The sequence below is a fragment of the Niallia sp. 01092 genome (assembly GCF_052318935.1).
Taxonomy (GTDB): Bacteria; Bacillota; Bacilli; order Bacillales; family Cytobacillaceae; genus Niallia.
In genome coordinates this window covers 1-57671 of the sequence record NZ_JBQRKO010000009.1, presented here as the reverse complement: position 1 = coordinate 57671, position 57671 = coordinate 1, and the positions used below count along the sequence as shown (strand labels likewise).

The window sequence follows — 57671 nt, the reverse complement described above, 5'->3', positions numbered from 1 at the left end:
AGTAATTATTCAATTTATTGTTATTACAAAAGGATCAGAGCGTGTATCCGAAGTTGCAGCAAGGTTTACATTAGATGCAATGCCTGGAAAGCAGATGAGTATTGATGCAGATTTAAACGCTGGAATCATTTCAGAACACGAAGCGAAAGCCCGCCGTGAAAAAGTAAGCAGAGAAGCTGATTTCTACGGTTCAATGGACGGAGCAAGCAAGTTTGTAAAGGGCGATGCGATTGCTGGAATTATTATTGTATTAATTAATTTAATTTTCGGTATCATTATTGGCATGACTCAGTTAGGTATGTCCATTGGCGATGCAGCAAATAATTTTTCGTTGATGTCCGTCGGGGATGGTATTGTCAGTCAAATACCAGCTCTTCTTATATCTACTGCAACTGGTATTATCGTAACAAGGGCAGCATCCGATGGAAATTTAGGGGCAGATATAACAAAGCAGCTATTAGCCTATCCAAAAATGCTGTATATTGCAGCAGGGACGATTTTTCTTTTAGGTTTAGTTACACCAATTGATGATATATTAACGATTCCGATTGCCGGCCTCCTTGTTTTTGGTGGATTTACTTTATCGAAAGTACCAAAACAAGATATGGAGCAAATGAAAGATATGGAAGAAGAATTACAAACGGATGAATTAAAAAGTCCTGAAAGTGTTGTTACGCTTTTAAATGTAGATCCTATCGAATTTGAATTTGGATACGGATTAATTCCACTTGCTGATGCTAACCAAGGTGGAGATTTATTAGATCGTGTTGTAATGATTAGAAGACAGTTGGCAATAGAATTAGGCCTCGTTATTCCAGTTGTAAGAATAAGGGACAATATTCAACTTCAACCAAATGAATATCGCTTGAAAATGAAAGGAAATGAAATGGCAAGAGGCGAGTTGCTGTTGGATCATTATTTAGCGATGAGTCCTGGAATGGAAGATGATTCTATTGAAGGAATAGATACAGTAGAGCCGTCTTTTGGGTTGCCAGCTAAATGGATTACGGAAAATACAAAAGAACAAGCAGAAATCTTTGGTTATACGGTCGTGGATCCTCCATCCGTTGTTTCGACTCATATTACTGAAGTGATAAAAGCAAATGCACATGAATTATTAGGAAGACAAGAAACAAAACAATTAGTCGATCATTTAAAAGAAACGTATCCTATTTTAGTAGAAGAAGTTACACCAAATCCTTTATCTATTGGAGATATTCAAAAAGTATTAGCAAAATTATTAAAAGAAAATATTTCGATTCGCAACTTGCCGATTATTTTTGAAACTTTAGCCGATTTCGGAAAAGTATCAAGTGATACGGATTTGTTGGCAGAGTATGTTAGGCAGGCATTAGCCCGTCAAATAACAAATCAGTACTCGGTAAATGGTGAGTCGTTAAAAGTGGTTACGTTATCAGGAAAAGTGGAGAAATTGATTGCAGATAATATTCAACAAACTGAGCATGGAAATTATTTAACGATTGACCCAAGCATGTCTCAATTAGTATTAGAAAGTGTAGCGTCCCAAGTAGAACAGTTATCGATAATGGAACAAATACCAATTGTATTATGCTCCCCAGCTGTGAGAATGTACGTTAGACAATTAACAGAGCGTTACTTCCCGCAAGTTCCTATATTATCGTATAACGAATTAGAAGCAAATGTTGAAGTACAAAGTGTAGGGGTGGTGAATATTGATTGAAAATAAAAAAATATACAGCGCAAAGCATGCCTGAAGCCATGAAAAAAGTTCGTGCTGAATTAGGAAACGATGCAATTATCTTACATTCGAAAGTAATTCATACAGGTGGATTTTTAGGTTTCTTCAAAAAAAGAAATATCGAAGTACTTGCGGCAATTGATCCTGGAGCGAATGTAGAAACAATACCTGTTAAAAAGAAAAAAATAAACATACTCCCACAAAAATTAGATGAAAATGCTGGGAAAGAAAAAAACTTGCTTTCTGCTGATGCGGATTTTTCAACAAACGAAGTAGTAAAGCAGCTAGAACAGTTAAATGATGCCGTTCAAGAAATCAGACAAAAAGATACAATCAGTCAAGTGGCCTTGCCGTTACCTGTGCAAACAGTAATTACATGTTTTGAAAAACAACATGTGGATCAACAGCTTCAAACAAAGATAACAAAAAAGATTGTAGAAAGATGGTATTTAGAAGGTGCGGACAAATCCATTCATGATGTAAAAAGCTGGGCAGAAGAGTATTTATATAATGAAATTTCTCCAAATTTATTTGGAGAATTATCTTTATCCAAAAAATTTATTAATGTGGTTGGTCCTACAGGAGTAGGGAAGACAACAACATTAGCTAAAATGGCTGCAAATTTTATGTTAAAGCATCAAAAAAAAATTGGATTTATTACGACAGATACTTACCGGATTGCAGCCATTGAACAATTAAAAACATATGCCAATATTTTAAATGTTCCATTAGAAGTTTGCTATAGCTTAGAGGATTTTGAATTGGCAGCCAAAAAACTAGAATCATGTGATGTAATTTTAATTGATACAGCCGGAAGGAATTTTCGGAATCAACAATACGTTGAAGATTTAAAAAAAGTGGTCGATTATAAGAGAGAGATGGAAACATTGTTAGTATTGTCTTTAACAGCTAAACAAGAGGATATGGAAGATATATATCAACAATTTTCAACGATTGATATTGATCATTTTATCTTCACTAAAATGGATGAAACATCCTCATATGGCAGTATGATTAATTTGATTGTTAAATATCAAAAGGGGGTTGCCTATTTAACAACAGGTCAAAATGTTCCTGATGACATGCTTTTAGCTAACCCAAAGGATATTGTAAAAAGAATAATTGGGGTTGATTAACAATGACAGATCAAGCTGCAATTTTACGAGAAAGAATTCAAAATTTTCATCGGGCTAATCATCAAAAAACTCTTGCTGTAGTAAGTGGTAAGGGAGGAGTTGGTAAATCAAATGTTTCTGTTAATTTTTCCCTGTCATTGATAAAAAAAGGATATTCGGTATTGTTAATTGATATGGATATAGGCATGGGGAATATTGATATTTTAATGGGAACACAATCAAATTTTACGATTGTGGATTATTTTGAAAATAAAGTATCTTTTTCTGAAATGATAATGGTAGGACCAAAAGGAATTCATTATATAGCAGGTGGATCAGGTTTATCAAATTTTGTCCAAATGGGACAGCAGAAGATGGATCGCTTTTTTTACGATTTTACTAGTTTTCTTAATCAATATGATTATGTCCTATTTGATATGGGCGCAGGCATCAACAATGATTCTTTATCTTTTATCCTATCTGTAGATGAAGTAATTGTGGTTACTACACCGGAACCAACATCCATTACAGACGCATATGCAGCAATGAAGTTTATCCATATTCATAATCAGGATCTTCCTTTTTATTTAGTTGTAAATCGTACAATCACTTCGCTTGATGGAAGAGAAACATTTCAAAAGCTAAAAAACGTTTTAAAACAATTTTTAGGAAAAGATGTAATAAGTTTAGGAATAATTCCCGATGACCACCAAGTTATGCAAGCAGTTAGAAAACAAATCCCCTTTATTATTTTTAATGAAAAATCAACAGCTGCTAAAGCTTTGTTCGAATTAACCGATAGATATTGTAAACAACAGTTTTCAGAACCTGCACAAAAAAATAAAACACATTTTGTGACAAAATTAAAGAGGTTTCTGTTTGAAAGGTAGTGCGTTTACATGGAGAAAATAAAAGTTTTAATAGTGGATGATTCTGCATTTATGCGTAAACTTATTGCTGATTTTCTCTCTGAGGATTCTCGTATTACAGTTGTTGGCACAGCAAGAAATGGCGAAGATGGTATACAAAAAATGAAAGAATTGCAACCTGATGTTGTCACATTGGATGTAGAAATGCCAGTGCTTGATGGATTGAGTGCATTGAAGCGGATTATGGAAGAAAATCCAGTTCCTGTTATTATGTTATCGAGTACAACAAAAGAAGGAGCAGATGATACAGTCCGTGCCATACAAATGGGGGCAATTGATTTTATTGGTAAGCCCTCTGGATCAATATCACTAGATTTATATAAAGTAAAACAAGAATTAGTAGAAAAAGTAGTCTCCGCAAGTAGTGTAAAGCTTAAAACGTTATTAAACATATCTGCAAACGGAAAAAGTACTATTATTCCGCAAACTGAATATAGTAAAATAGAACTAAGTAAAGAACATAAGATGAATCAAAAGTCTATTTTGCCTAACCATTTGAATAAAAAAGAAGAAAAACTTCTGTTAATAGGTACATCCACTGGTGGGCCCAAAGCACTTCAGCATGTTTTGACAAAACTGCCAAAGGATATTAATGCAGCGATTTTAATTGTACAGCATATGCCGCCGAATTTTACAAAATCGCTTGCAAATCGATTAGACTCTTTATGCACTATAACGGTTAAAGAAGCAGAAAATGGAGAACTAATTCAAAAGGGTGTTGCTTATATTGCTCCAGGAGGATTTCATTTAAAAGTCAAAATAATTGGAGGGAAGATTGCCATTCATTTAGATCAATCTGAACCAGTTAATGGTCATCGTCCATCCGTCGATGTATTGTTTCACTCTGTCAGTTTAATACATCATTACCCAAAAATAGCGGTAATTATGACTGGAATGGGTTCAGATGGTAAAAATGGATTATTGGCATTAGTAAACGCTGGTGAAATTACAGCAATTGCTGAATCAGAAGAAACTTCGATTGTTTTTGGAATGCCAAAAGCAGCCATTGCAACAACCTGTATTAATGAAGTTCAAAATGTAGAAAACATTGCAAAAACGATAATGAAATATGTATAACGCCAAGGGGTGTGAAGCAATTGGAAATGAATCAATATTTAGAGGTTTTTATAGAGGAAAGCAAAGAACATTTACAGGCTTGTAATGAACATTTACTAGAATTAGAAAAAAATCCGGGAAATATTCAAATTGTCAATGAAATATTTCGTTCTGCACATACGTTAAAAGGGATGTCTGCGACAATGGGATATGAAGACTTAGCAAGTCTAACCCATGAAATGGAAAATGTTCTGGATGCTATACGAAATCAAAAGATCACTTTTTCGCCTGAAATATTAGATGTTATCTTCTTAGCAGTTGATGATTTAGAAGCAATGGTAGAATCTATTGCCAGTGGTGGGGATGGCAAAAAGAATGTGGAAGCAGTTGTAACAAAATTAATTGCAATTGAAAAGAACGGGATGATTGAAACCCAAAATGTGGTGAAGGAAGAAGTTGCTGTTGCTGTTGCAGAAAAAAAACAACCGACTTCAAACTATGATGAATTTGAATTAACCATTTTACAACAATCTTCTGAACAAGGGTTTTATACATATGAAATCAATATCCGTTTAAAACAGGACTGTGTGCTGAAGGCAGCAAGAGTATATATGATTTTTGGAGTACTTGAGACTTTAGGTGAAGTCATTAAGTCCAATCCTCCTGTAGAAGAATTAGAAGAAGAAAAATTTGACTATCACTTTATCGTTACCTTTATTTCTAAAGAAGAGGAAAACATCATAAAAACAAAAATTATGAATGTATCGGAAGTAGAAGAGGTGGAAGTATCAGCTTTTTCTACCTATGAACTTGCGGCACCTGAAACAAAAGGCATTCAAGAAGAAAAGGCGTCTAAAGATAAAGAGGAAATCGATGCAATTGTAAATCAAGCAGAGCCAGAAAAAGAAGAAGTAAAGCAAGGAACAGGAACAGTTGCGAAACAAACTAGTAAAACAATTCGTGTAAATATTGAACGATTAGATATTTTAATGAATCTTTTTGAAGAATTAGTGATTGATAGAGGTAGATTAGAACAAATTTCTCAAGATTTGAATGACCAAGAACTACATGAAACAGTAGAAAGAATGTCTAGAGTAACAGGTGATTTGCAAAACATTATTCTAAATATGAGAATGGTTCCGGTAGAAACTGTTTTTAATCGTTTTCCACGTATGGTTCGTCAACTAGCAAGAGACTTAAACAAAAAAATAAACTTGGAAATAATTGGTGCAGAAACAGAATTGGATCGTTCCGTCATTGACGAAATTGGTGATCCCCTTGTTCATTTAATTAGAAACGCAATCGATCATGGGGTTGAAACACCAGAAGAACGAAGAGCGAATAATAAAAGAGAAGAAGGAACCGTTGTATTAAGAGCATACCATAGCGGTAACCATGTTTTTATTGAGCTTGAGGATGATGGAGCAGGCATTAATAAAAAGAAAGTGTTAGAGAGAGCGTTAAATAAAGGGTTGATTACGCAAGAGACAGCAAGTATTTTAACAGACTCGCAAATTGCAGAACTGATTTTAGCATCAGGTTTTTCAACAGCTGATAAAATATCTGATATCTCTGGTCGAGGGGTTGGATTAGACGTTGTCAAGAGCACAATAGAATCCCTCGGAGGAAGCATTACAATAGAATCTCAAGAAGGAAAAGGTTCATTGTTTTCTATACAATTGCCGCTAACTCTTTCTATTATTTCTGTCATGTTAGTAGAAATACAAGAGGAAAAATATGCAATTCCGTTATCTTCTATTATCGAAACAGCTATTGTTCATAAAAAAGATGTTCTGCAGGCACATAATCAAACGGTTATTGATTTTCGTGGAAAAGTAGTGCCTCTATTATTTTTAAAGGAAATATTTGAAGTTCCTTTAACAAGAGACGAAGATGAGTTTTATTCAGTCATCATTGTTCGAAAAGGAGATAAGCTAGCAGGATTGGTTGTTGATTCGTTTATTGGGCAGCAGGAGATTGTCTTAAAATCACTTGGTGGCTATCTATCCAATGCCTTTGCTATCTCAGGTGCTACTATATTAGGTGACGGGCAAGTTGCTTTAATTGTCGACTGTAATGCACTGATTAAATAGAAAAGCGGAAGCGCCTTGTACAGCCCCGAAGAAAAATGTTCTCTTGGCTCAAAAAGTGCTTTTTACTTTTAGAGCCAAGAGGCTATCTTTCACAGGGGCTAGGCGCTGGAGCTAGAAATAGAAAAGCGGAAGCGCCTTGTACAGCCCCGAAGAAAAATGTTCTCTTGTATTAAAAAGTGCTTTTACTTTTGGCTGTTTTCCTATAGATTGTTGCTTTTAAACGCGCAGCCTGAATACACTTCGTTTTCCGTGGGCGAGCGTCGAGCCTCCTCGTCACATACGCTCCTGTGGGGTCCGTCTTTCTCGCATTCCCACAGGAGTCTACGTGTATTCAGTCTGCTGAGTACTTCTTCTTCCATTTTATTACGTGAAAAACAACAAACTTTGAGAAAACAGCTTTACTTTTAGAGACAAGAGGCTATCTTTCACAGGGGCTAGGTGCTGGTTGACTAAGTACCCATGTCCTGTGACAAAGTCGATTGGCACGCATCCTTCGAGCCTGTAGCATTACCTGCATATAAGTACATCCTGTGCAATGGAGCTAGACAGTTAACTAACTTGATAGAGAGGAATGAAGGAGAATGGTAGAATCTGTTTCAACGGAAGTGAAATTAATTATTTTTGAATTAAAAGGAAAAGAATATGCAATCCCAGTAAATCAAGTGCGCTCGATTGAAAAAATTATGCATATTACCCGAATTCCTAATATAGCTCCTTTTGTTAAAGGCGTTATCAATCTTCGCGGTGTTGTAACACCACTGATTGATTTAAGAAAACGGTTTGATTTAGAGGAAAAAGAATATACTGAGCGTACGCGTATTATTATTATTGCGTTAGCTGATATAGAGGTTGGAGTTATTGTAGACAATGCAAATGATGTAGTCGATGTAGATACCGCAACATTTGAACCAGCACCAGAAGTGGTGGGCGGAACAGAAGTGGACTATATTAGCGGTGTCGTAAAGTTAGACAAAAGGCTGCTTATACTTGTGAATTTAGAAAAAGTTTTTGATCGAGAAGAATTAAAAAAATATACAAGAAGTGAAGGATAAATAATGGCATTTACGGATAAAATTGGTTCATTACACTTGGACGTTTTAAGGGAAATAGGGAATATTGGTGCAGGAAACGCTGCAACTTCCCTTTCAAAATTATTAAATAAAAAAATTGATATGAAGGTACCGAATGTTCGTATTGTTTCGTTTGATGAAATGATGGATATGGCAGGTGGAGCAGAAAATATCGTAGCAGGGGTTTTTTTAAGAATTGAAGGGGATGCACCTGGAAGCATGTTTTTTATGCTTCCGATTGAACAAGCAACCAGCTTTATTAAAGATTTAATTGGGGATGCTTCTTTACAGCTAGATAAGCCACCTTATGATGAATTAGCTTTATCTGCACTTCAGGAGCTTGGTAATATTCTATCAGGCTCCTATTTATCCTCATTATCCGATTTTACTAATTTATCTTTGTATCCGTCTGTACCATCGCTTGCAATTGATATGGTAGGTGCAATTATCAGTTATGGTTTGATAGAGTTATCTCAAGTCAGTGATTATGCGATTGTTATTAATACTGCCTTAAATGAAGAAGAAGATTCTTTATCTAAAAGTGTCAAAGGTCATTTTTTCTTGCTGCCAGATCCGGAATCGTTTACTATTTTGTTTGGAGCATTGGGAGTGACAGTAGATGATTGAACAAGAAACAGTTGTTAAAGTTGGCATAGCTGACATGAATACTGTACGCATTCCGCAAATGATACGAACATCAGGTTTAGGATCTTGTGTTGGGGTTGTTTTATATGATCAATTCAAAGGGATCGCAGGGTTGGCCCATATTATGCTTCCTGATTCTTCTTTATCAAAATCGCAGCCGTTAAATTTGGCGAAATTTGCTGACACGGCGATTATTGCCTTGGTTAAAAATTTAGAATTGTTGGGTGCAAAAAAGGCTTCATTAAAGGCGAAAATTGCTGGCGGGGCCCAAATGTTTCAGTTTTCAGGTTCAAGTGATATTATGAGAATTGGACCAAGAAATGTTGAGGCAGTAAAAAAAGAATTGCAAATCTTAAATATTCAGATTTGTGGAGAAGATGTTGGTGGCAATAGTGGAAGAACAATTGAATTTAATCCAGAAACTACCGAATTAACGATTCGGACAGTGAATAAAGGTACACAGATTATATAAAAAATGAATAAAATAGAAAATAACAAAGGATGTTCCAAACTAAAAATTGTAGTTCTATCGCCTATTTTTTGCATCTTACTTATTTAAGGCATTAAGGAAGTGATGGAGCTCCAAATAATGGAAACATCTTTTTTATATGGGTTTTTTGTCCTATTTTTCAAAAAAATCATGATGAATAAAGTCTAATTTCTAATCTTTTGATAAAATTTAAACAAGTATATAAATGTTTTGTACAAAGATTAGTTTGGAATATAAATAGAAGCGGAAAAATACTTCTTCATCTTTTAAAATGGAAAAGCTAAATCGTTCAAATGAAATGTAGTTTTTAGGAGGAAAAATCATGGTAAATGATTCAACAACAGAGGACAAAAATGCATGGGGTATGTGGATTGCTTCACGTGATAAAAATGCTGGCAATCGATTAATAAAAAAATATATACCATTAGTAAGTTTTCATGTACAAAGAATATCTGTTGGACTCCCAAAAAGTGTTTCAAGAGAAGAATTATATAGTTTAGGTTTGATAGGATTGTATGATGCATTAGAAAGATTTGATCCGAAAAGAGATTTGAAATTTGATACATATGCATCTTTTCGAATAAGAGGAAGTATTATCGATGGTTTAAGAAAAGAAGATTGGCTATCAAGAGGCACTAGAGAGAAGTCTAAAAAAATAGAAGCAGCAATCGAACGGCTTGAACAACAAAAAATGAGAAATGTAACGGTTCAGGAAATAGCTCATGAATTAGCGCTTACTCCAGAAGAAGTCTATTCAACGATGAACGAACATTTTTTTGCTAATGTGCTTTCTATTGATGAACAACTAAATGACCAAGAGGATAAAGAAGGACCTTCCTTCGTTATTCGAGACGATAAAACGATCATTCCGGAAGAGAAACTATTGAAGGATGAATTGATTCAAGAAATGGCAAGTATGATTTCATTATTAAATGATAAAGAGCAGCTAGTTATCAGCTTATTTTACAAAGAAGAATTGACATTAACGGAAATAGGACAAGTAATGAACTTATCGACATCAAGAATTTCTCAAATACATTCAAAGGCAATTTTTAAATTAAGACAATCATTAGAAAAGGTAATGTAATTGGAATGGATGTACGTGATGATCGATTACAGTGGATTGAGGGATAGTTTTGATTACATTTTTATTAATTTTAAGTTTTATATTTAATATTTTGGCTTTTTTATTCATTGCACTTCTGTATGTAAGACAAAATCGATTTGTTATGCTTGAAAAACAACAAAAACAGTCCGTGGAAGAAGTAGAAAATATTATTGCTGCTTTTATTGTAGAAATGAAAGAAGAAAACGAGCTGTTTCTTCAAAAGATAGTAACGGTAGAAAAAAATAGACAAGAAGCACCGAAAAAAGAAGAGGAAGAAATAGAAGAGCTTCATGCAGATTTTTTAGAAAAAGAGAATGCTGTAAAAAAAATACGTTTATCAAAAAAACAAGCAGCAAATGTTTATCAAAAAACAGTTGATATGCAGCAGGCAGAAAAAGAGAATGCAGACGAATTATTAGAGTTAATTTTACCTTTAGAAAAGGAAGAAACAAAAGAAAAATCATTTTTTGAAAAGGTAATAGATCTAAAGGACCAAGGGAAAAAAACGGATGAAATTGCAAAAATATTAAATAAAGGGAAAACTGAAATAGAATTATTATTGAAATTTAGACAAAAAGATGAAGAATAACTTGATTGTCTACTATACATATGCTATATTAACAAATGGTGTTAATACACACGCTTTTGGATTTAATCAATGGTGCTGTATCAATACAGTTTTGATTAAAAATGAAAAAAGCGGAGGAAATCAAAACCATTAGGAGGAACAAACATGTCAGTTATTTCAATGAAACAATTACTTGAGGCTGGTGTACATTTTGGTCACCAAACTCGCCGTTGGAACCCAAAAATGAAAAAATTCATTTTTACAGAGCGTAACGGCATTTACATCATCGACCTTCAAAAAACAGTTAAAAAGGTTGAGGAAGCTTATAACTATGTAAAAGAAGTTGCTGGTAACGGCGGAACTATTCTTTTCGTAGGAACAAAAAAGCAAGCACAAGATTCAGTTAAAGAAGAAGCAATCCGTTCTGGTCAATACTTTGTAAACCAACGTTGGTTAGGTGGAACTTTAACAAACTTTGAAACAATTCAAAAACGTATCGCACGTTTAAAAGACATTGAAAGAATGTCTGAAGACGGTACTTTTGAAGTACTTCCGAAAAAAGAAGTAGTTCAATTGAAAAAAGAGCTTGAGCGTTTAGAAAAGTTCTTAGGCGGAATTAAAGATATGAAAAAAATTCCAGATTGCTTATTTATTGTTGACCCACGCAAAGAGCGCATTGCTGTTGCGGAAGCTCATAAATTAAATATTCCGATTGTTGGTATTGTTGATACAAACTGTGATCCAGACGAAATTGATGTTGTTATTCCTGCGAATGATGACGCAATCCGTGCTGTAAAATTATTAACTGCAAAAATGGCAGATGCTATTTTAGAAGCTAAACAAGGTGAAGAAGTAACAACTGCTTAATAGAAATACAAGTAGTTTTATGAAAAGAAAACCTAGTGTAAACTAGGCACCAAGTTTAGGGACTTGTAAAAAAGGTGATAAAGGGCATCCCTCTTATCACCTTTTTTTAAAGAATAGTGCTTAAAAGTGTGAGTTCAAAAAGGTAACAAATTAGAAGTAAGCCAACGAAGAGATTAGAGGCTTTAATTTGGTGACTTTTTGAATATCCTCTAAATTAAAAATAATTGGTTAAAAAAATAGTACATAATCATACAAGGAGGCTAACTACTATGGCTGTTACAGCTCAAATGGTTAAAGAACTACGTGAAAAAACTGGTGCTGGAATGATGGATTGCAAAAAGGCACTAACAGAAACTAATGGTGATATCGATAAAGCGATTGACTTTTTACGTGAAAAAGGAATTGCAAGCGCAGCTAAAAAAGCTGACCGCGTTGCTGCTGAAGGTTCTACTTATATCTCTGTAGAAGGAAACGAAGCAATTATTCTTGAAGTGAACTCTGAAACAGATTTCGTTGCGAAAAACGAAGGATTCCAAGTTTTAGTAAAAGAACTTGCTGCGCACTTACTACAAAACAAACCAGCATCTGTGGAAGAAGCACTTACACAAAACTTCACTGAAGGTACAACTGTTGAAGCACATATCAATGCTGCAATTGCTAAAATTGGAGAAAAATTATCTCTTCGTCGTTTTGAAATCAAAACAAAAACAGATAATGATGCATTTGGTGCATACCTTCATATGGGTGGACGCATTGGTGTGTTAACTGTTCTTGAAGGAACAACTGAAGAAGCTCCTGCAAAAGATGTTGCTATGCATATCGCTGCATTAAACCCAAAATACGTTTCTCGTGATCAAGTTTCTGCAGAAGAAGTGGCACATGAGAAAGAAGTATTAACGCAGCAAGCATTAAATGAAGGAAAACCAGAAAAAATCGTTGCTAAAATGGTAGAAGGCCGTTTAAGTAAATATTTTGAAGATGTTTGTGTACTTGATCAAACTTTCGTTAAAAACCCTGATCAAAAAGTACGTCAATTCGTTGAATCAAAAGGTGCAACTTTACGTGAATTCGTTCGTTATGAAGTAGGAGAAGGAATTGAAAAACGTGAAGATAACTTCGCAGAAGAAGTAATGAACCAAGTAAACAAAAAGTAAGTAACATTTTTTATAAAAGCTTTCTATAGGGAACACAATTGTGTTCCCTATTTTTAAAGAGGGAGTATCACATTTTTCAACATAGATGAGTGTCTAGCTCCGACGCCTAGCCTCTGTGAAAAATAACCTCTTGGCTCTAAAAATAAAAAGCACTTTTTGAGCCAAGAGAACACTTTTCTTCAGGGCTTACAAGGCGCCTGCGCTTTTCGCTTTCAAGATATTTTAAATCAGGCGGAGGTTTCCATGAGTAATCCAAAATATAAACGTGTTGTTCTTAAATTAAGTGGGGAAGCATTAGCAGGGGAGGCTGGATTCGGAATTAATCCAGCTGTAATAAAAAATGTAGCTAAACAAGTGAAAGAAGTTGCTGAGCTAGGTGTAGAAGCTGCTGTTGTTGTCGGTGGTGGCAATATTTGGCGTGGTAAAATCGGAGAAGAAATGGGAATGGACCGTGCTAATGCCGATTACATGGGAATGCTTGCGACAGTAATGAACTCTTTAGCACTTCAAGATAGCTTAGAACAACTAGGAATTGAAACACGTGTACAAACTTCTATTGAAATGAGACAAGTTGCAGAACCTTATATCAGAAGACGTGCAATTCGCCATTTAGAGAAAAAGCGTGTTGTGATTTTTGCAGCTGGAACAGGAAATCCTTATTTCTCTACTGATACTACAGCTGCACTTCGCGCTGCGGAAATTGAAGCAGAAGTTATTTTAATGGCGAAAAACAATGTAGATGGAGTATACTCTGCTGATCCAAGAATAGATAAAACAGCGGTGAAATTTGATCAATTAACTTATTTTGATGTAATTAAAGATGGACTCGCGGTAATGGATTCAACGGCTTCCTCATTATGTATGGATAATGATATCCCATTAATTGTATTTTCTATTATGGAAAATGGTAATATTAAAAAAGCGGTAATGGGTGAAACAATCGGAACTTTAGTAAGGGGGAAAAAATAATGGCGACACAAGTTATTTCTCAAACAAAAGAAAAAATGAATAAGGCAATTCAAAGCTATTCTCGTGAATTAGCAAGCATTCGTGCAGGACGCGCTAACGCTTCACTTTTAGACAGAATTTCAGTTGACTATTACGGAGCACCAACTCCTGTCAATCAATTGGCTGGTATTAGTGTACCAGAAGCAAGACTTCTTGTTATTCAACCATATGATAAATCGGTATTAGGCGAAATCGAAAAAGCGATTTTAAAATCAGATATTGGTTTAAACCCGTCCAACGATGGAAGTGTGATCCGATTATCTATTCCAATGTTAACAGAGGAACGCCGTAAAGAATTAGTGAAAAATGTAAAAAAAGAATCAGAAGAAGCAAAAGTAGCAATCCGTAACATTCGCCGTGATGGTAATGATGATTTGAAAAAATTAGAAAAAAATGGAGAAATTACGGAGGATGCTCTTCGTGGCTATAATGATGATATTCAAAAATTAACGGATGAATTTATCAGCAAAGTAGATGCTCTTACAAAAGAAAAAGAAAAAGAAATATTAGAAGTGTAAGATGTGTTAACCTTTTCATTTTGTTTGAAAGCGATTGACGGATCACCACACGAATCTTTGTGAGGAGCTTAAGTTATTTGATGGTAATGAGCACCTGAGGAAGGAGAAACATTTTTTGACAGCCAAAACTGCTGGTTATGGCATTTGTAAATGTAGGCTGACGGAAAATGGATATCTTTTAGGTGTGCAGCCTTTGGTGTTTCCTTTTGGAGAAAAGGTTCCAAAAAAGTGAGTGTTTGTCAATCGTCTAAACCCTCTAATTTTAGGGGGTTTTTTAGCTATTATGATGTAAAAATAAACTGATAGTTGCTTAAGCGATTCCGTTTCCTTTAAGATAGAAAGGGAAACTTCTATTTTAGTGTGTGTTCAAAAAGGTAATAAAATAGAAGCAGGTCAACAAAGAGATTCGAACCTTTCATTTGGTGACTTTTTGAACATCCGCTTTTAGAGGAGAAATATGCAATAGCAAATAAAAGCAAGAAAAAGAGAGGATTTACTTTGGAGGAGCTATTTTATGTGGAATAAGCTAACGTTTTGGAAGAAGAGAGTTGTTTCTTCTAATCTCCAAGAACGGATTACTTTCCTGAAGCAACAAACGATGCCAGAACATGTTGCTATTATTATGGATGGAAATGGCCGTTGGGCAAAAAAAAGAAAACTGCCAAGAGTGGCTGGTCACCATGAAGGAATGAAATGTGTAAAAAGAATAACAAAATTGGCGGATGAATTAGGAATAAAGGTATTAACCCTTTATGCTTTTTCAACGGAAAACTGGAAAAGACCAAAAAAAGAAGTCGATTATATTATGTCATTGCCTGAACAATTTCTCGGTACGTTTCTGCCTGAGTTAATAGAAAAAAATGTTCGTGTAACATCGATAGGCTACACCGAACAATTACCCCAGCATACGCTGAAAGCTTTAGAAAATGCGGTGGAAAAGACGAAAAACAATACAGGGCTTATTTTAAACTTCGCCTTGAATTATGGAAGCAGATTAGAAATTGTTGAAGCGGTGAAAAATATAGTAAACGATTGTCAAGAAAAGAAGATAGATGGAAAAGAGATAACACCAGAGTTGTTTTCATCCTATTTAATGACATCAGATCTATCTGATCCTGATTTACTTATCCGTACTAGCGGGGAAATTAGAATCAGTAACTTTATGATGTGGCAGCTTGCGTATGCTGAATTATGGTTTACAGATGTATTGTGGCCTGATTTTAGTGAAGAACATTTAGTTGAAGCTATTGAAGTATTCCAAAACAGACAAAGACGTTTTGGAGGAGTCTAATAAGGGTTGTGAATGTAATATGAAACAGAGAATTATAACAGCGATAATAGCAGCAGGCTTATTTCTTCCTTTTGTTTTTATTGGTGGATTGCCGTTAGTGCTGTTTACATTCTTAATGTCAGCAGTTGGTTTGTTTGAATTATTAAGAATGCGAAAGATCCGCCTTTTCTCCTTTCCAGGATTACTTTCTTTATTAGTAGTTTGGATCTTTATTTTACCAAAAGAGTATCATCGTTTCTTGGAGGACATTTTTTTATCTAAAACGGAGATTGGATTATTTACGGTACTTCTTTATTTAACATATGTGGTTGCTTCTAAAAATCAATTTTCAATTGATGATGCTGCCTATTCTATTTTATCTGTACTTTATATGGGCGTAGGTTTACACTTTTTTGTGGAAGTGCGAGAGGCAGACTTATGGATTCTCTTTTATTCACTATTTATGATATGGGCAACAGATTCAGGCGCCTATTTTATAGGACGAGCATTTGGAAGAAGGAAATTATGGCCAGAAATCAGTCCCAACAAAACGGTTGAAGGTGCAATTGGAGGAATCGTTTGCGCCGTTGTCGTTTCTGTTCTATTTAGTGCTTTTGGTTACATAGAATGGTATATAATAGCGTTTATAACGATTATCTTATCTGCTTTTGGACAAATTGGAGATTTAGTGGAGTCTGCATTAAAAAGACATTATGAAGTCAAAGATTCAGGGAAGCTATTGCCTGGACATGGTGGAATATTAGATCGTTTTGATAGTTTATTATTTGTTTGGCCATTACTATTTTTTATCTTTGATGCTTTCTCATTGATTTAACTATTTCTTCTTTAAATAGTAAACAAGAATAATCACATTTTTTAGAAGTATACATAGTAGGAGTGAGGTAGTGAAGTATATTAGTTTATTAGGTGCAACAGGATCTATTGGGACACAAACGCTGGATGTCATAAAAACTAATCCAGAACACTTTCAGCTTGTTGCATTTTCCTCAGGTAAAAATATCGAGTTGACGAAAAAAATTATTACAGAATTTCAACCGTCTCTTGTTTCTGTTGCCGATAAAAAAGATTGTGATATGCTAAAACAAGCATTTCCTCGTATTTCTTTTACATATGGACAAGAAGGCTTAGTTGAGGTTTCTGTTTATCACAAAGCGGATATACTGGTAAACGCTGTATTAGGAAGTGTAGGACTTCTGCCGACATTGCAGGCGATTGAAGCAAAAAAGAAGATTGCGATTGCCAATAAAGAAACATTAGTAACGGCAGGACATTTAGTAATGGATGCTGCGAAAAAAAATAATGTTGCAATTTTACCTGTAGACAGTGAACATTCTGCTATTTATCAATGTTTGCAAGGAGAAAACGAAAAAAATATAGAGCGCTTGATTGTAACTGCTTCTGGAGGCAGCTTTCGTGATTTAACAAGAGCTGATTTAAAGCATGTTACGCTGGAAGATGCACTAAAGCATCCAAATTGGTCGATGGGGGCAAAAATAACAATCGATTCTGCTACGATGATGAATAAAGGTCTGGAAGTAATAGAAGCGCATTGGCTATTTTCTCTTCCATACGATAAAATTGATGTGTTGCTTCATAAAGAAAGCATGATACATTCTATGGTAGAATTCCATGACAGCAGTGTGATGGCACAGCTTGGTTCTCCAGATATGCGGGTGCCGATTCAATATGCATTAACCTTTCCTGATCGATTGCCATTACGAACAGCTCAAAGATTGGATTTAGCAAGTATAGGGAAGCTTCATTTTCAAACGATGGACTTAGAACGATTCCGATGTCTTGCGTTTGCCTATGAAGCAGGAAGGCTTGGCGGAACAGTGCCAACCGTTTTAAATGCAGCAAATGAAATAGCTGTAGCGAAATTTTTAGCAGGTGAAATTAGCTTTTTGCAAATCGAAGAGCTGATTGAAAAAGCAATAAGCAAGCATCAAAATATAGCAAACCCGAGTCTTGCTGTCATACAAGAGGTAGATTTAGAAACAAGAAAACGAGTAAGCACACTTCTATAAAAAGGTGGTTATATTTTGAATACAGTAGTGGCGTTTATTATTATCTTTGGTGCATTAGTCTTTTTTCACGAGTTAGGCCATTTTGTTTTTGCGAAAAGAGCAGGCATTCTTTGCCGTGAGTTTGCAATAGGGTTTGGTCCGAAAATTTTTTCACAAAAAAAAGGAGAAACCACGTATACCATTCGTCTATTGCCTCTTGGAGGATTTGTACGAATGGCTGGTGAAGATCCAGAAATGGTTGATATAAAAGCGGGACATCGAATTGCTTTGTTATTCGACAAGGATGAGCATGTTTCCAAAATTATTATTAATCAGAAAGAAAAATATCCGAATGCCCGTGTTGTAAATGTGGAAGAAGCTGATTTAGAACAGGAGCTATTTATAAAAGGATATGCTGAAGACGATATAAATGAAAATATGGTTGTTTTTCCTATTAAAAGAAATGCTGTTATCGTGGAAAACGGCATTGAATCACAAATAGCACCAATAGATCGTCAGTTTGCAAGTAAAACACTAGGACAAAGAACATTAGCAATTGTTGCTGGTCCGTTAATGAACTTTGTTTTAGCATTTGTTATCTTTGTATTAATCGCTTTGATTCAAGGGATTCCTTCAAACGAACCTAAATTAGGTAATTTAATTGAAAATGGAGTGGCCCATAACGCTGGTTTAAAACAAGGAGATACAATTGTTAGTATTGATGGAGAATCTGTTTCTAGTTGGAAAGAAGTAGTGAAAATTATTCAGAAAAGCCCAGGTGAAGATTTGCAATTTGCATTATTTCGAAATGGGAAAGAACTGAATATGGATATTACTCCAAAAGCAACAAAAACAGAAGAGGGGAAAACAATCGGCTTAATTGGTGTGTATAGTCCAACGGAGAAATCTCCCCTTAAAGCAGTAAAATATGGCGCAGTGGAAACGTATGTTTGGACGAAAGAAATTATTGGTGCTGTTGGTAAGTTAGTAACAGGACAATTTTCTATTGATGCTCTATCTGGACCAGTAGGAATATACAAATCAACGGATACAGTTGCCCAATCAGGTATTTATTATTTAATGAAGTGGGCAGGTATTTTAAGTATTAACCTCGGAATTATGAACTTGCTTCCGTTTCCAGCACTGGATGGAGGCAGATTGATGTTTTTTGCAATTGAAGCAGTTCGAGGAAAACCAATTGATCGTCATAAAGAAGGAATCGTTCATTTTGTAGGTTTCGCACTATTGATGTTATTAATGATTGTTGTAACATGGAATGATATACAACGATTTTTCTTGAAATAGGGAAGTAAAAAGGAAACGATAAAAAAGTGGGGGACAGAGTATTCCTCACTTTTAGTTGGTCATTTTCCGATAATAAAGAAAACCATTTTATATTGAGGTGTAAATACATGAAGCAAAGTAAAATGTTAATACCAACTTTAAGAGAAGTGCCTGCAGATGCAGAAATAAAAAGTCATCAGCTACTTTTGCGTGCTGGCTATATTCGCCAAAACGCAAGTGGCATATATTCTTATTTGCCATTAGCAAATAAGGTAATTAAAAAAATTGAACAAATTATTAGAGAAGAAATGGATGCAGCTGGTGGAGTTGAACTATTAATGCCTGCCATGCAGCAAGCAGAACTATGGCAAGAATCTGGAAGATGGTATACATACGGGCCAGAATTAATGCGTATAAACGACCGACATGGCCGCGAGTTTGCATTAGGTCCAACACATGAGGAAGTCATTACAAGTTTAGTGCGTGATGAAGTAAAGTCATATAAACGATTGCCATTAACCCTTTACCAAATCCAAACAAAATTCAGGGATGAAAAAAGACCAAGATTTGGAATATTGCGCGGTCGTGAATTTATTATGAAGGATGCTTATTCATTCCATTCCTCACATGAAAGCTTAGGAGAAGCGTATGATGCAATATTCCAAGCATATTGCAATGTGTTCGAACGCTGTGGTTTAAACTATCGTGCAGTGATTGCTGACAGCGGAGCAATAGGCGGAAAAGATACACATGAATTTATGGTATTATCAGATATTGGCGAAGACACAATTGCATATTCAACAGAATCTAATTATGCAGCAAATATCGAAATGGCTTCAGTTGTTACAACTTATGAAAAAGCGGACAAGCCACTTAATGATTTAGAAAAAGTAAAAACGGAAAATCAAAAAACAATCGATCAAGTTTCTTCTTTTTTAAATACTACTGCTGATCAATGCATTAAGTCTTTATTATTTAAAGTAGATGATAAATATGTATTAGTTTTAGTTCGAGGAGATCATGAAGTAAACGACATTAAAGTGAAAAACTTATTAGATGCAGATGTTGTAGAGTTAGCGGATGCATCACAAACGGTAAATATATTAGGCTGCAGTGTTGGTTCACTTGGACCGATTGGCGTACAAGATGTAGAAATAATTGCAGATCATGCAGTAAAATCTATTGTGAACGGTGTATGTGGTGCAAACGAAGAGGATTTCCATTATACGAATGTGAATCCTGATCGTGATTTTTCTGTCAGTCAATATGCGGATCTTCGCTTTATTCAAGAAGGAGATATATCACCAGACGGAAAAGGAACAATTGCTTTTGCAAAAGGAATTGAAGTTGGCCATGTTTTCAAATTAGGAACACGTTACAGTGAAGCGATGGGTGCTACGTATTTAGATGAGAATGGACGTACACAGCCAATTATTATGGGCTGCTATGGAATCGGTGTTTCCAGAACGATGGCAGCTATCGTCGAACAGTTTAATGATGATAAAGGGATTGTGTGGCCAACTCATATGGCGCCATTTGATGTTCATGTAATACCTGTTAATACAAAGGACGCTGCTCAAAATACATTAGCAGATAAATTATATCAACAACTGAAAGCAAATGGTTTGGATGTATTATTAGACGACCGTACAGAACGACCAGGTGTTAAATTTGCTGATTCGGATTTAATGGGACTTCCTGTCAGAGTTACAGTAGGGAAAAAAGCTTCAGAAGGTATTGTAGAAGTAAAAGTGAGAAGTACTGGCGAAGTGCTAGAAGTACATGAAAACGAATTACTTGAGACAATTTCGAATCTATTAAACCAATAAAATAAAAAGGGTGATGCCATATCAATATCGCATCACCCTTTTTTCTGTCAGGCTGTTTTCTCAAAGTTTGTTGTTTTTTACGTAAAAAAATGAGAGAAGAAGTACTCAGCAGACTGAATACACGTAGACTCCTGTGGGAATGCGAGAAAGACGAGACTTAAGCAGAGCGTATGCGACGAGGAGTCTCGACGCTCGCTAAACGGACGAAGTGTATTCGGGCTGCGAGTTTAAAAGCAACAATCTATACGAAACAGCCTTCTGTCAAGATAGAAATGAAGAAAGCTTGCTGTTAATAAATGGCAGTAGTGCAGTCACTTATAGTATGGTAAAGTAGAGTTTTGTGTTTTAAATGTGTAAACAAGATTCATAGGGTAATATGCTATAATTATTTCTATGCTGCTTCCTATTAGGAGCAGTGAAGATAAGTGAAAAATGAGTATGAAAGGAGAGGGAAAATGAGCGATATACAAGGGAAAATCGATAGGTTTCAACTATTGCTGCAGCAGCTTCAATTAACAGATGACCAAATCGTTTCCCATTTTCATCATGCGAAGATAGACAAAATTGTGATTGAAAAACGTGCGAAAAAATGGCATTTTCATTTTCTATTTGACAACATTCTTCCATTTCAAGTGTATCAACTTTTTACAAAAAAACTGATCAGCAGTTTTTCCCATATTGCCACCGTCACCTTTTCAATAAATGTTCAACATGCATTGGCAACAGATATGCTGATAAACGATTATTGGTATGCTTGTATTGAACAAATGCAAGGAATATCTCCTCCACTTATAAAATTATTAAGTGAACAGTTTCCTAAAATACAAGGAAATAAATTAACGATTTCTGTTCGTAATGATATGGAAGGAATTGCGATAAAAAGAAAATATGCACAAATGATTACCGATTCGTATCAGTATTTCGGTTTTCCTCCTTTTGTTTTAGAAACAGAAATTCAACAAGAGGCTTCCAATGCTGAATATGAACAATTTTTACAAGCGAAGCAATTAGAAGACCAGGAAAGAGGCAAACAAGCACTTCTTGATATTCAGAAAATGGAAGCTGAAAAAGAAGCAAATGATGGAAATATTCCAGCAGGGCCGCTTACAATCGGGCTGACCATTAAAGATGACAGCGACTATCGCAAGATTGAGGAAATTATTGATGAGGAAAGACGGATTACGGTCGAAGGATATGTATTCCATGCTGAAACAAAAGAGCTGCGCAGTGGAAGAACGCTATTAACCTTTAAAATCACGGATTATACAAGCTCTATCTTAGTAAAAATGTTTTCTCGGGACAAAGAAGATGCTGCCCTTTTCCAATTGGTTAAAAAGGGAATGTGGCTAAGAGCTCGCGGCAGTATTCAAAATGACACATTTGTTCGTGATTTAGTGATGATCGGCAATGACTTAAATGAGATTAGAGCGATTGAAAGACAAGATACATCTAAAGATGAGGAAAAAAGGGTGGAATTGCATCTGCATACACCGATGAGCCAAATGGATGCAGTATCTTCTGTTGGCAACCTTGTCGCACAAGCGAAGAAATGGGGTCATAAAGCAATTGCCATCACAGATCATGCTGTTGCCCAAAGTTTTCCCGAAGCATTTGGCGCTGGGAAAAAAAATGATATAAAAATATTGTATGGTGTGGAAATTAATTTAGTAGATGATGGAGTTCCAATTGCCTACAATGAGCAGAACATTCCTTTGCAGGATGCAACATATGTTGTTTTCGACGTCGAAACAACCGGTCTTTCAGCTGTTTATAATACGATTATTGAACTTGCAGCAGTAAAAATTCATAATGGCGAAATTATTGATCGGTTTGAATCATTTGCCAACCCACATCACCGCTTATCTGCAACAACGATAAATTTAACTGGCATTACCGATGATATGGTACAGGATGCTCCAGAAATTGATATTGTGCTTCGCAAGTTTGCTGAATGGACAGGAGACAGCATTCTTGTTGCCCATAACGCATCCTTTGATGTGGGATTTATTAATGTAGGCTACCAAAAAGCAGGAATGGCGAAATCAACCAATCCAGTAATAGATACATTAGAGTTAGGGAGATTTTTGTATCCAGAATTAAAGAATCACCGCTTAAATACATTGGCGAAAAAATTTGATATTGAACTCACACAGCATCACCGTGCGATATATGATGCAGAAGCAACTGGTTATTTAGTATTAAAAATGTTAAAAGATGCGGAAGAAAAAGGGATTACGAATCATAATCAATTAAATGATAATATGGGGCAGGGAAACTCCTATCAACGGGCACGTCCTTATCATTGTACTGTGCTTGCTCAAAATGAAACGGGCTTAAAAAATCTTTTTAAATTAGTATCGATTGCCCATATTAACTATTTTTATCGTGTACCACGAATTCCAAGGTCTGTTCTGCAAAAATATCGTGAAGGACTGTTAATTGGCTCTGCATGCGATAAAGGGGAAGTCTTTGAAGCGATGATGCAAAAAGCGCCGGAGGAAGTAGAAGACATTGCCCCATTTTATGATTATATAGAAGTGATGCCGAAAGAAGTTTATGCCCATTTAATTGAAATGGAACTTGTTCAGGATAATAAAGCATTAGAAGAAATTATCACGAATATTGTTCAATTAGGCGAAAAATTAGAAATACCGGTTGCAGCGACAGGAAATGTTCATTATGTTAATCCAAATGATAAAATTTATCGAGAAATTTTAGTAGGGTCACAAGGTGGAGCCAATCCGCTTAACAGACATAAACTTCCGGATGTTCATTTTCGGACAACAAACGAAATGCTCGACTGCTTCCGCTTTCTAGGAGAAGACAAAGCAAAAGAAATAGTCGTCACAAACACGAATAAAATTGCTGATATGATTGATGTTATTAAGCCGATCAAAGATGATTTGTATACACCGAAAATTGAAGGCGCAGATGAAGAAATGCGTGAGATGAGCTACGGGATGGCTCGGAAAATCTATGGAGAAAACCTTCCGGAAATTGTAGAAGCAAGACTGGAAAAAGAATTAAAAAGCATTATCGGCCACGGGTTTGCTGTTATTTATTTAATCTCACATAAACTCGTAAAAAAATCACTTGATGACGGTTATCTTGTTGGTTCCCGTGGTTCCGTTGGTTCTTCCTTTGTTGCAACAATGACAGAAATAACGGAGGTAAATCCACTGCCGCCGCATTATGTCTGCACTGAATGCAAACAGTCTGAATTTTTTAATGACGGCTCTGTCGGTTCAGGATTTGATTTGCCCGATAAAGACTGTCCAAATTGCGGAATACGCTACAAAAAAGATGGACACGATATCCCCTTTGAAACATTCTTAGGATTTAAAGGGGATAAGGTACCGGATATTGATTTGAGTGCGCCACGTTGCTAATTGAAAAGATTAGCCACTAGTTTAATACTAGGAGAACTGTTAACTTGAAGTGTGGAATGATTGAGTAACGCCTTGAAACACACTCACTGAAACTGCGGCAAGCAATGGATGCAATGTAAATAGCTGAAATTGTTTGGAGCCCGCTAAAGTCGGCTGAAGTTTACCCTAGCACATAATGGTGAGGAAAGACCGAGTAGGGTTGTAAATGATAGGCCGGGTGTCTATAAGACTTCTATGGTTAGAATGGTTAGAGTTATCTGGACGAATCCTCGACTGACTCTTCGTGAATGTCACTAAGTAGAAATGCTTAGGGGTCCTAATTGGATATTCTAGTGTGGATAAGTAAACGTTAGGTTATGAAAGTCCATATAGTTTTATAGGAGCTATCAAGCTAGACGGAGTTTAGAGGAAACCTACGGAAGTAATGAATAGATAGAGTTAATGGAACGTGGGAAGCTTCGGAGACTTAAGGTGATTACACATCGTTTGAAAGTCGTTCTTCAAAAAGCTCATCTGAGTATAATGAAGATTTATTGAAGTGGCAGTAAAGCCGTAGTACCATTTGTAGGAATTGCCGATGACAACCGAATATATCGAATAGGTTTAAGGGAAAAACAATTCTGAGGGAAGGGCTTGAGTCGTCTTTTACGATACAAATCCTACACAAGTCAGTATTCTCGTATGACTAAATAGAAACGAAAACCTTTTTGGAGGTGATTAGTTGGCTGACTTAATGGTTCTAAAAGCTAAGAAATAATGAATACTTCAATGTTCTAGGAAATTATCATGTCTCTACATTAGACGCCAAATCATTAAAGAAACTGTATAAACTACGCAAGGTTGTAGGATTCCAAGCGTTAGTTGTTTAATTTATCGTAAATGGAAAGACGATGGAGCGCCGTATGACACTGAAAGGGTCACGTACGGTGTGGGGCAGGGGAAAAGCTGAAGATAACGTCAAAGGCTTACCTATTGTCATATTTTTCCGGAGAATACCAACCGAATGCTCATAATTATACAAAAGTGTTATTTGGTGAAGAGTATGTATACCGTGCTGGTACGATTGGAACGGTTGCAGATAAAACGGCATACGGGTATGTAAAAGCGTATCAGCAGGATAATAATTTACAAATAAGAGGTGCTGAAATCGATCGTTTGGCATCGGGCTGTACTGGGGTAAAAAGAACAACAGGACAGCATCCAGGTGGAATTATCGTTATTCCTGATTATATGGATGTTTATGATTTCACGCCAATTCAGTTTCCGGCAGACGATCGAAACTCAGAATGGAAAACAACTCATTTTGATTTCCATTCCATCCATGATAACGTATTAAAATTAGATATTCTAGGACATGATGATCCGACTGTAATTAGAATGCTGCAGGATCTTAGCGGGATTGATCCAAAAACCATTCCAACTGATGATCCAGAAGTAATGAAAATTTTCAGCGGAACAGAGTCGCTTGGTGTTACTGTGGAACAAATTAATTGTAAAACAGGTACTTTGGGTATACCGGAATTCGGAACAAAATTTGTACGTCAAATGTTAGAAGATACGAAACCGACAACTTTTTCTGAATTGGTGCAAATCTCCGGTCTGTCCCACGGAACGGATGTTTGGTTAGGCAATGCACAAGAACTGATTCATAATAATATATGCAACTTAAGTGAAGTTATTGGCTGTCGTGATGATATTATGGTGTATTTAATCTATCAAGGGTTAGAACCTTCTTTTGCTTTTAAAATTATGGAAAGCGTGCGTAAAGGAAAAGGTTTATCTGATGATATGGAAGAAGAAATGCGCAAAAACGAAGTGCCTGAGTGGTATATAGATTCATGTAAAAAGATAAAATACATGTTTCCCAAGGCGCATGCTGCAGCGTATGTTCTTATGGCAGTGCGTATTGCTTATTTTAAAGTGCATCATCCATTGCTTTATTATGCTGCATATTTTACTGTTCGTGCGGAAGATTTTGATGTAGATGCGATGGTAAAAGGGTCTCAAAGCATTAAAGCAGTAATTGATGAAATCAGCGGCAAAGGGCTCGATGCTTCTACAAAAGAGAAGAACTTATTAACGGTTATGGAACTTGCTTATGAAATGGTAGAACGAGGATTTTCGTTTACAAAGGTTGATTTATATAAATCGAGTGCAACTGAATTTATTATTGAGGGCAATACGTTAATTCCGCCATTTAATAGTATTCCAGGCTTAGGTACTAATGCGGCGTTAAATATTGTCCGTTCTAGAAAAGACGGAGAATTTTTATCGAAAGAAGATTTGCAGCAGCGTGGAAAAGTGTCTAAGACTATTATGGAGTATCTTGATAACCACGGGTGCTTAGGTGGGATGCCAGATCAAAACCAGCTGTCCTTATTTTAGAATTCTTAGGTTTTTTTACGGTGGAAAAAGCCGGGAAACCTTGTAACAACGCACTTTCATTTGCATAAAATAATTGGATATGGTATAGTTTATTTGGAAATACTAAGGATAACTTTCGCAAAAAGAGAGTGGGGAAACCCACTCTTTCGTATTGTGTATGTCTTTTTTATAAGGTAAGAAAGTATAAAAATTTTCAATTTAGACGAATGTCTGGCTCCAGCGCCCAGCCCCTGTGAAAGATAACCTTGTCTCTAAAAGTAAAAAAATACTTTTTGAGTCATGAAAACATTTTTCTTCGGGGCTTAGCAAGGCACTTGCGCTTTTCTTACCTAACAGGCAGCATGAGGAGTGGATAGGAAAACAAGCATCATTTGTTAGCAACAATTCTACATATGTTTGATTTTGCTTCCTATTCATTAGGTTGCTTACTTACCGAAAGGATTATATGTTCCTTGCTTAAGGAGGGAAAAAGTTGAGCAAAGTAACTGCATTAGTAGAAGAAATGGTACATCCAATCCTAGAAGATCTACAATTAGAGTTAGTGGATATTGAGTATGTAAAAGAAGGTCCTAACTGGTTTTTGCGCGTGTATATTGATAAAGATACTGGTGTTGATATAGATGAATGTGCAGCCGTTAGTGAAAAGTTGAGTGAAAAGCTGGATGAAGTAGATCCGATTACTGAAAACTATTTTCTTGAAGTATCCTCACCAGGAGCAGAAAGACCACTGAAAAAAGACAAAGATTTTGAAAAAGCGATTGGGAAAAATGTTTTGGTAAAAACATACGAACCGATTGATAATGAAAAGGCGTTTGAAGGAACTCTTTTAAGCTTTGATGGAGTGAGTTTATCTATAGAGATCAAAGTAAAAACGAGAAAGAAAACGGTGCAAATTCCGTATGATAAAGTTGCAAAAGCTCGTTTGGCTGTAACTTTTTCGTAAATTGTATTAAAGTGGCTGTGTCTATCCACTAGAAAGTAAATAAGTTGAGAAAATGGAAAAGAAGATGTTTATCAACTTATTTAAGGATGATCATAGTATTTCACTTCATATTTTTTAGAGATTAAAGGGGGATACAATCTCATGAGCAGTGAATTAGTTGATGCTCTTGTATTGCTTGAAAAAGAAAAAGGGATTTCTCGTGATGTCATCATCGATGCGATTGAAGCAGCCCTTGTATCGGCATATCGCCGCAACTTTAATCAAGCGCAAAATGTTCGAATTGATTTAAATTTAGGATCTGGAACGATGCGAGTGTTTGCTCGCAAAGAAGTAGTGGACGAAGTTTTTGATCCACGTCTTGAAATTTCATTAGAAGATGCACAAAAAATCAATCCGAATTACGAAGTAGAAGATATAGTAGAGTTAGAAGTTACACCAAAAGATTTTGGGCGTATTGCCGCTCAAACTGCGAAACAAGTCGTTACACAACGAGTTCGCGAAGCAGAAAGAGGAATTATTTATTCTGAATTTATTGATCGTGAAGAAGATATTATGACAGGAATTGTTCAACGACAAGACAGCAAGTTTATTTATGTAAGCTTAGGTAAAATCGAAGCTATTTTACCAACTAATGAACAAATGCCAAATGAATATTACAAACCTCATGATCGCATTAAAGTATTTATAACAAAAGTGGAAAAAACAACAAAAGGTCCACAAATCTTTGTTTCTAGAACACATCCAGGCCTTTTGAAACGATTATTTGAAATGGAAGTTCCTGAAATTTTTGATGGAACGGTTGAGATTAAATCAGTTGCTCGTGAAGCAGGCGACAGATCGAAAATCTCTGTTCATTCAGATAATGAAGAAGTGGATCCAGTAGGTTCATGTGTTGGACCAAAAGGAACACGTGTTCAAACCATTGTGAATGAATTAAAAGGGGAAAAAATTGATATTGTTAAATGGTCCCAAGATCCAACTGTCTTTGTTGCGAATGCACTTAGTCCATCAAAAGTATTAGAAGTAATGGTAAACGAGGAAGAGAAAGCAACGACTGTTATCGTGCCGGATTATCAATTATCCCTAGCAATTGGAAAAAGAGGTCAAAATGCACGCCTCGCTGCAAAATTAACTGGTTGGAAGATTGATATTAAATCAGAATCAGAAGCAAGAGAAGCAGGAATTTATCCAACAGAAGAATCTCTTTTGACTTTTGATGATGAAATGGATGAAGAAGAATTCCATTTAAATAATGAAGATCAAGATTGATTGAGGTGAATGTGTGTGAACAAACCGAAAAAAGTTCCAATGCGTAAATGTGTTGCTACCGGTGAAATGAAACCTAAAAAAGAACTAGTTCGCATCGTTCGCTCGAAGGAAGGACAGGTTTCTGTAGATTTAACAGGAAAGAAATCCGGCCGCGGAGCATATCTTTCAATGGATAAAGACGCAGTACTTTTAGCCAAGAAAAAAAATATCCTTTCCAGTCAACTTGGAATAACAATCGATGATACCGTATACGAGGAGTTGCTGGATATCATAGGTAAGGAGAATAGACAATCCAAATGAATGGTGATAAATGGATGTCATTACTTGGCTTAGCAAATCGAGCACGGAAAATTACCTCTGGTGAGGAACTAACCGTTAAGGAAATTAGAAGCGGAAATGCAAAACTTATTATTTTATCAGAAGATGCGTCAGAAAACACGGCAAAAAAAATTATAGATAAGAGTAATTTCTATCACGTGCCGGTCAAAACGGTTCCAAACAGGGAGCTTTTAGGTCAAGCAATTGGCAAAGAGGCACGTGTAGTTGTCGCTGTTTTGGATAATGGATTTGCAAAAAAACTTTTAACGCTGCTCGATTAATTCTAGCGGGGGTGAAATGATGAGTAAAATGCGCGTTTATGAATACGCTAAAAAGTTTAACCTATCAAGTAAAGATGTAATTACTACATTAAAAGATATGAACGTTGAAGTTTCTAATCATATGACAACACTGGAAGAGGATGCAATAAAAAAATTGGATAATAAATATAATAAAAATACAAATAATGCTCAAAATAAGCCAGCGCAAAATATTTCTTCTAAAAATATTGCAGATAGATATGAAGAAGAAAGTGATGTAATGGTAGAAAAGGGGAAATTAAACAACTCTGTGAAGAATACTAAAGAAAATAAACCATTTAATAAAACAAAAAATAATAATCGCAATAATAATAAAAACAGCAATAACAACCGCAAGGGGAAACAAAATCAAACTCCTGCAGCACCACCAGCTCCTAAAAAAGAAAAAGAGCTTCCAGAAAAAATTACTTTTAGTGAATCTTTAACGGTTGGTGAGCTAGCAAAAAAATTACATCGTGAACCGTCTGAAATCATTAAAAAATTATTTTTACTAGGTGTAATGGCAACGATTAATCAAGATTTAGATAAAGATTCTATTGAGTTAATTGCAAGTGATTACGGAGTAGAAGTAGAAGAAGAAATTAAAATTGACACAACTGACTTGGAAGTTTACTTTGAAGATGATGAAGAGGCAGAGTTAGTAGAGCGTCCTTCTGTTGTTACCATTATGGGACATGTTGACCATGGGAAAACAACATTGCTTGACAGCATTCGTAATACAAAAGTAACTGCTGGTGAAGCAGGAGGGATTACACAGCATATTGGTGCATACCAAATTGAAGAAAACGGGAAAAAGATCACGTTTTTAGATACACCAGGACATGCTGCATTTACTACGATGCGTGCGCGCGGTGCGAAAATAACGGATATCACGATTTTAGTTGTAGCAGCAGATGATGGAGTAATGCCGCAAACTGTTGAAGCAATTAACCATGCAAAAGCTGCCGAAGTTCCAATTATTGTTGCAGTAAATAAAATGGATAAACCGACTGCTAATCCAGATCGTGTAATGCAAGAATTAACGGAGCATGGTTTAGTTCCAGAAGCATGGGGCGGAGATACGATTTTCGTTCCACTTTCCGCACTTTCAGGTGAAGGAATTGATACATTGCTTGAAATGATTTTACTTGTTAGTGAAGTAGAAGAATATAAAGCAAATCCGAACCGAAATGCTGTTGGTACAGTTATTGAAGCAGAGCTTGATAAAGGTAAAGGTTCTGTAGCAACACTTCTAGTACAAAACGGAACATTAAATATTGGGGATCCGATTGTAGTTGGAAACACATTTGGTCGTGTTCGTGCGATGGTGAATGATTTAGGCCGTCGAGTAAAAAGTGTTGGTCCATCAACACCTGTTGAAATTACTGGATTAAATGATGTGCCACAAGCAGGAGATCGTTTTGTTGTATTTAAAGATGAAAAAACAGCAAGACAAATTGGGGAAGCACGTTCTTCACAGGCAATTCAAGCGCAAAGATCTGAAAAAACAAGAATCAGTTTAGATAATTTATTTGAACACATGAAACAAGGCGAAATGAAAGACCTTAATATTGTGTTGAAAGCAGATGTTCAAGGTTCTGCGGAAGCTCTTGCTGCAGCACTTTATAAAATTGAAGTGGAAGGGGTAAATGTTAAAATTATTCATACAGCAGTTGGTGCTATTAATGAATCAGATATTACCCTAGCAGCTGCATCTAACGCCATTGTTATCGGCTTTAACGTCCGCCCTGATGTAAATGCAAAAAGAGCTGCGGATGCAGAAGAAGTAGATGTACGCTTACACCGCATTATTTATAAAGTAATTGAAGAAATTGAATCAGCGATGAAAGGAATGCTTGATCCAGAATTCCAAGAAAAAATTATCGGTCAAGCAGAAATTCGTCAAACATTTAAAGTATCAAAAATTGGTACAATTGCTGGATCTTATGTAACTGACGGTAAAATTACAAGAGACAGTGGTATACGCTTAATCCGTGATGGTGTTGTTATTTTCGAAGGCGAAATTGATGCACTAAAACGTTTTAAAGACGATGCTAAAGAAGTAAGTCAAGGATACGAATGTGGAATAACGATTAAGAACTTTAATGATGTGAAAGAAGGCGACATCATCGAAGCATATATCATGGAAGAAATTGAGCGTAAATGATTGTTGGTCTAATGACCTTTGAATGTATCATTTATGATGCACATTCATTAAAAGAGAAGCGGGCTGTCCTTCAAAGAGTGACAACCCGCTTAAAACAAAAATATAATATTTCTGTATCAGAAGTTGACTTTCAAAATACATGGCAGCGAACGAAAATAGCAATTGCAGCAGTTGCTTCTGCACAAAAATCGGTGGAAGTTGAATTACAGCATGCATTGACATTTATTGACTCGTTTCCAGAAATAGAGAGAACAATCACTGATGTAGAATGGCTTTAATAAAATGAGGTGAAATAAGATGAGCCTTAGACCAAATCGTGTTGGAGAACAAATGAAAAAAGAACTTGGTGAGATTATTAGTCGTAAGATTAAAGATCCTCGCATTGGGTTCGTAACGGTGACAGATGTACATGTTACAGGAGATCTTCAACAGGCAACGGTTTATATCTCCATTTTAGGAGATAAAGAACAGCGTGAAAATACGTTAAAAGGCCTTGCAAAAGCAAAAGGATTTATTCGTTCTGAAATAGGTCAGAGAATTCGCTTGCGCAAAACTCCTGAAATTTCTTTTGAGTTTGATGAATCGATTGATTACGGAAATCGAATCGACACATTGCTTCATCAAATTGCAAAAGACGATCATTCAGAAGAAAAGTAATGTGATGATAGAAGAGGGTGGCTCCATTTTATGTCAAACTCCCAAAAATCAGTAATAAAGGAAGGGATATCTCTTCTTTTCGTATTGAAAAAGGGAATGACATATGAGGTGCCACCCTTTTTATATGGAAAGGCTGTTTTCGTATAGATGGTTGCTTTTAAACTCGCACCCTGAATACACTTCGTCCGTTTAGCGAGCGTCGAGCCTCCTCGTCGCATACGCTCCTGTGGGGTCTCGTCTTTCTCGCATTCCCACAGGAGTCTACGTGTATTCAGGCTGCTAAGAAACACTTTTTCAAATGTTTTTTTATGTAAAAAACAACAAACTTTGAGAAAACAGCCTATGGAAAACACTAAAGATGGTGCTCCGTATGTTGCGGTTTACTCCTATTAGTAAAGATCCGCTTCGCTCACTTTGCCTTGATTAAGTTAGAATCTGTCTCCATGTGAGTTTGTAAGTGAAAAGTATGATAAAAAATATAAAAGAACCTATTTACATAAAAAAGGAGTGATAAAAATGGAAGGGATTTTACCTTTATGGAAACCAAAAGGAATGACATCACATGATTGTGTTTTTAAGCTGCGGAAAATACTTCGTATGAAACGAATTGGACATACTGGCACGCTTGATCCGGATGTAACAGGTGTACTTCCTATTTGTTTAGGAAGAGCTACAAAAGTTGCAGAATATATAACGGATGCAGGAAAAACGTATGAAGGAGAAGTAACATTAGGATACTCCACAACAACAGAAGACAGTTCTGGTGAAATCGTTCAGCAACAAAAGGTGACAGAAACGATTACAAGAGAAATGGTCGAAGGAGTTTTTCAATCGCTTACTGGTGTTATTAAACAAACGCCTCCAATGTACTCAGCCGTAAAAGTAAATGGAAAACGTTTATATGAATATGCAAGAAAAGGGATTGAAGTGGACAGGCCGACAAGAGAAGTGACGATTTATTCCTTGCGCTTATTAGAAGATTGGGATAACTTGAAAGGAGATCAAGTTTCTTTCCGTTTTACGGTTGATTGCAGTAAAGGAACGTATATACGAACACTTGCGGTTATGATTGGCGAAAAACTTGGACTTCCAGCACATATGTCTGATCTAATTAGGACAAGATCAGCGACGATGACAAAAACAGATTGTTTAACCTTTGCTGAAATAGAAGAAAAAATGGCAGACGGATCATTGCAAGGAAGTTTGCTGCCGATAGAAGGCGCAGTATCTTATTTGCCGAAATATCAAATAAATGATACATTAGCAATGAAGGTTCGTAATGGAAGTGTACTGGATACCCCGTCCTCTTTACTTGCAATAGAGGAACCAATTGTAATGGAATCAACATCAGGGGAAGCGTTGGCAATTTATGTCCACCATCCGACAAAACCAGGAAAAATAAAACCAAATAAAATATTAAAAGTACTAGAATAAGGACAAAAAATATTATCCTAAATAAAAATTATTTATAGCTAGAAAAAGGTGAGTCATGTAGTGGAAGTTGTGAGAATGAATTACGCTGAATATTTAAACGATAAGAATTTTCCTCCATTAGTTATGGCATTAGGTTATTTTGATGGAGTTCATTTAGGACATCAGAAAGTAATTGGAGAAGCGAAAGCAATCGCAGATAAAAAAGGATGTAAAAGTGGCGTATTAACATTTGACCCACATCCATCAGTAGTATTAGGGAATGACTCTAGGCGTGTTGATCATATTTCATCCTATGAAACAAAGGTTGCACAGATTAAAAAACTCGGAATGGACTACTTATTTATTATTACATTTACAAAAGAGTTTGCTAATCTTCTTCCTCAAGATTTTGTCGATCAGTTTTTAATACGGTTAAATGTGGTTCATGTTGTGGCTGGATTTGATTATACATATGGTAAATTGGCAGAAGGGACAGCTGAAACGTTAAGAAAGCATGGAAGAGGGCGTTTTCAAACGACTATTATAAATAAAGAAACTTTCCATGGGGAAAAAGTAAGTTCTACATTGATTCGTTCCTATATATTAAAAGGCGACATGGAATATATTCCTTCTTTGCTTGGAAGATACTATACGGTCGAAGGATACGTTATTCACGGAGATAAACGGGGCAGGACAATTGGGTTTCCAACTGCTAATATAGACAGTGAAAATGTATTATTGCTGCCTCCACAAGGAGTATATGCGGTGAGAATAAAGGTGGATGAATGCTGGTATAATGGAGTGTGTAATGTTGGGACAAAACCAACCTTTCATCCAGACAAAACAACTCAATCTGTAGAAGTACATATCTTTCAGTTTAATCAAGATATATATGGTGAAAAAGTCGAGCTGGAGTGGCACTTCCGTATAAGAAGCGAAAAGAAATTCAATGGCATCGCAGAATTAGTTAGCCAAATAGAAAAAGATAAACAAACAGCAATCGAATATTTCGAAAAAAACTAACAGGAATATGATTTGCAAAATATAAAATAGGCACTTTTATAAAAAAAGGAAGATTTATTAATTTACGAAAAAAGTATAATGGATTTTCTTGCTTTTTTTTAAAAAAAAGGTTATTCTTATAAACGTACTAAAAACAACCTTTGCTTGGCAAATCGAATCACCAACGTTTTGCTCGGTAAACGGGGATTAGTGTAATAGGATATAGGAGGTGAAACAGGATGGCAATCACTCAAGAACGTAAAAACGAACTTATCAATGAGTACAAAACGCATGAGAACGATACTGGATCTCCAGAAGTTCAAATCGCTGTCCTTACGGAGTCAATTAACAATTTGAATGATCATTTACGTACACATAAAAAAGATCATCACTCACGTCGTGGTCTTTTAAAAATGGTAGGTAAACGTCGTAATCTTTTAACTTACCTACGTAATAAAGACGTTCAACGTTACCGTGTTTTAATTAACAAACTTGGTTTACGTAGATAGTTTAAAAAAGCGGGATACTTGTTCCCGCTTTTTTATTGTGCTGGAAAATTATCAATAAATCTATAACAATAACCTTATATAGGATAAATAACTTAAAGATTACATAGCAATTAGTTTTTAAGTAACACAAAATGTGTATACTATAAGAAAAGCGCAAGCGCCTTGTTTAGCCCTGAAGAAAAATGTTCATTTGCCTCAAAAAGTGCTTTTTACTTTTAGAGGCGAAGGGTTATTTTTCTTCAGGGCTAGGCGGTGGAGCTAGACAAAGAAAAGCGCAAGTCACAATTAGAAACATAATTAAGTAGGTTTAGGTAGTACTTTATATAAGACCAAAACCTCTAACAAGTGAAAAAAGTAGAGAGGGGTTTATGAATGGGACAAGAGAAACATGTGTATTCCATTGACTGGGCTGGAAGGAAGCTTACAGTCGAGATAGGACAATTAGCAAAACAAGCAAACGGTGCAGTTTTAGTTAGGTACGGTGATACAGCTGTTTTAAGTACTGCGACTGCGTCAAAAGAACCGAAAAATTTAGATTTTTTCCCGTTGACAGTTAACTACGAAGAGCGTTTGTATGCAGTAGGGAAAATACCAGGAGGCTTTATTAAACGGGAAGGAAGACCAAGTGAAAGAGCTATTCTAGCAAGCCGTTTAATTGACAGACCAATTCGCCCACTATTCGCAGACGGTTTCCGTAATGAAGTACAAGTAGTAAGCTTAGTAATGAGTGTGGATCAAGATTGTTCAACAGAAATGGCGGCAATGTTTGGATCTTCCTTAGCACTATCCGTATCAGACATTCCTTTTGGCGGACCAATTGCAGGTGTTTTTGTAGGCCGAATTGGTGGCGAATTTGTCATTAACCCAACTGTAGAGCAAGCGGAAAAAAGTGATATCAACTTAGCTGTTGCTGGAACAAAAGATGCGATTAACATGGTAGAAGCAGGAGCGGACGAAGTTCCTGAAGAAGTAATGCTTGAAGCAATTATGTTTGGTCATGATGAAATTAAACGATTAATTGCCTTCCAAGAAAAAGTGGTTGAAGAAATCGGCAAAGAGAAAATGGAAGTTCAATTATATGAACTGAATGCAGATATTGAAGCAGATGTGCGTGCGTTATGTGAAAAAGATATGCTAGATGCAATCAGAGTGCAAGAAAAACACGCAAGAGAAGCTGCTATTAAAGAAGTGAAAAATGCTGTTATCGAAAAATATGAAGCAGAAGAAGTAAACGAGGAAGAGTTAAAACAAGTAAAACAAATATTGGATAAATTAGTGAAAAATGAAGTGCGTCGTCTTATTACCGAAGATAAAGTAAGACCAGATGGACGTGGTTTAGAAGAAATTCGTCCACTTTCCTCTGAAGTAGACTTATTGCCTCGTACACACGGATCAGGTCTGTTTACTCGTGGTCAAACGCAAGCGTTGAGCATATGTACATTAGGTGCATTAGGTGATGTTCAAATATTAGATGGTCTTGGTGTAGAAGAAGAAAAACGTTTTATGCATCATTATAATTTTCCAAACTTTAGTGTTGGAGAAACAGGACCAATGCGTGGACCAGGACGTCGTGAAATAGGGCATGGCGCACTTGGGGAAAGAGCGTTAGAACCAATTATTCCTTCTGAAAAAGATTTTCCATATACGATTCGTCTTGTATCAGAAGTGTTAGAATCAAATGGATCTACTTCACAAGCTAGTATTTGTGCTAGTACACTTGCGATGATGGATGCTGGGGTTCCAATTAAAGCACCTGTTGCTGGTATTGCAATGGGATTAATTAAATCTGGAGAATACTATAGTATTTTAACAGATATTCAAGGAATGGAAGATCACCTTGGCGATATGGACTTTAAAGTTGCAGGAACAGAAAAAGGTGTAACAGCTCTTCAAATGGATATTAAAATTGAAGGATTATCGAGACAAATTCTCGAAGAAGCGTTACAACAAGCTAAAATAGGTCGCATGCAAATTTTAGATTCCATGTTAAAAACAATTAATACACCAAGAGAAGAATTGTCTTCTTATGCACCAAAAATATTAATGATGTCAATTAACCCTGATAAAATCCGTGATGTTATTGGACCAAGCGGAAAACAAATCAATAAAATTATTGAAGAAACTGGTGTAAAAATTGACATTGAACAAGATGGAACAGTATTTATTTCATCTGTAGATGATGAAATGAATAAAAAAGCGAAACAAATCATTGAAGATATTGTACGTGAAGTAGTTGTAGGACAAATGTATCTTGGGAAAGTAAAAAGAATTGAGAAATTCGGTGCATTTGTTGAAATCTTTAATGGCAAAGACGGACTTGTACACATTTCTGAGCTAGCAGAAGAGAGAGTAGGAAAAGTTGAAGATGTTCTTGCACTTGGTGATGAAATACTGGTAAAAGTAACAGAAATAGATAAACAAGGCAGAGTGAATCTTTCCCGTAAAGCGGTTTTACGTGAACAAAAAGAACAAGCGGAAGATGCAAAAAAATAATGTAAAAATGAAGAAATAAAGGGATGACTCTAAAGAAGCTTGTATTACTACAGCAACTTGCTGTAGAACAAATTCTTTCTATAAGAGTCACCCTTTTTTGTGAAAATGGGGACAGAGCCCCGGCCTTTATTTATTTTAGAGTCTGCCATTACTTATCCTTCTTTCCATACATACAATGTTTTGAGGGGAAATCAAGCTAGTTTCTATACTGAGACGGGCAGTAAATCCTCAATTTCGTTCTACCTTGTCCTTTTTGCACATAATTATGTAAAAAGGGGGGAGAACGTATGAAAAAAGCGATTCCTTTAATAGGTTTATTACTAGTTTCTTGGATCATTGTAAATAATCCTTTGTCAAATACATATGTAGCTAGTTTAAAAAGTAACAGTGTACTAGTTGGTGCGAATAAAAATGAACTATATGAAGAAATTAGCAAGAAAGCGGATGATTTTCGCATCGAACCAGAGGATGCAAAACTAGACCCAGTGTGGAAAGCAATCCCAGGTATAAACGGATTAGAGGTAAATGTAGATGCATCTTATCATAAAATGAAAGATTCCGGAAAATTTAATAAAAAAAACCTTGTATTTAAACAAATAAGACCATCCGTTCATTTAAAGGATTTGCCCCCATCCCCAATTTACAAAGGAAATCCAAATAAACAAATGGTATGCTTTATTATTAATGTTGCATGGGGAAATGAATATTTGCCGGATATGTTAGCAATATTAAAAAAACATCATGTGAAAGCGAGCTTTTTTTTAGAAGGAAGATGGACGCAGAAAAATCCTGACTTAGCAAAAATGATCGTGGAAGCAGGAAATGAAGTCGGAAATCATTCTTATACCCATCCTGATATGAGCAAAATCAGTTCTGAGCAAATAAAAGAGGAAATTACGAAAACAAATGAAGTGATAGAGGCAACAACTGGTAAGGCAGTAACCTGGTTTGCTCCACCAAGTGGAAGTTATAATATGGAAACAGTCAAAATAGCGAATAATTACAAATTAGGAACGCTTATGTGGTCGATTGATACGATCGATTGGCAAAAACCAGCACCAAATGTGTTGATCCATCGAGTGGTCGGAAAAGTGCATAATGGGGCCATGATTTTAATGCATCCAACCGCATCAACAGCAAGTGCATTAGAAAGTTTAATCGTACAAATACAAGCAAAAGGTTTAGAAATTAACACCGTATCTGAAATGTTAAGTGAAGAAAGAAATGTAGTAGTTGCCAAATAAGATACAGTGATAGCAGTTATTTTTCATCCTAGCAGAATGTGGTTTTCTCGAATTAGATACTGTCCATCTACAGCGTACAGGAAACACTAGTAGCGCTCTTAATCAGCCAGCAGCAACTAGTGTACATTGGCATTTCGAACCAAACATTGGTAAAAATAATAGGAATAAGATATACTAGCAATCGCATAAGCTTATATAATTGGCAAATAGAACAGGAGGAACCTTCATGATAAAGAGATATACTTGCCAAAATGGAGTTCGAATTGTATTAGAAAATATACCGACCGTTCGTTCAGTTGCAATTGGTGTATGGATTGGAACAGGGTCTCGTAATGAGGATGAAAAAAATAATGGTGTTTCTCATTTTTTAGAGCATATGTTATTTAAAGGAACAAAAACAAAAAATGCTAGAGAAATCGCAGAATCTTTTGACAGTATCGGTGGTCAAGTAAATGCGTTTACTTCAAAAGAATATACTTGTTATTATGCGAAAGTGTTGGACACTCACTGTAATATTGCGTTAGAAGTGCTTGCAGATATGTTTTTTAACTCAATATTTGAAGAAGGAGAGTTAAATAAAGAAAAAAATGTTGTGTATGAAGAAATAAAAATGTATGATGATACACCTGACGATATCGTTCATGATCTGTTAAGTCAAGCAGTGTTTGAAAGACATCCATTAGGTTATCCGATCTTAGGAACTGAAAAAACATTGGCAACCTTTAATGGAGATACATTAAGACAGTATATGCATGAGCATTATACGCCTGAAAATGTAGTTATCTCTATTGCTGGCAATATATCTGAATCCTTTATAATGGAAGTAGAAAAGTATTTTGGTCATTATGAAGCTGGAAAAAGTGAACTTTTAATCAATAAACCGAAGTTCCATGTAAGCAAGCTTTCAAGAAAAAAAGAGACAGAACAAGCACATCTTTGTTTAGGATATGAAGGGTTAAAAGTTGGTCATGAAGATATGTACAGCCTAATTACTTTAAATAATATTTTAGGCGGAAGTATGAGCAGCAGACTGTTTCAAGACGTAAGGGAACAAAAAGGGCTTGCTTATTCCATTTTCTCTTATCATTCTGGATTTCAGGATAGTGGAATTGTTACTATTTATGGCGGTACTGGTGCAAAGCAATTAGATGATTTATATGAAACTATACAAACAACATTAGAAAACTTAAAGAGAGATGGAATTACAACAAAAGAATTAATCAATAGTAAAGAGCAATTAAAAGGAAGTTTAATGTTAAGTCTTGAAAGTACGAACAGTCGAATGAGCCGTAATGGGAAAAATGAATTGATGTTAGGAAAACATCGTTCATTAGACGAAATGGTTAATCAGATTGATCAAGTTTCAATAGAAGCTGTTAATAAAATGGCGCAGCAAATTTTTAATGATACGTTTTCTGTCTCTCTTATCAGTCCAGACGGTATTCTGCCAAAATCTATACAGTAGCAAGTAATTAAAAACAACAAAAATTCTACTGCTAGCTAGTCTAAAAAACTGCTCCGAATAATAGGATAAATGAAGAATGTTATAGAAGGAGACAAAACAATGAGATTAAGTGAACTTAGTGGAAAAGAAATTGTTGATGTTAAAAATGCAGCTAGATTAGGTGTTTTAGGACAAACAGATTTAGAAATTAATGAAAAAGATGGACAAATAAAAACGTTGTTAATTCCTTCATTAAAATGGTTTGGTCTGAAAAGAAGTGGCAGCGAATTAAGAGTGCCCTGGTCTCATATAAAAAAAATTGGAAACGATATGATCATCATCGATATTCCTGAAAAAAACGAATGAGAGTTTTTCATAAGAGAAAAAGCAATTAAAGGTATGATAACAGTTGGCTTATTGCTTTTCTATTCTTATGAAGCTCTCTTTTTTTGTTTAATCTTCATTTTAATCCCCCTTTGGATACTCTTCCCATATCCATAATGAAATTCCGCTCCAAATGATTATGCGAAATAATAGTTAAAATCGTATGTAATATGTAGAAAAAATGACCATTAGAAGGGAATTTTTCTACCCGCTAATTTTATCCTCCTTTGGTGATTTTCAAAGTGATTAGTTTTAGTAGATCCTCTCTTTTACCTTCCTTAAAGTAAATTCCTTTATGTTTTTTCCGCAAATTAACGAAAGCAACTCACCGAAAGGGCTGTTATCACATAAGATGTTGAAGTAATGAATAATTAGTTATTAGAGAATATTCAAAAAGTCACTAAATGATAAGCGGCGAATCTCTTCGTTGGCCAGCTTCTCATTTGTTCCCTTTTTGAACACATATTTTTAGTGGATTTTTATAAAAAGAAGGTGAAATGATTGATGCTGACAGGGGTGAATGTCGCTGTTATCGGCGGTGATGCGAGACAGCTTGAAATTGTAAGGAAATTAACAGAGCAACATGCATTACTTTCTTTAATTGGTTTTGAACAACTAGATCATGCCTTTACTGGTGCTACGAAAGAAAAGATCGAAAGCGTAGATTTTTCAAATGTGGATGCTATTATTCTGCCTGTAAAAGGAACAGACCTTGACGGACAGGTAGATACGATTTTTTCGAATGAAGAGGTTTTTTTAACAGAGAAAATGTTACAAAAAACTCCAGCCCATTGCATCGTTTATTCCGGCATTACCAATCAATATTTAAATAGCATCACAGCAAATGCAAACCGCTCATTAGTACAGTTATTTAATCGAGACGATGTAGCTATTCTTAATTCTATTCCAACAGTCGAGGGTACGATCATGATGGCAATACAGCATACAGATACAACCATTCATGGTTCCAATCTGATCGTTTTAGGACTTGGACGTGTAGGAATGAGTGTTGCCAGAACGTTTCATGCACTAGGTGCTAAAGTGAAGGTAGCTGTAGCTGCGAACCAAAGTGATCATTTGGCAAGAATCTTTGAAATGGGATTAACTCCTGTGCTATTAGAGAACTTAGAAGAAGCTGTTGGAAATATTGATATGTGTATCAACACTATTCCACATTTAGTGGTGACCTCCTCTGTTATTGAAAAAATGCCATTAAATACGTTGATTATCGACCTTGCCTCAAAGCCAGGGGGAACGGATTTTCACTATGCAGAAAAAAGAGGCGTGAAGGCTCTTTTAGCACCTAGTTTACCTGGTATAGTTGCCCCTAAAACAGCTGGAAACATCCTTGCAGAAGTACTTTCGCAATTAATACAAGAGGAGCTACAAAAGGGAAAGGAGTAGGCAGAATGAGCTTAAAAGAGAAAAGAATTGGGTTTGGCATTTCTGCATCACATTGTACGTATGCAGAAGTATTTCCACAAATTGAGGAATTAGTCGGCTTGGGAGCAGATGTCGTCCCAGTTGTAACGGGAAATGTGCAAAACACAGATACTCGTTTTGGAAAAGGGTTAGAGTGGATTAGCAAAGTGGAAGAAATAACAGGAAATGCGACAATTGATACAATCGTAAAAGCAGAGCCGCTTGGACCAAAAATCCCATTAGATTGTATGGTGATTGCACCTTTAACTGGAAACAGCATGAGTAAATTTGCAAATGCGATGACAGACAATGCAGTGTTGATGGCAGCAAAAGCAACGTTACGCAATCAAAAACCTGTTGTGTTGGGGATTTCAACTAATGATGCACTTGGATTAAATGGTGTAAACTTAATGCGGTTAATGGCTACAAAAAATATTTATTTTATTCCGTTTGGCCAAGATGATCCAATTAAAAAACCTAATTCGATGGTAGCAAGAATGTCGATGCTCTCAGAAACAATTGAATATGCATTAGATAGCAAACAAATCCAACCTGTTATTATTGAAAAATTTCAAGATTAATAAGAAAAGCGGAATCGCCTTGATCAGCCCCAAAGAAAAATGTTCACATGACTCAAAAAGTGTTTTTTTACTTTTAGAGGCATGAGGTTATTTTTCACAGGGGCTAGGCGTTGGAGCTGGATCAAAGAAAAGCGGAATCGCACAGCTCTGAAGCTACATTAACGAAAAAATTGTAACATTTGATTTCTGGTTTTTCTCACTTTTTTGGATGTTTCAGAAAAAAAGGTTCTGTTCTTATGGCTTGAATATGTTAAAATATATAATATTCATGATGGCGGCGAGTATGTCGCCGTCATATTATATCATATAGAGAATTTTTCACCTGGAAGGGGAGCCTTATTAAAATGGAGCAAAAAAAAGGATTTAACGTAGCAGTAGTAGGAGCAACTGGAGCAGTAGGTCAACAAATGATCAAAACATTAGAAAGCAGAGATTTTCCAATTTCGACATTAACTCTTTTGTCTTCTAAGCGTTCAGCTGGGACAAAGGTTACTTATAAAGGTAAGGAAGTCACAGTACAAGAAGCGAAGCCAGAAAGTTTTAAAGGAATAGATATCGCATTATTTAGTGCAGGTGGAAGCGTTTCGAAAGAGTTGGCACCACATGCAGTGGAACATGGAGCAATTGTAGTAGATAACACAAGCGCTTTCCGTATGGATGAAAATGTACCATTAGTAGTTCCTGAAGTAAATGAAGAAGACTTATTTAAACATAATGGAATTATTGCCAATCCAAACTGTTCTACCATTCAAATGGTTGTGGCACTACAGCCGCTTAAAGAAAAATATGGCCTTTCAAAAGTATTAGTTTCTACTTATCAAGCAGTTTCTGGTTCGGGTGCTGCTGCAGTTGAAGAGCTGAACACTCAAACACAGGCAATCATTAATAAGGAAAGCTTTGAGCCGAAAATTTTACCAGTAAAAAGTGATAAAAAGCATTATCAAATTGCTTTTAATGCGGTTCCACAAATTGATGTTTTTACTGACAATGGCTTTACTTATGAAGAAATGAAAATGATTAATGAAACAAAAAAAATTATGCATGACGGTGAGCTAAAAGTAGCTGCAACATGTGTACGTATACCTGTAGCAACTGGTCACTCTGAATCTGTATATGTGGAATTAAAAGATGAAAATGTTACGGTTTCAGAAATTAAAGATTTATTATCAGCAGCACCAGGAGTTGTTTTACAAGATGAACCTGAAAATCAAATTTATCCAATGCCTGCAGATTGTGTTGGCTTAAATGATGTTTTTGTAGGTCGCATCCGAAAAGACTTAGATGCTGAGAATGGTTTCCATATGTGGATCGTTTCTGATAACTTATTAAAGGGTGCTGCGTGGAATTCTGTTCAAATCGCTGAAAGTTTAGTGAAATTAGGAATTGTAAAATAAGAAAAGCGCAAGCGCCCTTGCTCATCGACAGAAAAAGGTGAGTTCCACAGGATGTGGATCACACAATCGTTGCCACAGGACGTGGCGGTTTTAGATTGTGTACCTTACAGTGAGATAAAGGAAACACGAAGAGCGTAGCGATTCGATGTTGACTTATCGTAGACGAGGTGAGGGAAGCGTTGAAGTCGATAGGGAGCTGGAGCTAGACACCCATCAGACTTCAGAAAACTTATGCTTTCTTATCTTTTAAAAAAAGCACCAAGGAAAGTAGCAACAAATTGGTACTCTCTGCTTAAAATATAAATAGATGGATTGTTTTTTCTATAAGAATGTTTTACTTCCTTAAGAAGAAACAGTCTAAACTATTTATATGAAAAGAAGAAGAGGGTCTATACAGCCAAGGGCAGGTTCTTACTAAATGAATATTGAATAGCGTATTCGTTTATTTGGGATTCTGTCTAGATTAGAAGAACCCTCATAGAAAGCACTTGATAAAGTGTATAGAGGTGTTTGAGATGAAAATAATGGTTCAAAAGTTCGGCGGAACATCGGTGCGAGATTTAAAGTCCAGAGAACAGGCAAAAGAACATATTCAAGATGCATTGTCACAAGGGTATAAAGTGGTAGTGGTCGTTTCAGCAATGGGGCGTAAAGGCGAACCTTATGCAACCGATACGTTGTTATCTCTTGTTGGAGGAGCAGATAACAAACTAAGCAAAAGGGAAAACGATTTACTTTTATCTTGTGGGGAAATTATCTCCAGTGTAGTTTTTACTCAATTATTAATAGAAAACAACATCAAGGCTACTGCATTAACAGGGGCACAAGCTGGTTTTTTAACGAATGGCGATTATAATCAAGCAAGAATTATCGAAATGGATTGTTCTCGTGTTCAAAAAGAATTGGAAACAAATGATGTTGTTGTAGTTGCAGGATTTCAAGGAGCTGCTCCTAATGGAGATACGACTACTTTAGGTAGAGGCGGAAGCGATACATCCGCTGCCGCATTAGGAGCTGCCTTACATGCGAAAGTAATAGATATTTTTACAGATGTCGAAGGTATTATGACTGCAGATCCTCGTATTGCTGAAAATGCAAGGCCGTTAACTGTTGTAACCTATACAGAAGTTTGCAATATGGCATATCAAGGGGCGAAAGTCATTCATCCTAGAGCTGTTGAAATTGCTATGCAAGCGAAAGTTCCTATCCGAATACGATCAACTTATTCTAAGGGGCTTGGAACACTTGTTACATCAATCGCTTCAGATAAAATGGGAAGTGATATTAAAGAAAGACCGGTGACAGGGATAGCTCATGTGGCACCTGTAACACAATTAAAGGTATTTGCAAAAAAGGAACAGTATGATTTGCAAGAACATGTATTTAAAGCGATGGCTAATGAAGAAATTAGCGTTGATTTTATCAATATATCTCCTAACAGTGTTGTGTATACAGTAACAGATGAAATGACCACAAAAGCAATTTCTGTACTAGATCAAATGGGCTATGAACCAGTTGTAGAAAAAGAATGTGCAAAGGTTTCCGTTGTTGGTGCTGGTATGGCTGGAGTCCCAGGGATAACCTTTAAAATTGTCACGGCATTGTCGAAACAAGGAATTCGCATTCTACAATCTGCTGATAGTCATACGACCATTTGGGTACTTGTAAAGCAGGAGGATTTAAAAAAAGCAGTAAATGTTTTACACGCTGCATTTGAATTAGAAAAAGAAACGTTACAATAAAACACAACAACTAGATTGAAAATGAGAATAGGAGTGGAACGATGGGTTTATTTGGTAGGGTATCAACGGCCATGATCACACCATTTGATGCAAAGGGACATATTGATTTTCCGAAAACTACACAGTTAATTAATCATTTGTTAGAGAATGGAACAGATTCAATTGTAGTAGCAGGTACAACAGGTGAATCTCCAACATTGTCTAAACAAGAAAAGATTGCGTTGTTTAAACATGTGGTAGCAGTAGTGGAAAAGAGAGTGCCAGTAATTGCAGGAACAGGTAGTAATAACACCTATGATTCCATCGAGTTAACGAAACAAGCAGAACAAATTGGCGTAGACGCTGTTATGGTAGTAGGCCCATACTATAACAAGCCAAATCAAGAAGGAATATACCAGCATATTAAAGCTGTCGCTGAAAGTACAACACTTCCAGTTTTAATGTATAATATTCCAGGACGTTCTGTCGTCAATATTGAACCAGAAACTATTATTCGTTTATCAAAGGTCGACAATATTGTTGCAGTAAAAGAGGCTAGCGGCGATTTAAATGCTATGACGAAAATTATTGCAGAAACAGCGGATGACTTCTTCGTATACAGCGGTGATGACAGCTTAACATTGCCACTATTGTCTATTGGAGGAAATGGAATTATTTCGGTTGCTTCCCATGTAATAGGAAATGAAATGCAAGAAATGATCGCAGCATATCTTGATGGAAGTATAGAAAAAGCGGCAAAACTTCATCAACAATTACTTCCACTTATGAATGAGTTGTTTATGGCACCAAACCCTGTGCCAGTAAAAACAGCTCTTCAATTAAAAGGTATGGATGTAGGATCGGTAAGATTGCCATTAGTGCCGTTAACAGAGGATGAGCGTACAAAACTAGCTTCCTTCTTATAGAGGATGTTCAAAAAGGCACCAAACTAAAGCTGGGAGTTCTCTTCGTTAGCTTCTAATTTGTTACCTTTTAGAACATGTACTTATAAGAATACACACAAAAAACCAACTATTTTACATAATAGTTGGTTTTTTTGTGTGGGAAAATTGTTGAAAACGAACATTTCCTAAAAAAAGTCATTTTAATATTCAGAAAATCTCCTTATTTTTTAGTTAATTTGACTAGCTTCTTTTCGTTATTTTAGTAAAAGTTAACAATGACATGTTCTTATATTTTACGTTATGATGTTAAAAAAGATAACGTATTAATTTTTTCTAGTATTAAAGAGAAAAAGGGGAGAATGGTGATGAAAAATGAAGGTATGTTAAAAGCAAAGAAACCATTTTACAAAGGCATGTTGCTTCAAATTATGGTGGCGATTGTAGCTGGGATTTTAGTTGGTTATTTATGGCCTGCTTTTGGGACTGCTGTAAAACCGATTGGAGATGGCTTTATTAAGCTGATCAAAATGATCATCGCACCGCTTATTTTTGGTGTTGTTGTTGTTGGGATTGCAAATGTAGGCAATATAAAAACGGTTGGTAAAATTGGTGGGAAAACGATTTTATATTTTGAGATTGTCACCACTTTTGCTTTAATTATCGGAATGGTTGTTGCGAATTTAATGAATCCTGGTGCAGGGTTAAACATTGATCCATCTACACTAAGCACAAGTGATGTAGAAGCAAAAACAGGTGGTTCACAATTGCCGAGCGAAGGTGATTTTTTCCTTAATATGATCCCTGATAGTGCTGTTGGCGCGTTTGCGAATAATTCTATGCTTCAAGTTTTGTTAATCTCTTGTTTATTTGGATTTGCAGTAGTGCATATTGGCGGACGTACTTCTGAATTGCTCATTAATGTGTTGGAAAATGTCAATAAAGTTCTTTTCAAAATTATGGGCTATATTATGCAGCTGACGGTTCTTGCAACATTCAGTGCGATGGCTTTTGCAGTAAGTCAATATGGACTGAACACTTTAGCATCTTTCGGAAAACTTTTCGTCGCTATGACGGTAGCATGTTTAGCATTTGTTGTTGTATTAGCAATTATTTTTAGAATATTCTTAGGTTTAAGTTTATGGAAATTAATTAAATATATTAGTGAAGAAATTATGCTTTCTTTTGCAACTGGATCTACTGAAGCGGTTATGCCGCAGTTAATGAATAAATTTGAACAAGCAGGCTGTAACAAAGCCGTTGTTGGACTAGTGGTTCCTACTGGGTATTCTTTTAATCTGGACGGCGCTTCCATTTATTTATCGATTGCGCTTGTGTTTTTAGCGCAGGCAACTGGAGTTGATTTAACTTACGGAGATCAGTTATTAATGCTTGGTGTACTATTGCTAACTTCTAAAGGGATGGCCGGTATTCCAGGTTCCGCTTTTGTTGCGTTATCGGCAACAGCTGCAGCGACAGGTAACATTCCAATTGCTGCGGTGGCATTAATGTTAGCTCCTGACCGTTTTATGGGGAATTATCGTACAACAGTAAATATCATCGGTTATGCAGTAGCTACATTCTTTATCGCAAACTGGGAAAAACTGCTTGATAAAGAACGTGCAAAAGGTGTACTGGATGGAACAATCAGCATTGAACGTGAAGAAAATTCAAGCGATTATCAACCATCTGCAAAAGCACAATAAATAGTTCTATAACGAAAAACCTAAATAACGGATAGCCGTTATTTAGGTTTTTTTTGAAAGATAAGAAAGTATAAAATTTCGAACGTAGTTTAGTGTCTAGCTTCGGCGCCTAGCCCCTGTGAAAGATAACCTCTTGCCTCTAAAAGTAAAAAACACTTTTTGAGTCAAGAGAACATTTTTCTTCGGGGCTGAGCAAGGCGCCTGCGCTTTTCTTAATGGTGTGCTGTTAGTTTTCCTGACAAAAAAATCTTGTTTATCCAAGAGTATTCCTTTATCATAAAAAACGTATTATATATATTTTACGACATATTAATCGTTCTTTTCTATGTGTAAAAAAAATGAATACAGAATTTCATATCATGGAGGAAAAAATGGCAACTACTCATACGTTACAAAAGAAATTACTGCCAAGACATATTAGTTTAATGGCTATGGGCGGTGCAATTGGTACAGGGATATTTAAAGGAAGTGCAGAAACCGTTTCACTTGCAGGACCCGGTGTTGTGGCTGCATATGTGTTTGCAGGGTTATTGCTGCTTGTTGTAATGGCAGCGATTGCAGAGATGGCAATGGTTTATCCAAATACAAATATGAAGGGCTTTATTCAAAAGGCTTTTGGAAAAAGAATGTCGTTTATTATCGGGTGGCTGTATTGTATTATGTGGCTTGTTGTTTGCATCATTGAGGTTGTTGTTGCTGGAAGTTTCTTGCAGTACTGGCTTCCGTCTATCCCTTTATGGCTGCTAAGTTTAGGCTGTACAGTGCTATTGATCGGCGTAAATATGTTGAATGTAAAGAATTATGGAGAATTTGAATTTTGGTTTGCTGGTATTAAAATTGGTATGATTATTCTTTTTATTATATTAGGTGCTTGTATTCTTTTTGGCATTATTCCAAGCGGACAAACCAACTATGTAGACAACTTTATCAACCACGGCGGCTTTTTTCCAAATGGATGGACATCTATTTTTGCTGCCTTGCTTATTGTGATGTTTTCATATGGTGGTTCTGAATTAATCGGTGTTACTGTAACAGAAACCAAAGACGCAGAGCGTGTTCTTCCAAAGGTGATTAAAAGCTTTATTTTCCGAATCGTTTTATTTTATACGGTACCCATTTTGGTTATTTGCGGTCTGATTCCTTGGAATGAATTAAGCGACCAATCCAGTCCCTTTGTTCAAGTATTATCGATGACAGGAATTCAAGGAGCAGATCATGTCATAAATTTTATCTTGATTATTGCGGTGCTTTCAGCGGCAAACTCTGGCATATACGGATGTACAAGAATGATGTATTCATTAGCAGCTGAAGGAGAAGCTCCTAAAGCTTTTGCCAAAGTTTCGAAAAATGGTGTGCCGATCTATAGTTTAATCGTGACATCCATTGTCTTGCTGCTAGGTTCAATTATTGCATTAATTGCACAAAATCAAGTATTTACCTTATTAATGGCGTTTCCAGGATTTATTGTATCATTAGTTTGGATCAGCATCTGTATAGCACAAATAAAGCTGAGAAATTCTTATCCAGTTAAGCCAAGTTTTCAAATTTGGGGATTTCCTTATATAACAGCGTTGACTGCTGTAGCATTAAGTGTTATTTGTATTACATTTGTACTAAATGATGCAAACCGGATTAGCATTATTGCATGTTTAATTGTTTTAGCCATATTAATTTTTATTTCTATTTTTAAATTTAAAAAATAAAGGCAGTTTTCTCAAAGTTTGTTGTTTTTTACATAAAAAATGGGAGAAGAAGTACACAGCAGAATGAATACACGTAGACTCCTGTGGGAATGCGAGAAAGACGAGACCCCACAGGAGCGTATGCGACGGCACTGAAAAAGTGTTTTATTAGATATAATTATAGGTGAAACACTTAAATTTATTAGGGTAAAAATGGTATAGAGAGTTTGAAAACGACTATCATTTTGGTAAGCCTCGGAAAACCAAACGAAAACCTCTTCGTTGCTTGGATTGTCACTACCTATATTTTATAGTATTCACTTTTTCAGTGGCCTCAGCGTATGCGACGAGGAGGCTCGTCGCTCGCTAAACGGACGAAGTGTATTCAGTCTGCGGGTTTAAAAGCAACAATCTATACGAAAACAGCCAAAATAATAAAAAAGGTGCCCTGCTAGTTATGTTTCTTCACAAGCAAAAGGAGTTTCAAACTAAGTAGGCACCTTTTTTGTGTTGAATAACCATTTATTTTGATGAATCAAAATGAAAAAAACAAAGAAATTTTTTCCTTATATTGGATATATTCTGTTTTAGTATAAAGGAATATATTAAATTGTTGTAAACTTTTTCTAACTTAAAGTATAATAGTCATAACTGATCAATGGTCGGCCTAACTCAACATAGGAGGAAACAAAAAGTGAAGAAAAATGAAAAGATAAAGCTGGTCGCCCTCGGAGGAGTAGGGGAGAACGGGAAAAATATGTTTGTAGTCGAAGTGGATGAAGACATATTTGTAATTGACGCTGGCTTAATGTATCCACAAAATGAAATGCTTGGAATCGACATCGTTGTACCAGATATTACTTATTTAAAACAAAATGAGGAAAGAGTAAAAGGGATTTTCTTAACACATGGACATGAAGACCATATTGGCGGATTGTCGTATATTTTAAGAGACCTTGATGTACCAGTTTATACGACTCGTTTAACAGCAGAGCTTGCAAAAGAAAAAATGAAGGAACAAGACTTCAAAGGTCAAGCACGATTTGAAATTATCACGTCAGAATCCATTCTTGATTTCTCTTCTGCAACAGTTTCTTTCTTTAAAACCAATCATAGTATTCCTGATAGCATTGCGATTGTTATTCAAACTTCTGAAGGAGCAATCGTCCATACGGGAGATTTTAAATTTGATCAAACTGCAGGAGAGTTATACAAAGCAGAGTATGGTAAAATGGCTCAAATTGGCGATAAAGGTGTGTTATGTTTATTATCTGACAGTACAGATGCAGATAAACCAGGGTATTCTACGTCAGATGCAACGGTAACACAAGAGCTTATTCATTCTTTTTTGCGTACAAAAGGACGAATTATTGCCGCTTGTTTTGCTACTGATTTAAATAGAATTCAACATATTTTTGATGCTGCAGCAAGATCAAATCGCAAAGTTGCCGTAATGGGGAAAAATTTGCAGCGTATTTTAAACATAGCGTTAAAATATAATTATTTATTAGTAGAAGAAAACAGCATTATTTCTATTAATGAAATGCAAGAGTATCCTGCAAATGAATTAGTTATTTTAACAACTGGAACAAAAGGCGAGCCAGTAGAAGCGCTGCAAAAAATGGCAAAGAAAAATCATAAACAAGTATTAATTGGCAAAGGAGATACCGTATTATTTTCTACTAGCACATTGCTTGGAAGCGAAGTATTTGTTTATAAAACAATTGATACGTTATATCGTGCTGGAGCAACTGTGTTATCAGGCAATAAAACATTCAACAGTTCCAATCATGCAAGTCAAGAAGAATTAAAGTTTATGATTAATATGATGAAACCAAAATTCTTTTTGCCGATTCACGGTGAATATCGTGTTTTAAAAGCACATGCAAAACTTGCTGAAGAGTGTGGTATTTCTTCAGAAAATATACACATACCAGAGCACGGCGAATTTATTGAAATGAAAGATGGAAAACTGCGTGTAGGCGGCAAGATTCCTACTGGCAATGTATTAATCGATGGCAGCGGCATTGGCGATGTTGGAAATATTGTGTTAAGGGATCGCAAATTACTTTCTCAAGACGGTATTTTAACTGTTGTTGTTACGTTAAATAAGGCGGAAAGAAAAATATCTGCAGGTCCAGAAATTATTACACGAGGTTTTGTTTACGTAAGGGAGTCAGAAAAATTATTAGAAGAAGCTTCTGACCGTGTAAAAGATATCGTGGAAAAAAGCATCAATAAAGATAGTTTTGATTGGACGGGCATTAAACAAGATATTCGTGATATGCTCAATCAATTTTTATATGAAAAAACAAAGCGCCGACCAATGATTCTTCCGATTATTATGGAAGTAAAGACAATGAAAAAAGTAGAAAAAAGCTGATAAAAAAGCATAAACCAACTGATCAATAAAGTATCGGTTGGTTTTTTAGCATGTAATCTTTTTATTGTCTAGCACAAGCAGCCAGTTCTTGTGAAAAATAACCCTTTGCCTCTAAAAGTAAGGCTGTTTTCGTATAGATTGTTGCTTTTAAACTCGCAGCCTGAATACACTTCGCTTTCCGTGGGCGAGCGTCGAGCCTCCTCGTCGCATACGCTCCTGTGGGGTCTCGTCTTTCTCGCATTCCCACAGGAGTCTACGTGTATTCAGTCTGCTGAGTACTTCTTCTCCCATTTATTTACGTAAAAAGCAACAAACGTTGAGAAAATATCCAAAAGTAAAAAGCACTTTTTGAGTCATGTGAACATTTTTCTTCAGAGCTGATCAAGTCGCTTGCGCTTTTCTTAAATGTTCCGCATGAAATTCCTTCTCTAGATTCATACTACCTGTATTAGGATGTTATTTAAGGGGGATTTGACTGATGACAGAATATAATGATCCACATAATACAGAAGAACAACAACCGAAAGAAGATAAGCCATCTGGTTTAATAGAAAAAATTCAAGCGTTGGGGCAAACGAATGTTCCGCAATTATCACAAGATTCAAAAATCCATTGTTTAACGATTGTAGGACAAATTGAAGGACATCTTCAACTGCCTCCACAAAATAAAACAACAAAATATGAACATCTCATTCCGCAAATAGTGGCGATTGAACAAAATCCGAAAATTGAAGGGGTGCTTGTCATTCTCAATACCGTGGGAGGAGATGTCGAGGCAGGACTTGCTATTTCGGAAATGCTGGCATCGTTATCAAAACCAACTGTGTCATTAGTTTTAGGAGGAGGACATTCCATCGGTGTTCCGATTGCCGTATCCTGCGATTATTCCTTTATTGCGGAAACAGCCACGATGACTATTCATCCTATTCGGTTAACAGGACTTGTTATTGGCGTACCGCAAACATTTGAATATTTGGACAAGATGCAAGAAAGAGTCGTAAAATTTGTAACGAAACATAGTAAAATTGGCGAAGAAGAGTTTAAAGATTTAATGTTTGCAAAAGGCAACTTAACTAGAGATATTGGGACAAATGTAATTGGCATGGATGCTGTTACGTCAGGATTGATTGATAGTGTTGGTGGAGTTGGGGAAGCAATGACGAAATTAAACGAATTGATTGATTTGAATAAAGAAGAGAATGAAGGAATGGTACAATGATTATGTATACAATGACCCCACAAGAACTGTTGTTTCCAATCAGCCAAGATAGTTACAAAAAACAGCGTATCATTGATTATAACGGAATTTCTTTATTAGTAGAAAAAAACGAATTAAATGAATACGAAGTACTGCGGATATTAAGTACAGATCCAAATCATTATTTACATGGTCCTGTTCAGCCAGGAGCAAAAATAACCATAATATAATCTGTATTTTTCCAATCTATGATATAATATAGTAACTTCAAAAGAGCAGCCCATTTATCAGGCTGCTCTCCTTGTTTAAAAATATTTCGAAATTATTTTTAAATAGGTTGGATGAAAAGCTTTTGATTGGAAAGCGAAAATTATAAAGCGTTAGGTGATAAAATGGTTAAAAGGAAAAGACGAAGAACACGACAAAAAAAACAACTAAAAACAACCTTAAAGTATGAACTAGGGGCATTAATCATCATCACGCTTGCATGTATATCCATTTTACAGCTTGGAGCTGTTGGAAAGACGATGGTTTTATTTTTCCGTTTTTTTACAGGTGAATGGTATATGTTATGTTTACTTGGCCTCATTGTATATGGTGGTTATTTAATGTGGAAGAGGGAAAAGCCATTTCTTTTTGCTACGAAATTAAATGGAATTTATTTAATTATAAGTTCTATTCTTTTATTAAGCCATGTTACTCTTTTTCAATTGCTGTCTAGTCAAGGAAGGTTTAAAAATCCTAGTGTTATTTATAATACATGGGAGCTTTTTTGGATGGAAGTGAATGGAGAATCCAGTACAACAGATCTTGGCGGCGGCATGATAGGGGCAGTACTTTTTGCCTTGTTTCATTATCTATTTGATACAGCGGGTACAAAGATTATCAGTTTTATTGTCATTATGATTGGTGTCATGCTGTTAACGGGGAAAACAATAAGCGGTGCATTTAGAAAAATGATGCTTGCGATTTGGACATTTATGGTAGATCAATGGAATGCTTTTTTGGACGATATAAAAGAATGGAAAGAAGCATCTAAAGAAAAAAGACAAGCGAAAAAAGAGGAAAAACAAGCAAAAAAAGAACAAGAAAGAGAAAGTCGAGAACAACAGCAGCAGGAAACTACATTAATTGTTAATCCTCCTAGAGATCAGCAAGAGGAAACATACATACCAGAACCAATTATTTCAACATTTGCTGAAAATGCATATCCAGATCAGGTTAGAACAGAAGACGAGCAAACGGACAAGGTGGAAGAAGAAGAAACGGTCGAGCCAATCACTTTTACAGAAATAGAAAATGTAGATTATGAATTGCCTCCACTTAAACTTTTAAAGCTGCCTCGAAAAACTGATCAAAGTGGGGAATATGAGCTAATACATGCCAATGCAGCAAAGTTAGAACGCACTTTTCAAAGCTTTGGTGTGAAAGCAAGAGTAACAGAAGTTCATCTCGGACCAGCTGTTACCAAATACGAAGTGCATCCGGATGTTGGCGTGAAAGTAAGTAAAATTGTAAATTTAAGTGATGATTTAGCGTTGGCATTGGCAGCAAAAGATATTAGAATCGAAGCGCCAATACCTGGAAAATCAGCAATTGGGATAGAAGTTCCAAACTCAGAGGTAGCAGTTGTTTCGTTAAGAGAAGTACTAGAAGGGAGCAAAAATGAAAAAGCAGATTCGAAGCTGATGATTGCATTTGGCCGGGATATTACTGGAAATGCCGTCTCAGCAGAATTAAATAAAATGCCTCATTTGCTCGTCGCAGGTGCTACTGGAAGCGGGAAAAGTGTTTGTATTAATGGCATTATTACAAGCATTTTAATGAGGGCGAAGCCTCATGAAGTAAAAATGATGATGATTGATCCGAAAATGGTAGAATTGAACGTATATAACGGCATCCCCCATTTATTAGCGCCAGTCGTAACCAATCCTAAAAAAGCGTCACAAGCGCTTAAAAAGGTAGTTAGTGAAATGGAACGGCGATATGAGTTATTTTCTCATACTGGAACAAGAAATATTGAAGGATATAATGATTATATTAATCGATATAATGCAGAGGAACAGGAAAAACAGCCGCTCCTACCATACATTGTTGTTATTGTGGATGAGCTTGCTGATTTAATGATGGTTGCTTCTTCAGAAGTGGAAGATGCTATTACTAGACTTGCACAGATGGCGCGTGCTGCCGGTATTCATTTGATTATTGCGACACAAAGACCGTCTGTTGATGTCATTACCGGTGTAATTAAAGCAAATATTCCTTCAAGGATAGCCTTTGCTGTGAGCTCCCAAACAGATTCTAGAACGATTTTAGATATGGGAGGGGCAGAAAAGCTTCTTGGTAGAGGGGACATGCTGTTTTTCCCATATGGTGCAAGCAAACCAGTTAGGGTGCAAGGAGCCTTTTTATCAGATGAAGAAGTGGAAGAAGTAGTAGATTTTGTTATCGCTCAACAAAAGGCTCAATATCAGGAAGAAATGATTCCCGATGAAGTTGCAGAAAAAACCGGGGAAGTGGAAGATGAATTATACGCAGAAGCAGTTGATTTAATTGTAGAAATGCAAACCGCCTCTGTCAGCATGCTGCAAAGACGATTCCGTATTGGATATACAAGGGCAGCAAGGTTAATTGATGAAATGGAAGCAAGAGGGGTTGTTGGTCCGTATGAAGGGAGTAAACCAAGAACCGTGCTTGTACCAAAAGCATCAGAAGAAATGAATTTATAAAACAGTTATTACGACTACCGAAATAGGTTATACTAATAAAAAGATATAATTCCTCACTAAATAGAGGGAAAATATAGAAGTGCGACATCTGGAAAAAGAACAGAAATAAACAAGTAGTTTTGTCATTTTTACAAAATTCCTGTTTGTTTCTGTTTTTTAGACTAAATTCGGCAAACTCTATTTATTTATTGTATAAAAAGTGTTATAGTATTTTCGATTAGTAGGAATGATTGAACATCAGAGGTCTGATGTCTTAGAAAATGTTTGGAGGAGCTCGTATGGTTATCAAGTCCGATACACGACACTTATATTTGCAAGTAGTTGATCGATTAAAAACTGATATTGAACAGGGGATCTACAAAGAAAAAGAAAAATTCCCGTCTGAATTCGAACTTGCAAAAACTTTAGGTGTAAGCAGAGCCACGTTACGAGAGGCTTTACGAACATTAGAAGAAGAAAATGTCATTATCCGAAGACACGGTGTTGGCACATTTGTAAATAGTAAGCCAATGTTTAAATCGGGCATTGAACAATTAAGTAGTGTAACGAATATGATACGACATGCTGGCATGAATCCAGGTACCATTTTTTTAAGCTCAAATACTCAATGTTCTACTGAAGAGGATATTCGTCGTTTTTCTTGTTCTGGAGAGGAAGAACTTCTAGTAATTGAAAGGGTTCGTACATCAAATGGCGAACCGGTAGTTTATTGTTTGGACAAACTGCCGTATAAGATTTTGCCTGAACATATATCTTATGATAATGAGTCGATTTTTCAGCTACTAGAATCTGACATGCAAATACATATTACATACGCTGTTGCTGAAATCGAACCACTTGGTTACCATGAAAAAATTTCTCCTATTCTACAATGTGAACCAGAGACGGCATTGCTCGTATTAAAGCAAATGCATTATGACGAAAATGATGAACCAATTCTTTATTCGGTTAATTACTTTAGGGCAGATAAGTTTAGTTTTCAAGTATTAAGAAAACGCGTTTATTCTGAAAATTCGGGAAAACTATCGTAATGTCATTCTCACTAGGACAAACAAAAACAATATTAGGGGGTACAAACCTTGAAAAAGCGTAAATTAGGTTTAGCGCTGTCTCTAGTACTTGCTGCTGGGACTGTTTTAGGGGCTTGTGGTAAAAAAGATAATAATGAAGGTTCATCTAATAAAGATGCATTTAAAGCTGCAATGGTTACAGATCTTGGTGGTATAGATGATAAATCTTTTAACCAATCTGCATGGGAAGGGCTGCAGGCATTTGGTAAAGAAAAT

General features: G+C 36.0%; 46 protein-coding genes and 2 pseudogenes (1 of these 48 running past the window's edge). All 48 read left to right on the top strand.

Going from position 1 to position 57671, the window contains the following annotated elements; genetic code table 11:
• A protein-coding gene (gene flhA, locus ACTXGU_RS10100) for a flagellar biosynthesis protein FlhA (protein ID WP_443481392.1) crosses the window boundary here: on the top strand, positions 1-1702 show its 3' portion. The gene continues 335 nt to the left of window position 1, outside the view; the window shows 1702 of its 2037 coding nt (coding positions 336-2037); the start codon falls outside the window, past its left edge; its stop codon occupies positions 1700-1702.
• Positions 1699-2856 (top strand): flagellar biosynthesis protein FlhF, encoded by a 1158-nt coding sequence (gene flhF, locus ACTXGU_RS10095; RefSeq protein ID WP_443481391.1) that lies wholly within the window; start codon positions 1699-1701, stop codon positions 2854-2856. Before flhA ends, flhF begins: the two co-directional genes overlap by 4 nt.
• A 2-nt stretch (positions 2857-2858) precedes the next feature.
• Positions 2859-3725, top strand: coding sequence for a MinD/ParA family protein (locus tag ACTXGU_RS10090; protein WP_443481390.1), 867 nt, complete (start codon positions 2859-2861; stop codon positions 3723-3725).
• A gap of 9 nt (positions 3726-3734) precedes the next feature.
• Positions 3735-4841 (top strand): protein-glutamate methylesterase/protein-glutamine glutaminase, encoded by a 1107-nt coding sequence (locus tag ACTXGU_RS10085; protein WP_443481389.1) that lies wholly within the window; start codon positions 3735-3737, stop codon positions 4839-4841.
• A 20-nt stretch (positions 4842-4861) separates the two neighbouring features.
• Complete coding sequence (locus ACTXGU_RS10080; protein WP_443481388.1) at positions 4862-6913, top strand: chemotaxis protein CheW; 2052 nt, start codon at positions 4862-4864, stop codon at positions 6911-6913.
• A 581-nt stretch (positions 6914-7494) separates the two neighbouring features.
• The gene (locus ACTXGU_RS10075; RefSeq protein ID WP_443481387.1) at positions 7495-7965 is read left to right on the top strand and encodes a chemotaxis protein CheW; all 471 of its coding nucleotides are present in this window, start codon (positions 7495-7497) and stop codon (positions 7963-7965) included.
• Positions 7966-7968: 3 nt separating this feature from the next.
• Positions 7969-8610, top strand: a complete 642-nt coding sequence (locus ACTXGU_RS10070; protein ID WP_443481386.1) for a chemotaxis protein CheC — start codon at positions 7969-7971, stop codon at positions 8608-8610.
• Positions 8603-9100 (top strand): chemotaxis protein CheD, encoded by a 498-nt coding sequence (locus ACTXGU_RS10065; protein WP_443481385.1) that lies wholly within the window; start codon positions 8603-8605, stop codon positions 9098-9100. Before ACTXGU_RS10070 ends, ACTXGU_RS10065 begins: the two co-directional genes overlap by 8 nt.
• 340 nt (positions 9101-9440) lie before the next feature.
• On the top strand, positions 9441-10205 hold the full coding sequence (locus ACTXGU_RS10060; RefSeq protein WP_443481384.1) for a FliA/WhiG family RNA polymerase sigma factor: 765 nt from the start codon (positions 9441-9443) through the stop codon (positions 10203-10205).
• A gap of 49 nt (positions 10206-10254) precedes the next feature.
• A complete protein-coding gene (locus ACTXGU_RS10055; protein WP_443481383.1) occupies positions 10255-10815 on the top strand; it encodes a hypothetical protein in 561 nt (186 codons plus the stop codon).
• A gap of 144 nt (positions 10816-10959) precedes the next feature.
• Positions 10960-11661, top strand: a complete 702-nt coding sequence (gene rpsB, locus ACTXGU_RS10050; RefSeq protein WP_443481382.1) for a 30S ribosomal protein S2 — start codon at positions 10960-10962, stop codon at positions 11659-11661.
• Positions 11662-11930: 269 nt separating this feature from the next.
• Entirely contained in the window at positions 11931-12815 is an 885-nt protein-coding gene (gene tsf / locus ACTXGU_RS10045; RefSeq protein ID WP_443481381.1) for a translation elongation factor Ts, read from the top strand.
• 243 nt (positions 12816-13058) lie between these two features.
• The gene (gene pyrH / locus ACTXGU_RS10040; protein ID WP_443481380.1) at positions 13059-13784 is read left to right on the top strand and encodes a UMP kinase; all 726 of its coding nucleotides are present in this window, start codon (positions 13059-13061) and stop codon (positions 13782-13784) included.
• Positions 13784-14341, top strand: coding sequence for a ribosome recycling factor (gene frr / locus ACTXGU_RS10035; protein WP_443481379.1), 558 nt, complete (start codon positions 13784-13786; stop codon positions 14339-14341). Before pyrH ends, frr begins: the two co-directional genes overlap by 1 nt.
• A gap of 514 nt (positions 14342-14855) precedes the next feature.
• Positions 14856-15632, top strand: coding sequence for an isoprenyl transferase (locus tag ACTXGU_RS10030; protein WP_443481378.1), 777 nt, complete (start codon positions 14856-14858; stop codon positions 15630-15632).
• A 19-nt stretch (positions 15633-15651) separates the two neighbouring features.
• Complete coding sequence (locus tag ACTXGU_RS10025) at positions 15652-16446, top strand: phosphatidate cytidylyltransferase (protein ID WP_443481377.1); 795 nt, start codon at positions 15652-15654, stop codon at positions 16444-16446.
• Between the two features lie 70 nt (positions 16447-16516).
• Positions 16517-17659: a 1-deoxy-D-xylulose-5-phosphate reductoisomerase gene (locus ACTXGU_RS10020; protein WP_443481376.1), complete on the top strand. Its 1143-nt coding sequence runs from the start codon at positions 16517-16519 to the stop codon at positions 17657-17659.
• 15 nt (positions 17660-17674) lie between these two features.
• Positions 17675-18943 carry an RIP metalloprotease RseP gene (gene rseP, locus ACTXGU_RS10015; protein ID WP_443481375.1) on the top strand — a complete coding sequence of 423 codons (1269 nt, stop codon included), beginning with the start codon at positions 17675-17677 and terminating at the stop codon, positions 18941-18943.
• Positions 18944-19050: 107 nt separating this feature from the next.
• The gene (locus tag ACTXGU_RS10010; RefSeq protein ID WP_443481374.1) at positions 19051-20751 is read left to right on the top strand and encodes a proline--tRNA ligase; all 1701 of its coding nucleotides are present in this window, start codon (positions 19051-19053) and stop codon (positions 20749-20751) included.
• 455 nt (positions 20752-21206) lie between these two features.
• Positions 21207-24125 (top strand): annotated as a pseudogene (locus ACTXGU_RS10005) (PolC-type DNA polymerase III); the annotation flags it as partial.
• Between the two features lie 996 nt (positions 24126-25121).
• Positions 25122-26525: pseudogene (locus ACTXGU_RS10000) on the top strand (PolC-type DNA polymerase III); the annotation flags it as partial.
• Positions 26526-26997: 472 nt separating this feature from the next.
• Entirely contained in the window at positions 26998-27468 is a 471-nt protein-coding gene (gene rimP / locus ACTXGU_RS09995) for a ribosome maturation factor RimP (protein ID WP_443481373.1), read from the top strand.
• Positions 27469-27609: 141 nt separating this feature from the next.
• On the top strand, positions 27610-28737 hold the full coding sequence (nusA, locus tag ACTXGU_RS09990; RefSeq protein ID WP_443481372.1) for a transcription termination factor NusA: 1128 nt from the start codon (positions 27610-27612) through the stop codon (positions 28735-28737).
• 15 nt (positions 28738-28752) lie between these two features.
• Positions 28753-29037, top strand: a complete 285-nt coding sequence (gene rnpM / locus ACTXGU_RS09985; protein ID WP_443481371.1) for an RNase P modulator RnpM — start codon at positions 28753-28755, stop codon at positions 29035-29037.
• Positions 29034-29336: a YlxQ family RNA-binding protein gene (locus tag ACTXGU_RS09980; protein ID WP_443481370.1), complete on the top strand. Its 303-nt coding sequence runs from the start codon at positions 29034-29036 to the stop codon at positions 29334-29336. Before rnpM ends, ACTXGU_RS09980 begins: the two co-directional genes overlap by 4 nt.
• A gap of 19 nt (positions 29337-29355) precedes the next feature.
• Entirely contained in the window at positions 29356-31521 is a 2166-nt protein-coding gene (infB, locus tag ACTXGU_RS09975) for a translation initiation factor IF-2 (RefSeq protein WP_443481369.1), read from the top strand.
• Complete coding sequence (locus tag ACTXGU_RS09970) at positions 31518-31799, top strand: DUF503 domain-containing protein (RefSeq protein ID WP_443481368.1); 282 nt, start codon at positions 31518-31520, stop codon at positions 31797-31799. The genes infB and ACTXGU_RS09970 overlap by 4 nt, the downstream gene beginning before the upstream one ends.
• A 19-nt stretch (positions 31800-31818) precedes the next feature.
• Positions 31819-32178: a 30S ribosome-binding factor RbfA gene (gene rbfA / locus ACTXGU_RS09965; RefSeq protein WP_443481367.1), complete on the top strand. Its 360-nt coding sequence runs from the start codon at positions 31819-31821 to the stop codon at positions 32176-32178.
• Positions 32179-32694: 516 nt separating this feature from the next.
• Positions 32695-33612, top strand: a complete 918-nt coding sequence (gene truB / locus ACTXGU_RS09960) for a tRNA pseudouridine(55) synthase TruB (RefSeq protein ID WP_443481366.1) — start codon at positions 32695-32697, stop codon at positions 33610-33612.
• Positions 33613-33672: 60 nt separating this feature from the next.
• Positions 33673-34614, top strand: a complete 942-nt coding sequence (gene ribF, locus ACTXGU_RS09955; protein ID WP_443481365.1) for a bifunctional riboflavin kinase/FAD synthetase — start codon at positions 33673-33675, stop codon at positions 34612-34614.
• Between the two features lie 218 nt (positions 34615-34832).
• Complete coding sequence (rpsO, locus tag ACTXGU_RS09950; protein WP_443481364.1) at positions 34833-35102, top strand: 30S ribosomal protein S15; 270 nt, start codon at positions 34833-34835, stop codon at positions 35100-35102.
• A 372-nt stretch (positions 35103-35474) separates the two neighbouring features.
• Positions 35475-37595 carry a polyribonucleotide nucleotidyltransferase gene (pnp, locus tag ACTXGU_RS09945; RefSeq protein WP_443481363.1) on the top strand — a complete coding sequence of 707 codons (2121 nt, stop codon included), beginning with the start codon at positions 35475-35477 and terminating at the stop codon, positions 37593-37595.
• Positions 37596-37882: 287 nt separating this feature from the next.
• Positions 37883-38839 (top strand): polysaccharide deacetylase family protein, encoded by a 957-nt coding sequence (locus ACTXGU_RS09940; protein WP_443481362.1) that lies wholly within the window; start codon positions 37883-37885, stop codon positions 38837-38839.
• A gap of 226 nt (positions 38840-39065) precedes the next feature.
• The gene (locus tag ACTXGU_RS09935; RefSeq protein ID WP_443481361.1) at positions 39066-40304 is read left to right on the top strand and encodes a M16 family metallopeptidase; all 1239 of its coding nucleotides are present in this window, start codon (positions 39066-39068) and stop codon (positions 40302-40304) included.
• 99 nt (positions 40305-40403) lie between these two features.
• Positions 40404-40649, top strand: coding sequence for a YlmC/YmxH family sporulation protein (locus tag ACTXGU_RS09930; protein WP_443481360.1), 246 nt, complete (start codon positions 40404-40406; stop codon positions 40647-40649).
• A 522-nt stretch (positions 40650-41171) separates the two neighbouring features.
• Complete coding sequence (gene dpaA, locus ACTXGU_RS09925; protein WP_443481359.1) at positions 41172-42071, top strand: dipicolinic acid synthetase subunit A; 900 nt, start codon at positions 41172-41174, stop codon at positions 42069-42071.
• Between the two features lie 5 nt (positions 42072-42076).
• On the top strand, positions 42077-42670 hold the full coding sequence (gene dpaB, locus ACTXGU_RS09920; RefSeq protein ID WP_443481358.1) for a dipicolinate synthase subunit B: 594 nt from the start codon (positions 42077-42079) through the stop codon (positions 42668-42670).
• Between the two features lie 344 nt (positions 42671-43014).
• Positions 43015-44064 (top strand): aspartate-semialdehyde dehydrogenase, encoded by a 1050-nt coding sequence (asd, locus tag ACTXGU_RS09915; protein ID WP_443481357.1) that lies wholly within the window; start codon positions 43015-43017, stop codon positions 44062-44064.
• 515 nt (positions 44065-44579) lie between these two features.
• Positions 44580-45806 carry an aspartate kinase gene (dapG, locus tag ACTXGU_RS09910; protein ID WP_443481356.1) on the top strand — a complete coding sequence of 409 codons (1227 nt, stop codon included), beginning with the start codon at positions 44580-44582 and terminating at the stop codon, positions 45804-45806.
• Between the two features lie 41 nt (positions 45807-45847).
• Positions 45848-46711, top strand: coding sequence for a 4-hydroxy-tetrahydrodipicolinate synthase (gene dapA, locus ACTXGU_RS09905; protein ID WP_443481355.1), 864 nt, complete (start codon positions 45848-45850; stop codon positions 46709-46711).
• A gap of 344 nt (positions 46712-47055) precedes the next feature.
• Complete coding sequence (locus ACTXGU_RS09900; protein WP_443481354.1) at positions 47056-48393, top strand: cation:dicarboxylate symporter family transporter; 1338 nt, start codon at positions 47056-47058, stop codon at positions 48391-48393.
• A gap of 371 nt (positions 48394-48764) precedes the next feature.
• Positions 48765-50096: an amino acid permease gene (locus ACTXGU_RS09895; protein WP_443481353.1), complete on the top strand. Its 1332-nt coding sequence runs from the start codon at positions 48765-48767 to the stop codon at positions 50094-50096.
• Positions 50097-50733: 637 nt separating this feature from the next.
• Entirely contained in the window at positions 50734-52458 is a 1725-nt protein-coding gene (locus tag ACTXGU_RS09890) for a ribonuclease J (protein ID WP_443481352.1), read from the top strand.
• A gap of 478 nt (positions 52459-52936) precedes the next feature.
• Entirely contained in the window at positions 52937-53677 is a 741-nt protein-coding gene (locus ACTXGU_RS09885) for a ClpP family protease (protein WP_443481351.1), read from the top strand.
• On the top strand, positions 53674-53886 hold the full coding sequence (locus ACTXGU_RS09880; protein ID WP_443481350.1) for a YlzJ-like family protein: 213 nt from the start codon (positions 53674-53676) through the stop codon (positions 53884-53886). The genes ACTXGU_RS09885 and ACTXGU_RS09880 overlap by 4 nt, the downstream gene beginning before the upstream one ends.
• Positions 53887-54048: 162 nt before the next feature.
• Positions 54049-56385: a DNA translocase FtsK gene (locus tag ACTXGU_RS09875; RefSeq protein WP_443481508.1), complete on the top strand. Its 2337-nt coding sequence runs from the start codon at positions 54049-54051 to the stop codon at positions 56383-56385.
• Positions 56386-56663: 278 nt separating this feature from the next.
• Positions 56664-57416, top strand: a complete 753-nt coding sequence (locus ACTXGU_RS09870; protein ID WP_443481349.1) for a GntR family transcriptional regulator — start codon at positions 56664-56666, stop codon at positions 57414-57416.
• A 48-nt stretch (positions 57417-57464) separates the two neighbouring features.
• Positions 57465-57671: BMP family ABC transporter substrate-binding protein (locus ACTXGU_RS09865; RefSeq protein WP_443481348.1), on the top strand; the 207-nt coding region annotated here is incomplete at its 3' end.

Coding starts and splice junctions, on each gene's coding strand:
- ACTXGU_RS10075 (WP_443481387.1), top strand. CDS start 7,495: ATGGTAGAATCTGTTTCAACGGAAGTGAAATTAATTATTTTTGAATTA.
- pnp (WP_443481363.1), top strand. CDS start 35,475: ATGGGACAAGAGAAACATGTGTATTCCATTGACTGGGCTGGAAGGAAG.
- ACTXGU_RS09885 (WP_443481351.1), top strand. CDS start 52,937: ATGACAGAATATAATGATCCACATAATACAGAAGAACAACAACCGAAA.
- ACTXGU_RS10085 (WP_443481389.1), top strand. CDS start 3,735: ATGGAGAAAATAAAAGTTTTAATAGTGGATGATTCTGCATTTATGCGT.
- dpaB (WP_443481358.1), top strand. CDS start 42,077: ATGAGCTTAAAAGAGAAAAGAATTGGGTTTGGCATTTCTGCATCACAT.
- frr (WP_443481379.1), top strand. CDS start 13,784: ATGGCGACACAAGTTATTTCTCAAACAAAAGAAAAAATGAATAAGGCA.
- dapG (WP_443481356.1), top strand. CDS start 44,580: ATGAAAATAATGGTTCAAAAGTTCGGCGGAACATCGGTGCGAGATTTA.
- ACTXGU_RS10010 (WP_443481374.1), top strand. CDS start 19,051: ATGAAGCAAAGTAAAATGTTAATACCAACTTTAAGAGAAGTGCCTGCA.
- ACTXGU_RS09890 (WP_443481352.1), top strand. CDS start 50,734: ATGGTCGGCCTAACTCAACATAGGAGGAAACAAAAAGTGAAGAAAAAT.
- ACTXGU_RS09930 (WP_443481360.1), top strand. CDS start 40,404: ATGAGATTAAGTGAACTTAGTGGAAAAGAAATTGTTGATGTTAAAAAT.
- ACTXGU_RS10090 (WP_443481390.1), top strand. CDS start 2,859: ATGACAGATCAAGCTGCAATTTTACGAGAAAGAATTCAAAATTTTCAT.
- ACTXGU_RS09900 (WP_443481354.1), top strand. CDS start 47,056: ATGAAAAATGAAGGTATGTTAAAAGCAAAGAAACCATTTTACAAAGGC.
- ACTXGU_RS09895 (WP_443481353.1), top strand. CDS start 48,765: ATGGCAACTACTCATACGTTACAAAAGAAATTACTGCCAAGACATATT.
- dapA (WP_443481355.1), top strand. CDS start 45,848: ATGGGTTTATTTGGTAGGGTATCAACGGCCATGATCACACCATTTGAT.
- ACTXGU_RS09870 (WP_443481349.1), top strand. CDS start 56,664: ATGGTTATCAAGTCCGATACACGACACTTATATTTGCAAGTAGTTGAT.
- ACTXGU_RS10070 (WP_443481386.1), top strand. CDS start 7,969: ATGGCATTTACGGATAAAATTGGTTCATTACACTTGGACGTTTTAAGG.
- asd (WP_443481357.1), top strand. CDS start 43,015: ATGGAGCAAAAAAAAGGATTTAACGTAGCAGTAGTAGGAGCAACTGGA.
- ACTXGU_RS09940 (WP_443481362.1), top strand. CDS start 37,883: ATGAAAAAAGCGATTCCTTTAATAGGTTTATTACTAGTTTCTTGGATC.
- ACTXGU_RS10025 (WP_443481377.1), top strand. CDS start 15,652: ATGAAACAGAGAATTATAACAGCGATAATAGCAGCAGGCTTATTTCTT.
- rbfA (WP_443481367.1), top strand. CDS start 31,819: ATGAGCCTTAGACCAAATCGTGTTGGAGAACAAATGAAAAAAGAACTT.
- rpsB (WP_443481382.1), top strand. CDS start 10,960: ATGTCAGTTATTTCAATGAAACAATTACTTGAGGCTGGTGTACATTTT.
- ACTXGU_RS09970 (WP_443481368.1), top strand. CDS start 31,518: ATGATTGTTGGTCTAATGACCTTTGAATGTATCATTTATGATGCACAT.
- nusA (WP_443481372.1), top strand. CDS start 27,610: ATGAGCAGTGAATTAGTTGATGCTCTTGTATTGCTTGAAAAAGAAAAA.
- ACTXGU_RS09875 (WP_443481508.1), top strand. CDS start 54,049: ATGGTTAAAAGGAAAAGACGAAGAACACGACAAAAAAAACAACTAAAA.
- ACTXGU_RS09935 (WP_443481361.1), top strand. CDS start 39,066: ATGATAAAGAGATATACTTGCCAAAATGGAGTTCGAATTGTATTAGAA.
- pyrH (WP_443481380.1), top strand. CDS start 13,059: ATGAGTAATCCAAAATATAAACGTGTTGTTCTTAAATTAAGTGGGGAA.
- ACTXGU_RS10060 (WP_443481384.1), top strand. CDS start 9,441: ATGGTAAATGATTCAACAACAGAGGACAAAAATGCATGGGGTATGTGG.
- truB (WP_443481366.1), top strand. CDS start 32,695: ATGGAAGGGATTTTACCTTTATGGAAACCAAAAGGAATGACATCACAT.
- ACTXGU_RS09880 (WP_443481350.1), top strand. CDS start 53,674: ATGATTATGTATACAATGACCCCACAAGAACTGTTGTTTCCAATCAGC.
- ACTXGU_RS10065 (WP_443481385.1), top strand. CDS start 8,603: ATGATTGAACAAGAAACAGTTGTTAAAGTTGGCATAGCTGACATGAAT.
- ACTXGU_RS10030 (WP_443481378.1), top strand. CDS start 14,856: ATGTGGAATAAGCTAACGTTTTGGAAGAAGAGAGTTGTTTCTTCTAAT.
- ACTXGU_RS09980 (WP_443481370.1), top strand. CDS start 29,034: ATGAATGGTGATAAATGGATGTCATTACTTGGCTTAGCAAATCGAGCA.
- rpsO (WP_443481364.1), top strand. CDS start 34,833: ATGGCAATCACTCAAGAACGTAAAAACGAACTTATCAATGAGTACAAA.
- tsf (WP_443481381.1), top strand. CDS start 11,931: ATGGCTGTTACAGCTCAAATGGTTAAAGAACTACGTGAAAAAACTGGT.
- infB (WP_443481369.1), top strand. CDS start 29,356: ATGAGTAAAATGCGCGTTTATGAATACGCTAAAAAGTTTAACCTATCA.
- dpaA (WP_443481359.1), top strand. CDS start 41,172: ATGCTGACAGGGGTGAATGTCGCTGTTATCGGCGGTGATGCGAGACAG.